Raw genomic sequence first — 57,671 nt, forward strand, 5'->3', positions numbered from 1 at the left:
AGGTTATCCGTTATATTTATAATGTGTTTATTTCAATTTATTGTATTGAAGCTCAGTTTTATATAATTATAAAGCAATCATCAAAATAAAATCTCCACTAGAGTAAATTTATTATTTTTTTGCGAAAATTATTATGCAGTTAAGAAAACTGTAATTTATTGAATTAGAAATATATTAGAATTTAGTTGAAGAAAGAGAGAGGGAATAAAATGAATATAGTGCACTTACGTCCTAAACAGCGGTCTAAGTATCGCATTATGCTAGGTAAGTGGTATTACTCTACAAAGAGGCACATTCAGTGGTTAGCAGACGGAAAAACATATGCAAAAAGGTTCCAACAAGAAAAGCTACCTTGTACAGCAATTCAGCACCAAACAATATTACTTCGTAAGCTCAAAGATGTAGATATGTGGTATCAACAGAATAAGGTTGTTAATTTGAAAATTGCTGTTAAAAAACTAAATGGTATCGTCATTAGACCGGGAGAAACATTTTCTTACTGGCGTTTAATAGGTAAGCCAACGAGGAAAAAAGGGTATGTAGAAGGTATGGTATTACACTACGGATCTTTTCAATCAGGTATTGGAGGAGGTCTTTGTCAGCTTTCAAATTTAATATATTGGATGACGCTACATACACCACTGACAGTAACCGAACGATATCGTCATAGCTTTGATGTCTTTCCTGATTCTAGGCGAACTCAACCGTTTGGGAGTGGGGCAACTTGTTCCTATAACTATTTGGATTTACAAATTAAAAATGAAACGGATCAACCGTATCAACTTCACCTTTATATGACAGATGAACATTTAGTTGGTGAATGGAGAACAGTCTATCCGCAACTTTATCAATATGAAGTGTATGAGAAAGAACACTCAATTCAACCTGCATACTGGGGCGGTTATATACGACATAATGTGATTCAACGTAAAGTATATAATCTACAGAAACAGTTAATAGAAGATCAATATGTAACAGAGAATCACGCTATAATGATGTACGAACCACTATTAGCTTGTAATAATGAGATTAGTGAGTAATATGGTAAACCATAGATTAAGTAGTATAGAAAATATTTAATTCTTATTTTTACTAAAAAAGTTCACTGTTATTTATAGGTGAGTTTGTTTTTCTATCTTATGTATTTCACCCTGCATAAAAAATATTTCTCAACATTTTATTTGTTGAAAAAGATTGAATATTCGTATTATAACGAATATTATGTTGTTATCGGCAAAAAACGATAATTTGCAGACACTGGGGAGGAAATACATTGAAAAAGAAAAAGAAATTAAAACCATTAGCGGTATTAACAACAGCAGCAGTACTAAGTAGTACGTTTGCTTTTGGAGGTCACGCAGCGTATGCTGAGACACCAACATCATCTCTACCAATAGATGAGCACTTAATACCGGAGGAGCGTTTGGCTGAAGCGCTAAAACAACGGGGGGTAATTGATCAATCTGCATCGCAAGCTGAGACGTCAAAGGCTGTCGAAAAATATGTTGAGAAAAAGAAAGGGGAAAACCCTGGGAAAGAAATCTTAACAGGAGATAGTCTTACGCAAGAAGCTTCTGATTTTATGAAAAAAGTAAAAGATGCAAAAATGAAGGAAAATGAACAGGCGCAGCAGCCTGAAGTAGGCCCGGTAGCTGGACAAGGTGCAGCATTGAACCCTGGGAAATTAAATGGAAAAGTACCTACTACATCAGCGAAGCAAGAAGAATACAATGGAGCTGTTCGAAAAGATAAAGTACTTGTTTTACTTGTAGAATTTAGCGATTTTAAGCATAACAATATTGATCAAGAGCCAGGATACATGTATTCTAAAGACTTTAATCGTGAACATTATCAAAAAATGTTATTTGGTGATGAACCATTTACTTTATTTGATGGATCGAAGATTAACACATTTAAGCAATATTATGAAGAACAATCTGGTGGTAGCTACACAGTTGATGGGACTGTAACAGAATGGCTTACTGTTCCAGGAAAAGCATCAGATTATGGTGCTGATGCAGGTACTGGGCATGATAACAAGGGGCCTTTAGGACCAAAAGATTTTGTGAAAGAAGCATTAAAAGCAGCGGTAGCAAAAGGAATCAATTTAGCAGACTATGACCAATTTGATCAATACGATCAAGATGGTGATGGAAATAAAAATGAGCCAGATGGCATTATTGATCATTTAATGGTTGTACATGCTGGCGTTGGTCAAGAAGCTGGCGGCGGTAAATTGAAAGATGATGCGATTTGGTCACATCGTTCAAAACTAGGTTCAAAACCATATGCAATTGATGGCACGAAATCTTCTGTTTCGAACTGGGGCGGAAAGATGGCTGCATATGATTATACAATCGAGCCTGAAGACGGGGCAGTTGGTGTGTTTGCACATGAGTATGGCCATGATTTAGGCTTACCAGATGAATATGATACAAAGTACTCAGGACAAGGTGAACCTGTTGAGTCATGGTCTATTATGAGTGGTGGTAGCTGGGCTGGAAAAATTGCAGGAACAGAGCCAACGAGTTTCTCACCACAAAATAAAGAGTTTTTCCAAAAGAATATGAAGGGGAACTGGGCGAATATCCTTGAAGTAGATTATGACAAACTTAGCAAAGGAATCGGTGTTGCGACATATGTAGATCAAAGTACTACAAAATCTAAACGACCTGGAATCGTTCGTGTTAACTTGCCAGACAAAGATATAAAAAATATCGAATCAGCGTTTGGTAAGAAGTTCTATTACAGTACAAAAGGAAATGACATTCATACAACACTTGAGACACCAGTATTTGACTTAACAAATGCAAAGGATGCTAAGTTCGATTATAAGGCATTTTACGAACTTGAAGCGAAGTATGATTTCCTTGACGTATATGCGATTGCAGAAGATGGAACGAAGACACGCATTGATAGAATGGGCGAAAAAGATGTAAAAGGCGGCGCGGATACAACTGATGGTAAGTGGGTTGATAAATCATACGATTTAAGCCAATTCAAAGGAAAAAAAGTAAAACTGCAATTTGAGTACTTAACAGATATTGCAGTAGCTTATAAAGGGTTTGCGTTAGATAATGCAGCATTAACTGTAGATGGAAAAGTTGTTTTCTCTGATGATGCAGAAGGTCAGCCAGCAATGACGTTAAAAGGCTTTACTGTGTCTAACGGATTTGAACAGAAAAAACATAATTACTATGTAGAGTGGAGAAATTACGCTGGTTCTGACACTGCGTTACAACATGCACGTGGCCCAGTATTTAATACAGGAATGGTTGTATGGTATGCGGATCAAAGCTTTACAGATAACTGGGTAGGCGTTCATCCAGGTGAAGGGTTCTTAGGAGTAGTAGATTCTCATCCAGAGGCAATTGTAGGGACATTAAACGGACAACCTACTGTGAAGAGCAGTACGCGTTACCAAATTGCCGATGCGGCATTCTCATTTGATCAAACACCAGCATGGAAAGTAAATTCACCAACTCGCGGTATCTTCGATTATAAAGGATTACCAGGAGTGGCAAAATTTGATGATTCTAAGCAATACATCAACAGCATTATTCCTGATGCAGGACGTAAGTTACCGAAACTAGGACTGAAGTTTGAAGTGGTAGGCCAAGCTGAAGACAAGTCTGCAGGTGCAGTGTGGCTTCATCGATAAAATAAGGTAAAACGAAGAGGAGCTGCGATAAGTCGGTGAAACTGACTTATCGCAGCTTTTTTCTTCTTGTGAAAAAACTTGCTGTTTTTTTATGTACTTATTGGAAAAATTCGAAGTTTCTTTTATAAATAAAATACTCCGCCTGTCCAATTATAGAAGCTGTTTTGGGCGTAAGTAATTTGTAAGTAATGAGTAAGAAAAAAGAGATTTTCATAGTATATAATATTTATTATAGCTACTTTTAACACCTGATACTAATAGTGTGCTATAATATGAATTAGCAACAAAAAGGAAAGGAATTAGAACAATGACCTTAGAAAATACTAAAAATTTAAAAAAACAAGTTGCTCCTTTTGAAAAATCAACGATTAAAAAAAGTGTTTGGCAACTGATCAACACAATCGTGCCATTTATTATTTTATGGTACCTTGCTTATAAAAGTTTGTCAGTTTCTTATTGGTTAACATTAGTTCCAGCACTGTTAGCCGCTGGATTTATGACAAGAATTTTCATTATTTTTCATGATTGCACCCATTATTCGTTCTTTAAAAGTCGACGTGCAAATAGAATAGTTGGAACGTGTATGGGTGTTTTAACATTATTCCCATTTGATCAGTGGGGGCATGAACATTCTATTCACCACGCTACAAGTGGTAATTTGGATAAGAGGGGTACAGGGGATATTTGGACGCTTACAGTTGATGAATATGTAGCTGCACCATTTAGACTTCGTTTAGCATATCGCTTATATCGCAATCCATTCGTTATGTTTGGATTAGGTCCGATTTATGTTTTCTTGCTTAAAAATAGATTTAACCGAAAAGGTGCAAGGCAGAAAGAACGTATGAATACTTATTTGACGAATATTATAATTGTTGCTGTAGTAGCTATACTTTGCTGGGCAATTGGGTGGCAATCGTTTCTGTTAGTACATGGTACTATATTCTTAATAGCAGGTTCAGTAGGGATTTGGCTGTTTTACGTACAGCACACATTTGAGGATTCTTATTTTGAAGAGGATAAAGATTGGGAATATGTGAAAGCGGCAGTGGAAGGAAGTTCTTTTTATAAGCTGCCTAAAATTTTGCAATTCTTAACTGGTAATATTGGATTCCATCATGTTCACCATTTAAGCCCAAGGGTACCTAACTATAAACTAGAAGAGGCACACAATAATACGCTTCCGTTAAAAAATGTACCAACGATTACGCTTGCTACAAGCTTACAATCACTACGTTTCCGTCTTTGGGATGAGAAAAGTAACAATTTTGTTAGCTTTAAAGATGTCAAAAATATAATTAAAAATAATGTTTCTGTTCGAGTGAAATCTGAACTATAATTGCATCGTATATAAAACTCCCCTTAATCATTTTCGATTTAAGGGGAGTTTGTGTTTAAAGAGTAGATGCCAGATAAGAGGGAAATTTACATAATTCAAATTGTAATTGAAGCAGATTAGGAATTGCTCGTACGTAAGTACAAATATAAGATGACAGTAAATGCATTATGTTAACAAATTCATAGTAAAAGGGGGGATCGTACAACATTATATCCAAAAATAAGAAAAGACTTGAACGAAAATTCCATTCATTTTTCTTGGTGTTCCGCATTCCATACACTTAAATAGGACGCATATTCTAATTCATCTGGATTCTCATGTAACATAGAAATGAATTCTAATTTGTTTCCATCACAATCTAGAAAGTATACACTTGCAGCAGGCATCCACCTTTGGACAATTGGCTCTTGATTTCCTTTTCCTTGACTTCCTATCACTGCTATTCCACGTTCCTCTAACCACGCTTTAGAAGTCATTAAAAACTCTAAATTTACACCAAAAGCAAAATGTCTCGGCTCAAAGTCTTCAATGTTATGTACTTCCCATAGTCCAAGCATTTGTTGTTTATTTTCTCCGACCCAAAAGAAAGCCACTCTTCTTTTGGAGAGTTTTCTTGCTAACGTTAATCCTAGCTTGTTTTGATAGAAATTTATCGCTTTTTCTAAATTTCTTACATGTAAATGAGTCTCGTATATGTTCTGTATCATTATGATCATTCCTTTCTTTCTTGGTAACTACCAGTTGAGTAATGAATGTAATTCTAATAATGTACAGCTATATCTGATATACCTATTTATTATTATATCGAAATTGAAATACGATAAATCCAACTGAGGTAGCAAGTTCAAATGAAAATTTTACTACTTTTGTAGGAGAAGAGAAAAATCCATTAAATTCAGGTGAACTCATATTTAAATAATAAAAAAAGACAACACATGAAGTGAAACGCCACGTGTTGTCTTTTTTGTATCGTACAATATTACGAAGTTTCGCTAATTTTAGTTTCACTTTGAGTGTTAGTTGCAATTCTTTTCTTAACTTTAAAGTGATAGTAAGTGTAGCAAAAGATGATAAATGGGACAGTGCAATAGATTCCAAGTCGTTGTTCTGGGATAAAAATAAGACTGATTAATATAATGCCATACAATCCAAAACCAAGAATTGGTACGAGTGGATAAAGTGGCGTTTTAAATTTTAAGTCTTCTAATTTTCCGCCGTCTGCTAAATAATGTTTGCGGAAAAAGAATTGAGAAACACAAATTGACATCCAAACAATAATGGTAATGACTCCGGAAATTGAAATGAGCCACAAGTAAACAGTTTCAGCAGCTACTACACTTGTCAAAAGAGAAAAAGCAGAAATAGCTATTGTCATGATTAAAGCGTTGAGAGGAATCCCACGTGATGATAATTTCTTTAAAAATGCTGGAGCCATTTCGTTTTTTGATAAAGACCAAAGCATTCGAGTAGCAGCGTATAGTCCTGAGTTTGCGACAGAAAGAACAGCAGTAAGAATAACAAAGTTCATAATATCAGCTGCATATGGAATACCGATATTATCAAAAACAGCAACGAATGGACTCTTTGTTAATCCAGCTTCTTCCCAAGGAATTAAAGCAACAAGAACAAAGATTGCTAAGACGAAGAAAAACATTGTGCGCCATATAATATTTCTAATAGAACGAGGTAAAGTTTTTGCTGGATCTTCACTTTCACCTGCTGCGATTCCGACAAGCTCTGTACCTTGGAAGGAATAATTGACTGTAACCATTGTTAATAGAATAGCTGCAAGTCCATTCGGAAATAAACCACCATGATTTACGAAATTTGAAAGAAGTGGAGCTGGTTCATCGCCTTTTAAATCAATAAAACCGAACATAGCGGCGCCACCAAGAATTATAAAAGCTATAATGGCAGATACTTTTATACTTGAAAACCAAAATTCTGTTTCTGCATAACTACGAGCAGATAATGCGTTAATAGTGAAGATGGTAACGCCAAATATTAAACACCAAACCCAAACAGGAATATCAGGAAACCAGCGCTGCATTGTAATACCGGCAGTTGTAAATTCAAGACCGGTCGTATTCGCCCAGCTTAACCAATACAACCATCCGATTGTAAAGCCAGTTGCAGGATTGATGAATTTAGTAGCATATTCCTGAAAAGAACCTGAAACAGGCATGGCTACAGCAAGTTCACCAAGACATAGCATAACGAAATACATTAATAATCCACCAGCAATAAAGGCAAGTACGGATCCACCAGGTCCAGCCTGACTTATAATAAAGCCAGATCCGTTAAATAACCCGGTTCCAATCACACCACCGAGTGCAATCATGAATAAGTGTCTACTTTTCATCGTACGTTTTAATTCATTGTTTGTATTGCTTACTTGCGCCATTGTTTTCCTCACTTTCGTAGTTGATAGAAGAATGTTTGATGTTTTTCCGTATTATGGAATGTATTCCGTGATGTGAAATCTTGTTATAATTTTCAGATAATTAAAAAGAAAAGTCAATATTTTTTTGTTTGCGTTTTCAATTCGTTGTTAGTGATATGTTTTTATTGTTAGAAAATTAAATAAATAGATTGATTTCATTTCGAATGTTTGCTAAATTGATAGTTAATTAAGCGTACTAACATATTACGAGTAAAGTTGAGGCGAGTTATGGTACAGTCCATTGATCGAGCGATAAGTATTATTAAATTATTGAATTCTACAAATGAAAAAGAGTATTGGGCTATTTCTGATATAGCTGATGGAACACATCTCCCGGTTAGTACAGTACATAGATTACTTAACTCTCTAATGGAGCATGGGTTAGTTACACAAATTACAGAGACAAAACAGTACAAAATTGGACCAATGTGGATGGAAATAGGGTTGCGTCAATTGGAGAAGGTAGACTACAGATCTGTTGCAAGAGAAGTGATGAAACGTTTGGCTTCTGAAGTGGAAGAAAGTGTCTATTTGAATATTCCAAACGGAACACATTCTATTATCATTGAAAGAATTGATAGTCCTTTAAAAATTCGAGTTATCGATAATCTAGGAGAACAAATTCCACTTTCAATTGGTGCTGCAAATAAAACGATGCTTGCCAATATGAAAACGAATGAAATGGAACATATTGTAGAGTATTTACTTCCTTCATTACCAGAACAAAAGCAAATTCTTCTTAATCAAATAAAGCAAATAAAAAATGAAGGATATGCTGTCAGTTATGGTGAAAAAACAGAAGGGACAGCTTCAGTAGCTGCACCTATTATCGGATTTAATCATAAAGTAGTAGGAGCATTAAGTGTTGGGTTAATTAGTCATCGTATTAATGATGATCGACTATCTTTTCTTATTAGCAAGGTAAAACAAGCGGCTCATGAAATATCAATAAAAATCGGCAGTACATCAGAACTATAATTTTGATAGCTGTCGTCATTTTTTATTCATATAATGGAATTAGTTTTCATAATGCGGAAAATAGGGGGGTTTATATGTCAAAGTGGCAATCAAAAGAACAATTGGTTCAATTATTAAGCAGTCTTGTTGAAATTCCTAGTATTACCGGTTCCGAAGCTGAAGTAATATTGCCAGACTTTGTTGTGGAACAATTATCTGACTTACAGTATTTCAAACAAAAACCGCACCATTTGCAAAAAAATCCGACAGGGGACGGACGATATTTTGTTACAGCACTAGTAAAGAAAAGCGATAGTACAAAAAATACTGTAATTCTAGTAAGTCACTTTGATGTTGTAGATGTACAAGATTACGGAATGTGGAAAGAAGATGCATTTAATCCTAAAAAGTTAACATCTATGTTTTATTCTCATAAAGATGAACTTCCAGACCATGTACGTGAAGATATAGAACATGGAGAATGGCTGTTTGGTAGAGGAACAATGGATATGAAATGCGGCCTCGCATTACAAATGGCAATGATTGAGCAAGCTTGCGAAGAAAGATTTGATGGGAATGTTCTTTTATTGGCTGTACCAGATGAAGAAGTAAATTCTGTAGGGATGAGGGCCGCTGTTCCGAGACTGTTAGATTTAGCAAGAGAGCATAACTTAGATTATAAAACGGTCTTAAACTCAGAGCCTATGTTTTCAAGACATCCTGGTGACCAAAATAAGTATATTTACACTGGCTCTATTGGTAAAGTGTTACCTGGTTTTCTTTGCTACGGAAAAGAGACACATGTAGGTGAACCTTTTGCAGGGGTAAATGGGAGTTATATGGCTTCATTAATAACAGCAGAATTAGAGTTAAACACAGACCTTTGTGATATTGTAGAAGGGGAAGCGAGTCCCCCGCCAACTAACTTACTTCAAAGGGACTTAAAAGAGGATTATTCTGTACAAATTCCGCATCGTGCAGTTACATTATTTAATTTGTTTTTATTAGAAAAATCAATGACAGATGTAGTTGCATTGTTACGTCAAAAAGTAACGAAAGTAGCAGAGAAAATAGAAGAGTCGTATGAAAAACATGCATATTGTTTTTCTAAATATAATCCATTTATACCACCTAATCTCAAAGTAAATGTATTAACTTATGAAGAGCTTATCACATATGCAATTGAGCAACATGGACGAGAAAAAATAAATCATATTCAATCTAATATTATAAAAAATAGAGGAGATAAAGATGATCGTGCGGTAACCATTGATTTAGTAGATAAATTAGCGATTTTATGTAAAGAAAAGGCACCGATGATTGTACTTTTCTTCGCTCCGCCGTACTATCCAGCTGTGAGTTCACGCAACAATCCTTTAATAAAAGAGGTAGTTGTAGAAATGGAAAAGTATGCACACTACAATCATAAAATTACATTTGAAAACCAAAATTATTTTGGGGGGATTTCAGATTTAAGTTATGTAGGCTTGCAGTATCCACTGGATTCAATGAGTTCGCTTGTAGACAATATGCCATTATGGGATAAAGGTTATTCAATTCCGCTTCAGCAATTAGAAGAGTTTGATGTTCCAGTATTAAATATGGGGCCGGTAGGAAAAGATGCACATCAATGGACAGAACGTCTAGATGTAAACTACGCATTTGAAACGCTATTAGATATGTTACCGAAATGCATTGAAAAATTATTAGTTTCTAATAAAATTACACAATCATAGTAGGGAATAGGTAAGGGATAAAACAGAACCTGTAAAGAAGATTTGAATGAAATTATTTTAATATAATTAAAACTGAAACGGCCAAACTCAAGTATATATGAGTTTGGCCGTTTATCATGTAGTGAATTTCTAATTAAATTCATATGAATTCATAGCTAACGCGATCTCTTTTACAGTTTTACTTTTTAGTTTGACCAGATAGTTCAACAGACTTTTGCGTACAACGCTGCATAGCTGAAATAATCGCTGTTCTCAGTCCTTTTTCCTCTAATGTTGCTACAGCTTCTATTGTCGTTCCGCCAGGAGAACAAACCATATCTTTCAATTCACCTGGATGTATTCCTGTTTCTAGTACCATTTTTGCAGAGCCTAACACAGCTTGAGCAGCGAATTTATATGCTTGATTTCTTGGCATACCATCTAGTACAGCAGCATCTGCCATCGCTTCTATAATCATATATACATAAGCTGGTGAAGAACCACTTACAGATGTTACAACATCCATTAATTTTTCACTTACGATCTCTGTTTGACCAAAACTATTGAAAATGTTTAGTACATCTTCTAAATCTTTTTCTGTCACCATTTCATTAGGGCATAATGCAGACATTCCCTCTCCAACAAGAGCAGGAGTATTAGGCATTACTCTTACAACCTTTACTTTTTTATTAAAGGCATTTTCAGTACTTTCAATACTTTTCCCAGCAGCGATCGTTACGATGATAGCATCGTTTTTGATTACTTCTTTTATTTCATTAATTATTGACGCGTATAGGTCTGGTTTGATTGATAAAATTAAAATATCAGCATTTTTAGCTACTTCATTGTTGTCGGTAGTTGTAGTTAGTCCATATTTTTCACTAGCATTTTTTAAATTAGCAGTGTTTAAATCTGAACAAATAATTTGATTTGAAGACACTATATTTTTGTTTATCATTCCGCCAATCATAGCCATCCCCATATTTCCGCAACCGATGAATCCAATTTGTTTATCCATAATAACTCAATTTTGCTCCTTTTATAATCAATTATATCGGTTTGATATTATTTTCTTAGAATAAGAATAACATCCCTGTGCAATATAAAGAAACATTCTAAGAGAATATATTCCTTTTTGCAACACTAAAAGATAAAAATTAATTATATTCGACATTATGTAAATATATACACTATAATGTAAGGTTTTATGTTTATGAATATGAGTTAAACTTATATCATTTTGTATTTTCATTCAGTAGGGAGATAATTTCATACAAATAACTGCGGCTCTATTTATTTTTAAAAATACCTCTTGACACCGAATCGAACTATATCGCATAATATAAAAAAATTAGATTGAAAATCGTTGAAGGGAACTAGTACATATGTCTTCTTGCGAAAGAGAGTGGAATTCACCGGCTGAAAGATTCCTCGTATAGAATATATCGAACCTATCCCTGAGTCTTAAATGAAAGTTTAGGCGTTCGCCTGCGTTATAGGCACCAAGTGGATATCTATGTATATCAATTAAGGTGGTACCGCGGAACAATGACCGTTTCGTCCTTTTTATTTTATTAAGGGCGAAGCGGTCATTTTTATTTTGCTCTTAAATACTTCATTGCAGTATTGATGAGAATAGATATAGTTACAAAGTGAATGAAGTGTAATTTATAAAAAACTTTGATTTTAGACTTGGGGGATAAAAAAGTGAAAAAACAACGAGTTGTTGTAAAGATTGGGAGTAGTTCCTTGGCAGATAGTCACGGAGGCATCTCTACAGAACAGCTTTCAGATCACGTTGCCGCATTGGCTCGGTTGAAAGAAGATGGGCACGAGGTTGTGTTAATTACATCTGGAGCCGTCGCTGCAGGTTTTTCAGCGCTAGGATATCCTAGCAGACCTGTAACGATTAAAGGGAAACAGGCTGCAGCAGCTGTCGGACAAAGTTTGTTAATGCAGGCGTACACCGAGGAATTCCGTAAATATGGCATCGTTACTGCGCAACTTTTGCTGACGAGAAGTGATTTTTCTAGAAAAGAACAATATAGTAATGCTTACGCTACGTTAGGAGAATTATTAAACCGCTCCGCTCTTCCAATTATTAATGAAAATGATTCCATCTCCTTAGAGGAGCTGACGTTCGGTGATAATGATATGCTGTCAGCTTTAGTAAGCGGGCTTGTTTCGGCGGATATGCTCATGATCTTTACGGATGTGAACGGGTTATATGACAAAAATCCTCAGAAAAATGCGGATGCAAAAAAATATTATTTTCTTCCTGAAGTTACGGAAGAAATTTCTTCTCTTGCAGGAGATGCTGGCTCAAAACTTGGGACTGGCGGTATGAAATCAAAAATCGATGCTGCAAAGACAGCGCTCTCTCTTGGTGTGAGTGTATTTATCGGAACAGGACGTGGACAGGAAAAGCTTGTAGATGTTTTGAAGGGTAAGGGTGATGGAACGTATGTTGGTAATGCTCCTCAAAAAGAAATGAAGATGAACAAGCAATGGATTGCCTTACATTCGCTTGTTAGCGGACAAATTGAAGTAGATGCTGGGGCAGCTACTGCCATCATTCAGCATGGTAAGAGTTTACTTCCAGCTGGTGTTACGAATGTATCAGGATTTTTCCAAGTGGGTGAAGTTGTAGAGGTTGTAACGCAACAAGGGCGCGTAATAGGAAAAGGACAATGCACATATAGTGCAGAGGAACTAAGAGATGTAAAAGGTATGCAAAGCCAAGATATTCAAGTAAGAGGCGAGAGACATAGTTATGAAGTCATCCATAGGGATCATTGGGTTTCACTTTAAAAAGGAGGAAATAAAAATGAATGAAGTGTTGGCAAAGGGGATAAAAGCAAAAGAGGTTGCTAGAGAGCTTGTGCTTAAATCTACAGAGCAAAAAAACGAAGCACTTTCCGCAATAGCTGATCAGTTAATATTAGAAACAGCTTATATTTTAGAAGAAAACAAGAGGGATATTGAAGAAGGTAAGGCAAAAGGATTTTCTGATTCACTCCTTGATCGTCTTCTGCTAACTGAAAATCGTATTATTGATATGACAGAGGGGATTAAGCAGCTAATTGAATTACGTGATCCTGTAGGAGAATGTGTAAGTGCATGGGAAAGGCCAAATGGACTATCTATTCAGGAGATGCGCGTACCACTTGGTGTTGTCGGAATGATTTATGAGGCAAGACCGAATGTAACTGTTGATGCTGCTACAATTTGTTTAAAAACAGGAAACGCAGTAATACTACGTGGTAGTTCTTCTGCTATTCATTCTAACAAAGCCATCGTTAGCGTTATTCACCGGGCGCTTAAGCAGACTAGCTTGCCTTCAGAAAGTGTACAGCTCATAGAAGATACAACGAGAGATAGTGCAAAACAGTTGTTTACATTGAACGAGTACTTGGATGTTCTTATACCAAGAGGCGGTAAACAATTAATTGATACAGTAGTGAGGGAAGCGTCTGTTCCAGTACTTGAAACAGGTGCGGGGAATTGTCATATTTTCATTGATGAAACAGCGGATAAACAAATGGCATTTGATATTATTATAAACGCAAAAACGCAGCGTCCATCTGTATGTAATGCAATTGAAACGATTGTACTTCATGAGAAGTGGGCAGAGCAATATGGTAGCGAGTTGTTTTCTTCCTTGAAGGAAAGAGGAGTGGAGCTACGTGGTGATAATAAAGCAGTGGAGATTGATCCTTCTATCTTACTTGCGACAGAAGAAGACTGGGAAACTGAGTTTTTATCTCTCACACTAGCAGTGAAAGTGGTTTCCACTGTTGAAGAAGCGATTCATCATATAAATACGTATGGATCTATGCATTCTGAAGCAATTATTACTGAAAACGAGGAAAACGTCAGCAAGTTTTTTACTTCTGTAGATGCCGCGGCACTTTATCATAATGCATCGACTCGTTTTACAGATGGATCCGAATTTGGATTCGGAGCGGAAATTGGTATCAGTACACAAAAGTTACACGTAAGAGGACCAATGGGGCTTCCAGCATTAACTTCTACAAAATATGTGATTCGTGGAAATGGGCAAATTCGAAAATAATAATAAAAGACACTCAATTGGCTTGGGTGTCTTTTATTATAAAAATTAATTACCATACAAATAGCCCAACGAGCATAGCACTTAATAAAGAAACAGCCATCCCGCTAACAAGAAGCTTCCAAACATTTTTACCGATGACTGATGATTTTTCTCCGCCAAATAATGAATTGTAAGTTCCGTAAATCATACCTACTGTACTAAAGTTAGCAAAAGAAGCTAGAAATGTCGTTGCAACCGCAACCGTATGCGGTTGTAGCGACTTTAAGTTTGATTTTAAATCCATCATTGCAACAAATTCATTCGTCGTTATTTTGATCCCCATTAATTCAGCTACATACATAGCATCACTGCCTGATAAACCGAGTAAAAATGCAAAAGGACTAAAGATAATGGAGAAGATTTTTTGGATTGTTAACCCCGTTACAAAAAATCCTAAAATCCCATTTAAACATGCTGTTAAAGCTACATAACCAATTACCATAGCTAAAATAACGATAACCATATTCATCCCAACTAACATACTGTTTGAAATAGTAGAAAAGAAATCCTTTTTTTCATGTTTTGAAGGTGTGTAAACAACGTCTTCTTCTTTCGAAACTTCCACAGGATTTAATACATTGGCTAAAATTAATGCGTTAATACAGTTTAATGGGATTGCGCTGAAAATATATGTTGCTGGAACCATTGATAAATAAGCACCAAGAATGGATCCGCTAACGCTACTCATACTCATAATTCCAAAAGTTAATAATCGATTTTCTTTTAAAACAGATAATTGATCCCGAACAACCGCAAGTGCTTCGGTGTTTCCTAAAAACATCATTTGAATCGAAAAGAAACTTTCTAACTTTGGTAAACGAGAAATCTTTGAAATAACTGCACCTACTTTATCAATAATCCAAGTTAAGATTCCGAAATAAGAAAGAATATCGAAAAAAGTAATAACAAAAATGATAGGAAGTAACGCACTAAAGAAGAAATCAATGTGCTGACTTTCCATAGCTGAAGGAAATGCAAATCGAATACCTTCATTCGCACATGCTAGTAGCCAACTGAAAAATGACGCAATTTTATTAATGATAATACTGCCGAGCTTTGTGCCTAACATAAACCACGTAATAAAAAGCTCCAATAGGATGAGAATTACAATTGGTCTCCATTTTATATGTTTTTTATTAGGCGAACATAAGAAAATGATTAATATGACAACGAAAATCCCTAACATATTCAATATGAAATACATGTCAACAACTCCTTGAGAGTTATTATTTGTATATAAAAAAGCATCTATTCTTCCAAATTTGGATTATGATTAGAAGTTATGAAGCATGTAAGTTATGTTAGGAATCAATGTATTTTAATTTGCTTTATTTTGAGCAATCGTAGTAATTATCGAACAATTAGCTGTTTTCAATTGTTTTGTTGGATATTAAACGTATGAGATTTTAAACATCGTTTATTCCGGATTAACGAGCAGTAAGATTTTTACCTCAAAATTCAAGGAAAGCAAAGAAGTGAGGTGGGGATGGGCTGCCCGCAAAATCCCGATTGGTAAGAGCTGATTAAAATTTCACTTTATAAATAAGAACGGTGAGTTGGCCATGAACCTTGAAGTTTCCGAAGCTGTATAATTTGTCCTGTATGATAAGCATCATGCAAAAGGATATTCATATATTGTTGCCAAACTGGTAGAGAAGGACTTAGTTGATCTAGTTCTGCTTCTTGAAGGGCGGTTAATGAAGATTGTAAGGCATCATGTACTTGAAGCGTTCGCTTTACGGTTTGCTGCCAAGCGGCATCATCATTAGGTCCACCTTGGATAAACGTCTCATCATTATTTTGTGGAGCAACAAATGTGTCGTCTTCATGTAAGCGGGAAAGTAGGCGTTCTTTAAAGATTAATAAATGGTTCACATTTTCCCAAATCGTATTACTGGCAGCACCTTCTGGTTGCCAACATGCTTGTTCAACCGTAAGATTCTTTAACGCTTCTGATATTGGTGGGTACCATTCTTCTTCGTAAAAAACTTGTTGGACTCTATTTTGCAACATTTCTTTTCTTCCCATTCGTATAGCCTCCTGTTCATTTTTCTTCATAAAACCAATTCTCTTTTCTCTTCAATAAACCTTTTCTATAGTTGCACAAGAGGGTGAAAGACAACTTATAACAGAGCCATTAAAAAACTTCTTTTTAATATGATACTTAATAATCAAGGCTTTAATTAAGTCAGAATGAAAAAGAGTATAAACCTTTCTCTATTTGCTCATTGATTAGAGTTTTTTTGAAGTCGCAAAATAATTCTAAAAATATAGAAGGTTAAATTCGATAAAAATAGAATTTAATATATAGCAAACAAGGAGGGGATAAAAATGGAGGTCTATCACATAACGAGTAGAAAGAGGGAAACTTATAACGTTCAAGTGAAATATTCGATACTTTTCGAATGTGCGCTTGGCATTGCAGCAATTACTCATAAGAGGTTAATTGATACACTTGAAAAGAGTCAAAATGAATGGGAAGAAATTAAGAAATCATTAACAGAAGAAATGAGAGAGCACTTACAATTTGTCGAAGAAAATAATACGTGGAAAGCATTGCTTCAGTTGTTGTATGAAGAAGACATACAGGGTGTATCGCAGTTTCATGCTAAAATCGATTCACTTTCAGAAGAAGATTTGAAGTATACATGCTTACCGTTTTTAGGGGAGAAATATGAGAAAAAAAGACGTTTAGCCGCAAGTAGAGATGGAACTGCAATACATGAGCTAAAGGAATTAACACATGATCATCATTTTTTCTCTACGTACATTCGCTTTATATGTGATGTAGATGTACAAGTGCTGAAATCTCATTTAATCGCTGTAATGACAGGGTGGTATGAGAGTGTAATTAAGAGTGAGGAAGAAGAAATACTTTCTATATTAAAACGAGATTATGAAGCAAAAAATGAAATGAATAAAAAGATGAAGCCGGAAGAGTTTGTCGAGTGGGCGACTGGCGGAGTGAACTATATGCCAGAGCCAAGTGTTCATCACGTACTTCTTATTCCGCAAATGACGTACAGACCGTGGAATATTGAAGCAGATATTGATGATACGAAAGTATTTCATTATCCAGTTGCGAATGAAAGTATTCATCCTGAAGATCCGTATGAACCGAATTATTTTTTAGTTCAAAAACATAAGGCTCTTGGAGATGAAGCGAGATTGCGAATTGTAAAAATGTTGTTTGAAAAAGAACGTACATTACAGGAAATAACGGAAAGATTGCAACTCGGTAAATCGACTGTACACCATCATTTGAAATTGTTACGTGCAGCGAAGTTAGTTGATATACATGACGGAAAATATGTATTAAGAAAGAAAGCAGTACAGTCTTTAGCGAAAGAATTAGATATGTTTTTGAATAGATAATTAACAACGAGAATGTACATAAAGGGAGGAATATAAAAGAAAAGTTGGTGTGTGAAATTGAAAAATATATTGAAAAATCGTTCGTTCTTTTTTATGTGGATTGGTAGTGCAATCTCTGAATTAGGAGGGGCTTTCGGAACGTTATGTAATTCAATTCTAGTATATGAGTTAACAGGATCAGAAATGGCTTTAAGTAGTATGTGGTTATTATATTTCATCCCATCACTCATACTGCAATTAATCAGCGGCCCATTTATTGATAAATGGAGCCGGAAGTGGATTATGATTTTTTCACAATGGATACGAGCGTCCGTATTTTTATTACCTTTGGTGATGCTAGTTTCGGGTAGTATAGAAGTTTGGCACATTTATGTTGTTCAAATTGTAGTGGGACTTATTACACCACTTTATACACCTGCAAGTCAAGCAATTACACCGAGCATTGTAGGGAAAGAACAACTTCAAGATGCAAATGCGTACATTGATGGAATGACTCGCCTTATGATGTTTCTTGCGCCAGTATTAGGCGGAGTAGTCATTCATTTCATTGGAACAGAACTTACATTATCTTTCGTATGCATTTGTTTATTTGTTAGTGGTGCTTTCTTACTTTATATAAAAGAAAATAGAACGTCGCAACCTATTCGGAAAACGTGGCTTGGACAGTTTCTTCACGGTTTTACATATTTTTTTACAAAACCAATCATCGTTTGGCTCGGTATATTTCTTACTTTCGTGCAATTTGGAGTTGGGGTAACGATGGTTACAAATCTTCCTTATATAAAAGACGAGCTGTCAGCGGGATATGCGGAATTTGGTTATTTTATGGCCGGATTCCCACTTGGCTATGTAGTTGGATCTATACTAGTCGGAAAAGTAACATATAAAAGCAGGCGTATACTTATGCTTGGAGGATTGTTTATCGGGGGACTCACATACATTTCGCTAGGTTTTAACCACAGTATTGTAATGGCGGTAATAATTGAAATAGTTGCAGGTGTTTGTATTGCATTTTTCAATGTTTATAACACAACGATATGCCAACAATCAGTTCCGAACAATATGATAGGACAAATATTTTCGGTGCGATTATTTTTCATACGATCCGCTATGCCGTTAGGTGTGTTAGTAGGGGGCATATTGAGTGAAATGTGGGGAGTAAGAGCACTATACTTTATTATCGGTTCAATTATATGTGTCACTTCTTTAATCGGAATCTTATTCCCATATTTCAAATTTTTAGATGAGGCGATAGAAGAGAAAACAGCATAATTCGAAAAATTTAAACTTTATAATTGAAAATAATTATCATAATCAACTATAATAGTAGTATTCGTATTACAATGAAGGAGTGGGATATATGTTTATCGAAACGAAAACATTTACAGTAAAAGAAGGTACATCAAATATAGTTGTAGAACGTTTTACTGGAGAAGGTATTATTGAAAAATTTGAAGGCTTTATTGACTTAAGTGTTCTTGTGAAAAAAGTAAGACGCGGCGACGAAGAAGTAGTCGTTATGATTCGCTGGGAATCTGAAGAAGCATGGAAAAACTGGGAAACAAGTGAAGAACACTTAGCTGGACATAGAGCGGGCCGTGGTAAACCAAAACCAGATCATATCATTAATGTGGATCACGCAGTTTATTATGTGAAATCATCAAAAGCGGCTTATCAGCAGTCGTAATATACAAGCAGAGGATACATGTTGTAGAAGCAATCATGTATCCTCTTTTTTATTACTGGGGGGATGGGAATGATAGAAAAACTTGCATTCATTACATATGAACAACATAAAAAATTAGTGCAAACAATAGTAGCGGAAGTCTTATCTATGGAAAAGGTAAATGGATTCATGCTAATTGGATCTGTTGCAAGAGGCGATGCATATCCTGAATCTGATTTAGACTTCTATATTCTTTTAGAAGACGGACAAAAGAAGAAATTTCATTCTGAAATGAGAGAAGATATTTTAGTTGAATATAAGGGTGCAGATTTTAATCAAATTCAAGTAAACTTTAAAAACAATCCGATGGAACTATACTCATTTCTAGAAGGGAAAATTTTGTTTGATAAAAGCGGTGAGTTAAAAAAGTTAAAGGAAATAGCTACATATGAATTTGAAAACTATCGTGTTTCAAGTGACAAAATGAAGGGCATTTCTCATTGGTTGCATAGTTCGCTTATTAAAATTCAATCTGCTTTAAAAGCAAATGATGAGTTAAAAGCTTCATACTTAGTTCATACGTCAACTTGGACATTGTTAGAAGGGATATGGGCTATTAATAATAAGCCAGTACCGCCAGCGGGATCTGCTTTAAGGTATATTCAAACGTTGCCGAATAAGCCAATTCATTTAGATGAGTTACTTAATAAGCTATTTTTAGGTGATACAACAGAGCGCATCCCTTCAGCAATTTTCCTGGTTGAGTGGGTTCTACACAATCTGGAAAATAAATAATGAGACTATTTTATATAGGTACATTAATATTTCACGTCGAACGGTTTATATAATTGCAGTCATAAAAAACGTTCTAGGCTATGGAGAAAAGTATTAGACTTATAAAGCATAGTCTTAGACGGAACGCTTGAATATCTTACCTTGCATATTTAAGTGTTATGAAAATGAGTCTACATACCCTCTGCTTAAAAGGAGATGAGTGAATGAAGTTAAATCATTTGAATTTATGTGTTGATGATTTATCAGAAGCGAGACATTTCTTTGAAACATTTTTTGATTTTCAATTTTTGGAGCAAAAGGGAAAGGCACTAGTAGTGATGAGTGATGAAAGTGGATTTATACTTGTGCTGAGCGATCCAAAAGCATTTAAGGGAAATAAGGAAGTTATGTATCCTGAAGCTTTTCATATTGGTTTTTTAGTGGATACTTCAAATGAAGTTGATCAAGCGTATAATCGTTTAGTAGCAGGCGGCATTGAAATAGATAAGGAACCTTATTCGATGCGAGGTAGTAGTTATGGTTTTTATTTTACAGTATTTAATGGCTTATTAATTGAAGTGTCTTGTCTTGATTATAGAGAAGGTAAGAAAGTTTCAAAGCTTAATAGTAATCATCAAGAGTAATCATTTGAAGGTGTATAGAATTTAAGTATGTATCATATTAGAAGACGGATTAAGAAAGTTTCACTGTAAAGTAAAAAAGACAGACTAATAAATAGTCTGTCTTTTCACATTAATTCTTCACATCATCATAAAGTTCAAGCGCCTCTTTCACATTCAATCCATTCTTCACAATGCCATGTATCGCTTGAATCATCGCAGCTGGGTGCTCGGATTGCCATATGTTTCGGCCCATGTCTACTCCAATTGCGCCTTCTTGCAGCGCATTGTACGTAATGTTTAATGCGTCTTCAATTGAATCTAGTTTTGGGCCACCTGCGATGACGACTGGGGCAGGGCATGTGCTCGTTATTTTTTCGAATCCTTCGCAGTAATACGTTTTAATAATATCAGCACCCATTTCAACACATACGCGGGAAGCAAGTGCTAGAAAGCGAGCTTCACGTTTTTGTAATTCTTTTGCGACTGCGGTAATGCCGAGTACGGGTAGGCCGTAATCGTGAGCTTCAGAGACTACATTTGCGAGATTCGAAACAGTTTGTGTTTCATAGTCTGATCCGACAAAAACAGAAACGCCAACGCCAATTGCGTTTTGCTTCACTGCTTCTTTTACAGGTGTAACAATTGTTTCATTCGCTAAATCTTTACCGACGACAGTAGCGCCGCCAGATACACGCATAACCATCGGTGTGCTGCAGTTTTCAGGAATACAGGAGCTAAGTACACCACGCGTTAAAAAGAGGGAGTCTGTATAAGGAAGTAAGTTTTTTACTGTTTCAAGTGGTTGTTCTAGTCCGTGAATTGGTCCTAAGAAATAACCGTGATCTATTGCTAACATAACCGCTCTACCATCAGGTAAAATTGTATTTAATCGATTTTTAAATCCCCAAGTCATTCCAAATCACTCCTTCGTTAATGTTGGATTTTCCGTTTGTACAGTATCTTTATTTGGTAAATGTGGTGACTTAATAAAAACAGCTTTAAAAGGTTTGTCAGAATGGTTAATAAGATAGTGAGATTCATGAGGACGAACTTGCAGGACATCACCTTGTTTAATTGGAACTCTTTCATTATTCACATAGAAATCTATTTCACCTTCTAATGCATAAAAGACCTCTTCGCACGTCGTATGATAATGGTTTTGAAACTCCTGGCCCGGTTGAATGACAACAAGGCCAAGATCAATATTTGGACCTTGTATTAAATATTTCGGCCCGTTATCACCGAAGCGATAGGAGAAGTCATTTTCATTCGCTTTTAACATACAGTTCACTCCTTTATGTAATGTGTTACAGTGCACCAGGCGCAATCCACATATGTGAGGTGAGCCCTTTATCAGCTAAAGCGAGCTGACTGTCATATACAGTTTTCCATGTTTCATAGAACTCTTTATATAGTTCGTGATTTTCAGTAACTGGTTCGAATGTTTGCTCCCACTGTACAAACTCTTCGGCAGTTTCTTCCATAGATGAATATATGCCAGCACCAACTCCAGCAGCAATCGCAGTTCCTAAAGCAGCTGCTTCTTTCACAACAGGTACTTTTACAGGAATACCGAGTACGTCTGATAGAATTTGTGGCCATAGTTTTCCTTTAGCGGCACCGCCAGCAAAAATAACTTCAGAAGGGAATGTGCCAGTTAGATTTTTTATTAATTTTAAGTTTCCAAGTGTAATGAAGGCTGCATTTTCTTCAATAGCACGAAACAGTTCTTTTTTTCCGCATTTGTCAGCGTCTAAACTTAAATTTAAAAAAGAAGGTGCGGCATGACGCCAAGAAATGTAGTTCATAACGTTTGAAAAAGTAGGGATAATGCCATGTGAACCGACAGGTACGTCTTTCGCTTGTTCTTCTAGTAATTCATAAGCATCTACACCGAGTTTATCAGCAAGTTTCTTTTCTTCTTGGCAAAAAGCGTCTCGAAACCAGCGCATAACGAGACCTGGGAAAAAGGCGATTGTTTCATATTGCCATAGGTTCGGAACAACGTGACAATTTACTCGAATCGCAGCATGTGGATCTGTTATTGGCTCAGTAACATTCACTTCTTGTTGCCAAAAGCTACCCCCGCATATTAACGTTTGATTCGGTTTCACGATTCCTGTTCCGAGCGATGCCATTTGAGCATCTCCACCCCCGGCGACGACAGGAATCCCTTCACGTAATCCAGTTAATGCTGCACACTCTTTTGTAACGTTGCCAATTACTGTACCAGCTTCATTTACTGTTGGTGAAAATGGCAAAGATAGACCGCACTCCTTAGCGACATCGTTATCCCACACTCTATTTTGTAAGTCAAAAATACCTGACGTGCATCCGTTTGAGGGATCAATTTGTAGTACGCTGCTTAGTTTATATAAAATCCAATCGTTTAACATTGTAAAAGAGTGAATATTATTATAGACGTCGGGTTCATGTTTTTTTATCCAGAGTAGGCGTGGTAAAGCACCTAATGAAAAAGTTTGACCAGACTTTGTATATAAATCTTTTTCAAGATGTGACCGAATTTCTTTTAATTCACTAACTTCGACGGATGCGCGCCCATCAACATTTGCACACGCCCATATTTCTTGCCCATCTTGATCATATAAAACAAATCCTTCTCGCATACTTGTAGCGCTAATAGCAAGAATAGAAGAGGCAGGAGTGTTGCTTTTTTGAAGCACCTCTTTCGTACATTCTTGTACTAGCTTCCAATTTTCTACTACATCAAAGTTCATAGAGCCTGGATAACGAAGGTCAGATTTGTGAATCCATTCTTTTTGACTTACTGCAATTTGATTACCATGTAAATCAAAAAGAACTGCTCGAATGCTCCCTGTACCAGCATCGAAAGCTAATAAATGGGACATTAACAATCACCATCCTTTCGTAATAAGGAGAGGGCAGTTTCCTCATCGGTAATTAATGAATGAATAAACTTTCCTTTTAAGGCACCATAAATTGCATCTATCTTTTCAGTACCTCCAGCAACACCGACGACATGCTTCATATTGCGCAAAATAGAGAGGGGCGTGCCAATTAGACGATTGTGATGCGAGAGCTCTAATAAATCGCCATTTGTATTATAAAACTGACCTAAAATATCGCCAGCACCGTTTTGACTACGAATATATGTCATCTCACGTAGTGTTAATTTTTCTTCTTTTACAATCGTAGCGTCTTGAGATAATCCCCCAATACCGACAACAGCCGTATGAGCAAGTGAAGCGACTTGAAGCATATCTTTTACACTCGGTTCTGATAGAATACTTTGTGCCATTTCGGTTGTAGACGCTAGAAACGGCGTAGGGATAATGTGAAGTTCGCCTTGCATGTAGTGTAAATAGTTTTGTTTTCTCGGGAGATAGTGATTTACCCCGCCTGTGAGCGTTACGATTGAAAGGTTGATAGAACTTTCAAAATGAATGTTTTCTAGCATTTTGCTAATTGTTTCTCCCCAGCCAATACCGAGTAAATCGTCTTGCTGGAGATGAGTTTCTAAATATTGTGCAGCAGCTTTTCCGAGAGAAGCGTGATAATTGTTTACTGGGGTAGGGATAATAAAAGCATCTTTTAAGTGGAATTTTTTCATTAGGTCACGCTCAATACTTAAACAGTGCAAACCAGTCCCTTTTACGTGAAATGTAACGATACCTTCACTCCGCGCTTTATCTAATAACCGGACGACTTTATTTCTTGAAATATGAAGAAGTGACGCGATCTCCTGTTGTGTTAATTGGTCTTTATAATAGTACCAAGCTACTTTAGTTAATAAATTTTCTTCAAAGTTCAGCTGAGTCATACTCTTCATCCCTTTCAACAATTGACCACAGCTTAAACATATGTACCATATATTTTGTTTATTCCAGTTGAAACGATTAATAGTACGTAGAAAAAAGTGTTCTAGATATAAAAAAAGGAATATACAATGCTACAAAACAAGTAGAACAAATAATCATTTTCTCAAAAAATGTTCTGGATAAAGGCAGGTGACATCATGTGGAGAACGTACCTTTATTACAAGTAAAGAAAATGAGTAAGGCGTTTTTAAATCGACTTGTATTAAAAGAAGTGAACTTACAAGTAGAGCGCGGAGATATATACGCTTTAGTGGGGGGAAATGGCGCCGGGAAATCAACATTAATGAAAATATTAACGGGGTTATATTCGTATGATGATGGAGAGATGTATGTAAAAGGAATGAAGCAACAGTTTTCAAATCCATCAGAAGCACACCGAAAAGGTATTTATTTAATACCGCAAGAACCACTCATTTTTCCGCATATGACTATTGAAGAAAATATATGTATCGGGTTAAAAGAAAAGAAAAAGAAAAAGAAACTAAAAGTACAGATTCAGCAATTGATTAGCAGCTTAGGATGGGATATTGACCTTAATAAACTAGGAGGAACATTATTGATTGCGCAACAACAGTTAGTAGAAATCGTTAGAGGATTAATAAGAGAAGCTGAGATTCTTATTCTAGATGAGCCAACATCGACATTAACAACACACGAAATTAAGAGTCTTTTTGTGTTGATGAAAAGTTTACAAGAAAAAGGAATTGGGATGATTTATATTACGCATCGTTTTCCAGAAATCTTTGAAATTGCCAACAAAGTAGCAATACTACGTGATGGAATGGTTGTAAGCCAAGGTGATGTATGTGACTATACATATGACATGCTGATGGAGGGACTATTGCCAAAAGGATATAAACAGAAAGAGAAAATAGAAGTAGTTCAAGAGACAGTAAAGACGAAAAAAATATTAGAAGTGGTTGATATAAATGGTCACGCATTCGAAAATATATCATTCACTGTACATGCCGGTGAGGTTGTAGGTGTTGCTGGCATTATAGGATCTGGCAGAACGGAATTAGCAGAAGCGATATTTGGATTGAAAACTATAAAATCAGGGTCTATCTTATTGGGTGGAAAATCAATTGATACGTGTTCTTTGCATAAAAGGCTAGACGAAGGACTAGTTTATGTGCCAGAGGATAGAGCGAGGAATGGAATTTTCTCAATTGCTTCTGTTAAAGAAAATATTGCAGCAGCAAGTTTATATCAAAATAATCGCTTTTTTATAAATCAAGAAAAAGAAAGCGCTTTAGTTAATTCGTTTATAGAACAGTTCCGAATTGTTGTACAGAATATGAATAAAGAACTGGCATCTTTATCAGGAGGTAATCAGCAGAAGGTCGTGCTTGCGAAGTATCTTGCATGTAATCCTAAAATTATTATTCTTGATGAGCCGACTCGCGGAATTGATGCGAAAGCAAGGCTTGAAGTGTATGAGACGATAAAAAAAATGAAAAGGGAAGGACTCGCAATTTTATTAATCTCTTCAGATGTTGAAGAAATTGTCCAATTAGTAAACCGTGTATATGTAATGAGAAATGGGCGATTTGTTTCTCATATGGAAAAAGAACAACTGAGTGTGAATGAAGTTACACGCCTTGCATACGGAGGTGTAGCGGAATGAAACATATGTTAAAAATGCATGAAACGTCTATCATACTGTTACTACTAATTTATATAGCTATTGTAGGAATGATAAACCCTAGTTTTATTCAATTTAACTCGTTATCTTTACTGATGAAATCAAGCGTTATTTTAGTCGTGCTAGCAATCGGTCAATCGTTCGTCTTATTTACGAAAAATATAGATGTATCAGTTGGTTCAAGCATGGGGTTAAGTGCAGCAGTTTGCGGAATGATGTTAACGAATGGGTATAGTGCATTCTTGTCGATATTTGTAGCTATTATACTTGGGGCCATTATTGGTTTCGTAAATGGTATTGGAGTTGCGAAGTTTCGGGTACCAGCCATTATTATGACATTAGGCATGTTAGGAATTATTAGAGGTACAATGTTAATTTTCACAGGCGGGAAGTGGATTGAAGATATTCCAAACGATTTTAAGCAGCTGCCATCTATCATCATTCTTGGTTTACCTATAACTGTATGGTTCGTTCTTATTATTTTACTACTACTATACTTCTTTTTAAGAAAAGTGCCATTGGGAAGATACTTTTATGCGGTAGGTGATAATGAAGATGGCGCGAGGCTTATTGGTATACCTGTTAATAAAGTGAAGATATATGCGTTTATGATTTCAGGCATAAGCGCTGCGATCGCTGGTTGCATATTTGTTATGAATATCGGTTTCGTGCCAAATCAAACAGGTACAGGATTAGAATTACAAGTAATCGCAGCCGCTGTACTAGGAGGAATTCATTTAAAAGGAGGAACAGGATCTTTATTTGGAGCTGCATTAGGAGCGTTATTTTTAGAAACAATAAGTAGCTCACTCGTCTTTTTAAAAATACCAGCATTTTGGAATAATGCTATTTCAGGTTTTTTATTATTACTTATCATCATATTAGATAGTGTTATGAAAAAGTGGAAGGCAGAAAGGAGGATGAATCTATGAAGTATGTATATAGATGGGAAGGGGTTCTAATTGTATTACTTCTTGTAGAATTCATCCTTTTTAGTTTAATAAATAGTGATTTCTTAAATATTAGTAATCTCCTTTTTAGTACAAATGATTTCTTATTTATCGCAATTGCGGCGATACCAATGACTTTTGTTATAGTAACAGGAGGAATTGATGTATCGATCGGCTCAATAATGGGGCTCACTTCGATCTTAATCGGTGTACTTTGGATGAACGGAATACCTATTTTGTTTGCTGTTATAATCGCCCTAATAATTAGTTGTTTAGCAGGCGCTTTAAACGGACTTATTATAAAAATGACGGATGTAGAACCACTCGTCGTTACACTCGGAACGATGTTTTTATACGGGGGAATTGCCCTCGTCATTTCAGGAGGGGCAGGTGCTTCTGGGTATGAAGGAATAAGCGGTTTACCAGACGTATTTGTACAACTGGCAAATGGTAGTTTTATAGGAATACCGAATTTATTATGGCTACTGATCGTATTAACAGTTTTATGTACTGTGTTATTTCATCGAACTATATACGGGCGCCATGTAAAATTAACAGGTGCGAACGAAAATGCAGCAAAATACACTGGGATTAAAACGAAAAAAGTAGTCATTATTGCTTACATACTTTCAGGGTTAGGAGGTGGATTAGGAGGCGCTTTCTTAACTGCCTACTTCGGTTCCGCACGTGCTGATATGGGAAGTGAAACAATTTTACCAATCATTACAGCAGTCGTCTTAGGCGGTACACTTATTACAGGCGGAAAAGGAAGCATTATTGGTACTGTACTGGCGAGTATTTTCATTGGGCTCATGCAGTATGGCTTGCAAATGACGGGTTTAACAAATGAACAATCCAATGTAGTAATAGGTATTATCCTTATTCTTTCAGTTATTATGAGACATTTCAAATTACATCAATTCTTAGCGGAGAAAAGAAAGAATTTGCATAAGGGGGAAATGTCATGAAGAGAAAACTGGGGATTGTATTGATTGTATGTATTTGTTTAATCGGTTTAATTGCGTGTTCTAGTCAAACGGCAGATAAGAAAAAGGTTGATGATGTGAAATTTGCATTTATTCCGAAATTAACAGGGGTTGGTTTCTTCACATCGGGTGGTGAAGGGGCAAAAGAGATGGGAGATAAGTTAGGCGTGCAAGTGAAGTATGATGGACCGTCTGAAGCGAGTGTTTCAGGGCAAGTTAAATATATAAACAATTTCATTAATCAAAACTATGATGCGATTATGGTTTCATCTACGTCAGTGGATGGGTTATCGCAATCACTGCAACGTGCTAAGAAAAAAGGGATGACGGTGTTAACATGGGATTCTGATGTGAATCCGAAAGATCGTTCTTTTTATATAAGCCAAGGAACACCAGACCAACTTGCTAATTTATTAATAGAAATGACTTCAAAGCAAATTGGAGATAAAGGAAAAGTAGCCTTCTTTTATTCTAGCCCGACAGTAACGGATCAAAACCAATGGGTAACGAAAGCGAAAGCAATTATTAAAAAGAAATATCCGAACTGGGAAATTGTAACGACGCAGTACGGTGAAAATAATGCGCAAAAGTCTTTGTCAGTAGGAGAGAATATTTTAAAAACGTATCCTGATATTAACGCAGTCATTTGTCCAGATGCAACGGCACTTCCGGCAATGGCACAAGCAGCTGAAAATTTAAAAATGGATAAAAAGGTTGTCGTAACTGGCTTCTCTACACCAAACGTTATGCGTGATTACGTAAAACGAGGAACAGTAGCACAATTTGGTTTATGGGATGTAAAACAACAAGGTGCTCTCGCAACGTATGTAGCAAATGAAATTGTTGTAAAAGGGAAGAAGTTAAAAGTAGGGGATAGCTTCGAAGTAAAAGGAATTGGAAAAGTGAAGGTAGAGCCAAACTCCATTCAAGGATATGATTATGAGGCAGAAGGGAATGGAATTATCGTATTACCAGAACGAGTTGTATTTACGAAAGATAATATTGATAAGTATAATTTTTAGTAGACAAAAAAACGTCCGAATATATCGGACGTTTTTTTATTTCTTCATTAATTATGAACAGTTTCTTTTTCGTTTAATCCAAGTGTACGACCAGTAGAAGTGTGAAGATCTTGGAACAATCTTGGATTTTCAGTTAGTGAAATGCCATATGAAGGAATCATTTCTTTTATTTTTTCTTCCCATTCTACCATGCGGCTTGGGAAACATTTTTCTAATACTTCAAGCATGACGTGAACAGCAGTAGAAGCACCTGGTGATGCGCCTAGTAATGCGGCGATTGAGCCGTCAGCTGCACTTACTACTTCTGTACCAAATTGAAGTGTCCCTTTACCGCCAGCATCAGTATCTTTAATTACTTGTACACGTTGCCCAGCAACTACAATATCCCAATCTTCACTTTTCGCGTTCGGAATGAATTCGCGTAATTCTTCCATACGTTTTTCATGTGATAACATAACTTGCTGAATTAAGTATTTTGTAAGTCCCATTTCTTTTACACCAGCGGCTAACATCGTTAAGACGTTATTCGGTTTTACAGAACCGATTAAGTCAAGATTTGAACCTGTTTTTAAGAATTTAGGTGAGAAGCCTGCGAATGGTCCAAACAGTAAAGCTTTTTTATTGTCTATATATCTCGTATCTAGATGAGGTACAGACATTGGCGGAGCACCAACCTTAGCTTTACCGTACACTTTCGCATGATGTTGCTCTACAACTTTTTGGTTTTTACATACCATAAATAGTCCACTTACCGGGAATCCACCGATATGTTTTGATTCAGGGATACCAGTCTTTTGAAGTAGAGGTAGGCTACCGCCACCGCCGCCAATAAAGACGAATTTAGCAGTATGATGCTCAATTTTACCACTATTCATATCGTGTACTTTTACTTCCCACAAACCATTTTTCGTGCGCTTAATATTTTCGACACTATGCTTGTAGTTTAGCTCGACATTTTTTGTTTTTAAGTAATCAAACAACATACGTGTTAATGCACCGAAGTTAACATCTGTTCCAGAGTCAATCTTCGTTGCCGCCATCGGTTCATTAGATGTGCGGCCTTCCATAATGAGTGGAAGCCATTTTTTTAATGTTTCAGGAGCATCAGAAAATTCCATTCCTTGAAACAGTGGATTTTTTGAAAGCGCTTCAAAACGGTTTTTTAGAAACTCAACATTTTTTTCCCCTTGTACTAAACTCATATGAGGTAGTGGCATAATAAAATCTTGTGGATTACGAATTAATTTGCTCTTTACAAGATATGCCCAAAATTGTCTTGAAAGCTGGAATTGCTCATTCACTTTTACAGCCTTACTAATATCTATAGATCCGTCAGCTTTTTCGGAAGTATAGTTCAGTTCGCATAGCGCAGAATGCCCTGTACCTGCATTATTCCATTCGTTAGAGCTTTCTTCCCCGGCACTTGCGAGTTTTTCAAAAACTTTAATTTCCCATTCTGGTGCTAATTCTTTTAGTAATGAGCCTAACGTTGCACTCATAATTCCTGCACCAATTAAGATAACGTCTGTTTTTTGCTGCATGTTGCTCATGATAATCTCTCCATCCCCTATATTGGCAAAAAAGTGTAGGTGTTTTCTATGTCTAAGCCGTAAAAGAGAAACACCGCCTAGGCCCCACCTAGGTGTATACCTTTTTTGTCTCAATTATATAACCATCTCATACTCTATTATAATAATTAATAGACTAAAATATCTAGTGTTATCTGATAATTTTAAACTATTTAACGTTTTATTCGCTAAAAATCTTATTTAACAAGCTCTTTTAAGGTGATAAATAGAAAAAAATTACAGTTTGAAATTATCTCGAAAAAGCTTACGTATCCTTAAGTGACTAAATCGAGTACCTTTTTATGGAATTATTCTTTCTGTAATGGTAAGATTATTCTGAAAAATAAAAAGGAGGGACTCTAATGTGTACAAAAGAGCAAATTTCAAACTTATTTCGAAACTTTTCAATAAAGGAATGTAAAGGGTCAAGTGATTTATATGAATATTTATCAATGAAAATTGCTGAAGATGAGGAAGTACTTACACTATCGTCCTATGCTCAGGTAGGTCAACCAGTCCCAAACTTACTATTAGGTGCAGTACATTATTTATTGTTAGCAGGGAAAGAACATCATTTAAAAACGTATTATAGTAGTTTAGTTGAAAATGCTGATACAAATTTAGATAAAGCTTTTAATCATTTTAAAGATTTCTGTAAAGAGTACCGAGAAGAAATCATTACTTTGTTACAAACGAAACTCGTTCAAACAAATGAAGTAAGACGGTGCGCATACTTATACCCAAGTTTCTGCTACATATTTAACAAAGTGAAGAAGCCGTTAGCGTTAATTGAAATTGGGACAAGTTCTGGGTTGCAACTGTTCTGGGACCAATATCGTTATTCGTACGGAACGGATGAAATGTACGGAAATATAAATTCAAATGTGCATGTAACTTCTGAAATAAGAGGGACGAATGTGCCGCATTTTCTAAAAGAAAGCCCATCTGTCGTAGAAAGAATTGGACTGGACTTACATGTGAATGATTTACATAATAAGGAAGATTATTTATGGTTACGTGCTTTAATTTGGCCAGAACATAAAGAAAGGCTTGAGATGTTTGATCAAGCTGCATCTTTAGTGAAAAATGAATCTGTCCAATTAATAGAAGGAGACGGTGTAGAGCTATTATCATCTATTATTGAACAAATAAGTGAAGAAGCTGTTATTTGTATTTTCCATACACATGTTGCAAATCAAATACCAGAACAAGTAAAACATAAGTTAGAAAAACAAATACAAGAAATTGGCGCAAAACGTGATGTATTCCACCTGTATAACAACATGTGGGATCGTGACCTTCATATTGATTATTATATTAACGGAAACGAATATCGTGAAACGGTTGGAGAAACAGAAGGGCACGGGAGATGGTTTAGCTGGAAGATTGGAAATGAGACGCTTATTTAGATTAATAGGGGCGCCCTCACTTGTAAAAGATGGGTCCATAGGCTCAAGCATTGACTAAATGGTTAAGGAATAAATGTATTAGTAACATACAAAAAATGCTTCGGAGAAATCCTAAGCATTTTTTGAATTACATTTAAACCCCATAATGGATCATGTACTTCTGTTCTGCTGCAGCTTGTACAATTTTTGAAGCTAACTCATTCAGCTCATCAGATTTTCTGAAGAACTTTGAGGATGTAACTGTTTCATAGAAAATTGCTAATGATTCAGGCGGGATAATTGTAATACCACAATAAGCTAAACCGTATTTCTGATTTTTGACTGTATGGAAGTAGGTTTTCATAATTGATAAATTTTGATTTAAACTACTGATAATATCATCATCAACAGATATACAATGATATTTCTCTGGTGTATAATCTTCGTAATTTTTTTGAGAAGTAAAATCGTCAATTATTCCAAAATCATGGACACATGCCATCATTATCATCCTTTCAACTTTAATAAAGTGAGTTCTATTAAAGTAAAATCGTCATTTTGTTTACGTGTAATAGAAATGATTATGTAGTTCATTAGTATAGTACTTCATAAAATATCTTCGTTTCTTCTTCGTGAAGACAGTTTACTTATCGGTAAACTCATCGGGAGCCCAAGTGGCGATTTCATTCCCAGGTGCAGCGACTACAAGCCATTGCTCACATAGGACACCAGCTTGCCAACATTCATAATAATCATGAAAACCATTTAAAAAAATAATTTGTCCACTCTCTAATGTAATAATTAAATGAGGGCTTTCTAAGCCAAGTTGTATATCGGTAACTTTTTGTCTTCTTATCTTACATATTCTTTCATATTCTTCTTTCTCAGAATAAACTTCAAATTCATCTTCATTTAATGGGTAGCTTTTTTGAGGTTTATTAAATAAACACCATTTGGATTCGATATTGATATATAATTGTCCGTCATAATCAACTGAGTCGTGAAAGTTTGTGAAATGAATCTTTATAGCGCCTGGAGAAATACCAAATTGTAATCCATCAACTTGTGATCCGATGAATAGATTTTTTAACACTTTTTCAGCGTGAATTTTATCCTCTGTATTCATTATTGAATTCCTCCTTTTCATAAAAATATACCTTATATTTTTATTGTAATAAATAAATTTTCATGTAAAATGAACCTTTTGTGAAAAACGAGCGAATATAGTGTGAAGGATTATGAGAGGGGAACGGAGCTTTGGATGAAGTACAATTAAAAGAATGGCTATATAAACGAAAGTATGTTATCTAAAAAAGACCTTGAGAAAGTGTTACTTTCGATTGTTGAATAGATATTTAGTAAAAGAAGCAACTAATAATTATATTATGTAAACTCTTTTTGTAAAACACCCATAAAAAAATGGATGTTTTATATTTTGATATATTAGGTGGAATATATAGTTTAAAAAAGCGGAATACTTTGCGGAAAGTTAAAAACATTTTTCGGATCGTATTTCGCTTTTACTTTCATTAATCGGTCAAAGCTGCAACTGAAGTATGCATCTGGCCAATTTTTAATGGAAAGGTCAGGTGTATTAACGTAGACACCCTTTGTAAAGGGGAGCATTGCCAAGCGGAAATCTTCAACCCATCGAATACTTCCACCAGCACCTTCTGATTGCCCCCAAGTAGCAAATATTGGCATGTTTGATAGTGCTTTTCGGTAAAAGTAAGCAGTTGCCTCATTTGGCACCTCAACAACAGCACCGCCTAATCTGTGGAAAAATACGGAGGTGGTGGAAAAGGGTAAGTTAAATCGTAATTTCTATTTGATTGCCTTCTGGATCGCCTATTACACTTTCATAATAGCCATCTCCAGTAAAACGTGGTCCATTTAATAAAGGATAACCAGCATCTTTTATCACCTTTGTTAGTTCATTCACACGTTCTTCACTACCGACAGAAAAAGCCATATGAGTATAGCCGGTTATGTTTAAATTAGGCTTATTTTCAATCCCTTTTTTACGCATAAGTTCAAGTCTTGCTCCAGATTCGAACGTAATAAAATAAGATTCAAATTGTTTCGTTTTATTATGATATAAAGAGTTTGCTTTACCATTAAAGTATTTCATATAAAAATCACGCATACATTCTAAGTCATTTACCCAAATTGCAATATGTTCAATTTTCATAGGTTTCACCAATCCTATCTGTATCAATTAGGCTTCCACTGTATTAAATTTGCATTTGCATTGCAACAATTTTGCTTCGCTATTAAAGCTAGTTGTTAATTTTTGATTATGTACGTACATACAATATGTAATTAAGTGAATGACCATCATAGTAATTACAGAAAAGGGTGAATGAAGCATATGAATCAATTTGAGCAAATGATGTACGTTGGTGTCATCATGTCTATTGTACTATCCGTAATGATTTTAGGGTCCTTATATTATAATCCTCGACTTTCGTTAACTGATTATCCGAAAGATATTCAAAAAGTAGTTTTTCCAAAATCGATTCATGAAAAAAAGCAAACCATTTATTTTAATATTGTATATAATACTATTCTTTTCGGTACTCCTTTCCTTTCTACATATATACTACATAAGCATGAAAAGTTAATGTATATGGATGCCTATTTACACACTTTTGGTATTTTAATGATTTGCAATTTAGTAGATTTACTTATAATTGATTGGCTAATTTTTTGCTGGATTACTCCAAGGTTTGTTGTGATTCCTAGTACGGAAGGTATGAAAGGATATAAAGATTATAAGTTTCATTTAAGAGGGGCTATTGTCGCTACTCAAATTTTAGCAATCGTAAGTTTATTTTTGGCGGGAATTGCCACAACTATTTAGTGTGAAGAAGGGCATGGAGCTTTTATAAAAGATAAGGAGATTTATAATATATAGAATTAGAAATGAGAATTTGATAGTATTGGAGTAAGGAGTTTTAATAACAGTATATTAAACAATATTAATATACTGTTGCAAATGTTTTGATATTATGTAAAATTATACAATTTTACGGAGGCATTTGATAAAATTCAAAAAAATTTAATGGAGGCTAATATGAAAAAAGTAATTGGCGCAGCAACAGCAACTGTTTTTGGATTGGGAGCGTTTACCACAACTGCTACCGCAGAAACAATCGTAACAGCAGATGTACTTAACGTACGTGAAAAACCGACTACAGAATCAAAAGTGGTCGAAAAAGTAAAGAATGGGCAAGAATTAAAAGTCATAAATACCGAAGATGGCTGGTCAAAAATTGAGTTGAATGGTAAAGAAGTGTTTGTAAGTTCGGAGTTTACAAAAGATGTATATCATGTAACGGCGAATTTGTTAAATGTACGTACTGAAGCAAACACAGATTCAGAAATTCTTGGCAGACTAAAAAAAGATGATGTAATTGAATCAACGCATCAAGTAAAAGACGGATGGTTGCAATTTGAGTATAAAGGAAAAACTGCTTATGCAAACGTTTCTTTCCTATCAAGTACAGCACCAACTGAAAAGAAAACTGAAGAGAAAACGAAGCAAGTAGCGAAAGTACAAAAATCAGTTAAAGAAAAGAAAGAAGTAAAGACGCAGAAAGTAGCAAAAGCGAAAGAAACAACGAAAGCACAAGAAATAGTAAAGCCTAAAGAAGAGGCAAAAGTAGTAAAAGTTAAAGAAGAAGAGAAAGCGCAAGAAATAGTAAAACCTAAAGAAGAGGCAAAAATTAAAGAAGAAGTAAAAGTTAAAGAAGAAGCAAAAGCTAAAGAAGAAGAAAAAGCGAAAGAAATAGCAAAAGCTAAAGAAGAAGAAAAATTAAAGAAATAGCAAAAGCTAAAGAAGAAGAGAAAGCGAAAGAAATAGCAAAAGCTAAAGAAGAAGTAGAAAGCTAAAGAAGAAGAGAAAGCGAAAGAAATAGTAAAGGCTAAAGAAGAAGTAAAAGCTAAAGAAGAAGTAAAAGCAAAAGAAATAGCAAAGAAGAAGAAAAAGCAAGAGAAATAGCAAAAGCTAAAGAAGAAGAGAAAGCAAAAGAAATAGCAAAAGCTAAAGAAGAAGAAAAAGAAAGAAAAAGAGAAAGCAAAAGCTAAAGAAGAAGAGAAAGCAAGAGAAATAGCAAAAGCTAAAGAAGAAGAGAAAGCAAGAGAAATAGCAAAAGCTAAAGAAGAAGAGAAAGCAAGAGAAATAGCAAAGGCTAAAGAAGAAGAGAGAGCGAAAGAAGCATCTAAAAACAACATACAGTCTGCTAAACGTGAATTAACGGTAGTAGCGACAGCGTATACTGCTGATCCAAGTGAAAATGGTACATATGGTGGACGCGTTTTAACTGCGATGGGGCATGATTTAACGGCAAATCCGAATATGAGAATTATTGCAGTTGACCCGAAAGTAATCCCATTAGGATCTAAAGTATGGGTAGAAGGCTATGGAGAAGCGATCGCTGGTGATACTGGAAGTGCAATTAAAGGTAATCGTATTGATGTTTTAATGGGTTCAAAAAGTAAAGCTATGAATTGGGGAAGACAAACTGTTAAAGTGAAAATTTTATAATAACAATAATTATCCAAATAGAAGTCAGTTCTCTTTATTGAGGCTGGCTTTTATTTTGTTAGTAGAAGGATAATAGGATTTTTAAAGGGCTTATTACTAAATCTGTAATTAAGTTATCAGCTTCATTACCAAAAACAACGGTAAAGCTTATAAATATGAAAAATGAAGATATACCTACAGATGAAGATAGTTACTGGGAAGCTTTTGACTTGTTCGGTTCTAAATATGTATGTAGATTATTAGGCGTACCATTATATGATGATCTTCCAAAGGATTTGGCGTGTCCAACTTGTGCGAAAGAGATGAAATATGTTGCTACAATTACTCAAGATATTGAGGAACGTGGACTTATTTCAGTAGTTGATTTCCAGTTTGGGGAAATGAATATATACTATTATTTATGTATAGATTGTTTAATTATAAAAACTGAAATACAAAATACATAACAAGCCTAACATATTATGTTAGGCTTGTTTTTCGATCGCAACATCATTAAGAATTGCATCAAATATATCTTTTTGCGTAAAGTTATCTGTAAAAATAGTTTCTGTGGCAACCTTAATAGTATCGTGCGGATTATACCATTTTTGTAGGGAATCCTCACCAAATTCATGTCGTTTGTCTCTTGTGTTATGTCGTCTAATAGTTTCCTCTAATGATAAATCAAAGTAATATGCAAATGCATTTTCATCAAAATAACGAATTAATTCTTTTAACATCTCACCATACCTATGACTGTTCAATATACCTTCTAAAATAACAAATTCACATTTTCCTTTTCCGTACTTCGTAATTTCAAATAGTAAATCATGTGATAAATTACCCATTGTGTCGTGTACTCTAAGCATATCTCTACGTACAACATCCTGTGATACTAAAAGTGTTCCTTGTCCGAAATGTTCTTGTAGTTGTTTTGCAATCGTTGTTTTACCACTTGAGGAGTTTCCTCTAAGAATGATTAAAGTGGATGTAAGTATAGGATTAGACATAATGTATTTCCCCCCAACAGCATTAATTATATAGAAAATTTTAACAAATAAAGTGAGGAAAGTGTATAATTAATATGATGGATATTTAAGGAGGGGGTAAGATGGGAGATATATTAAAAAATGCACAACCTATATGGAAACGGACTTGGTTTCGTTATCTAGGGGCATTTTTTATTGTTCAGTTACTGTTTACCCCGCATTAAAGGGCAGTAAGACCCCCACCTCAAAATTTAGCGAAAGCGAAGAAGTTAGGTGGGGGTCTTACTGCCCGTAAAAGCCCGATTGGTTCAACTAATAATCAGTGGGGGATGAACAAAACCCCCACTGATTAAAGTTTCACTTTATTTTGTGTGAAATCACTGCGTGGGCGCCAAACTTTAGGCCAGGCGGAGAGTTTTTTAATAGAATATTAAATTCTCAATTTTTCACTGAATGGTTCACACTCTATACAATCCCGCAACTTAACGTATTTACAGCATTTTTTGCGATTACATTACTACCATATGCATTAGTAGGTGCAATGAAAGATGTAACAGCAAGAAAAAATATAAAGAAATAATAGAGGTATAATATGCTTTTTCAAAAAGAAGGTTTATTGATTAGATACGTAATGGAAGATGATGCATCTATCATTTCTAAATGGTTAACGGACCCAGCAGTCCTGCGGTATTACGAAGGACGAGATAATCCGCAATCTGTAGAAAAGGTGCTTGATCATTTTATACATAGTCCAAACAGTAATGAAAAAAGATGTTTAATAGAATTTGATACCATTCCGATTGGTTACATACAAATGTACCCAGTGGATTCAGAGTGGAAAGCGTTATATGGCTATAAAGAATCACAAAATGTATGGGGTATGGACCAATTTATCGGTGAACCAGCCTATTGGGGAAAGGGAATTGGAACAAAACTCGTTCAGGCAGCAATTACATATATTATGGGTGAAATGGGAGCAGAAGCAATTGCAATGGATCCGAAAGTAAATAATGAACGAGCAATAAAGTGTTATGAAAAAAGTGGATTTAAAAAAGTAAAGATTTTAAAGGAACATGAGTTGCATGAGGGGAAATTAGAAGATTGTTGGATGATGGAATATAAACAATAATAATGGCTTATACAAATAAAGGGGGATGTGTGAAATGAAAAAAGCATTAATCGTAATTGATGTGCAAGCGGGTATGTATACAGCTGGAATGCCAGTACATAATGGGGGAAAGTTTTTACAAACATTGCAAGAGCTTATTAGGGAATGTCGTTCAAATGATATTCCAGTTATTTATATCCAACATAACGGTCCTAAAGACCATCCGTTAGAAAAAGGTACGGATGGATGGCGAATCCATGCGGCCATCGCTCCGCAAGAAGGAGATAATATAGTTGAAAAGACGACTCCAGATTCATTCCATAATACAAACTTAAGCGAAGTGTTACAAGAGAAAGGAATTGAACACGTTATTCTTTCGGGAATGCAAACAGAGTATTGTGTAGATACGACAACGCGCAGAGCATGTAGTGAAGGGTATAAAGTAACGTTAGTGAGTGATGCGCATAGTACATTTAATACAGAAGTGTTACGTGCTGAAGATATTGTGAAACATCATAACGCAGTATTGGGAGCGTTTGCGGATGTTGTTGCAGTAAAAGACTTAAAAGTGGCTGCCTCTAAATAAGAGGCAGTTTTTTATTAGAAAAAATAGCGTCAAATATTGTTAGTAATTCGGTATTTTGAAATAATCACTTATATAATTTCACGTACCATAATGAAAAAATACAAAAAAGGAGCACCACATAATTAAAAAGGGCGCTCCTGCATTAAAACGTTACTTTTTCTTATCTTTATCCAATATATTTTGTTCTTCAGCAAACTCTGTACCATATGCAAAGCGGCGATTAATACGAATGTTATCATTGTTGTGCCTTGTATGAGAGTTAGAGAAGCGATGAACGATTACTTCAGATAAAGTGAAGACGATGGCAGAAAGGATACTGCCCCATGCAATTTGCATATAGTTGTCTAATAAAATATTACCGAAAATCCATACGCTTAAATATGTTAATAAGAAATCCGACATAATGGCACCAGTATTGCCAATTCGATTTAAAATAATTTTATCAACGAACATGTAGGATACGATTGTAACAAAGAGACTGAATGAAATAATTTGAACAAACGTTGCAGGGAAAAATAAAGCAAGCCCAATGCTAAATGCGATAATGCACGATATAAACTTGATAAGCACTACTGTGAAATCATTCAAAATTTACACCTCCGATTTATACATAGTTTTTCAATAAATTCTGGAGTTCATACATTGTAACGGATTTATTTACATAAAACTTTTTCATGTTCGGAATTTAGTCTAAATATTATAAAAACAATGAAAAAATGTTATAGTAAAATGAGAGTGTATGACATTTTTAGGTAAGGGGGAATCCAAGATGTGGATTACTTCAGAAGTAGAAATTCCAGATGAGTTAATTGATCACCTTGAGCAAGGAAAGTTAGTATTATTTGTTGGAGCGGGAGTTTCTATGAAAGGGAAATCAAACTTACCGAATTTTGATGATTTAGTTGATGAAATTGCAAAAACGTTATATGTCGAAAAACGTGAAATAACAGAGCCACATGATTATTATCTTGGCAAAATTGCGAAAACAAAAGATGTACATCAAGTCGCAAGAGATCTCGTTCATATAGAGAAATCAAAACCGAATCCATTGCATTATGCAATTCCAAGGTTATTTCCTTTAGATACAGATATCCGCATTGTAACAACAAATTTTGATCAACATTTTACAACTGCAATTAAAGAAATAAATAGAGATATCAATGTTTATTACGCTCCAGCTTTACCGACTGGGAGAGCTTTTAAAGGTCTTGCTTACATACATGGTAATGTAGAACAGGAGAAAGAGGCTTTAATTTTAACAGATGGTGATTTTGGAAGGGCTTACTTAACGGAAGGGTGGGCGAGAAGGTTTTTAGTTGATCTATTCTCAAATTACACCGTTTTATTCGTTGGATATAGTCATAATGACCCAGTAATGAAATATTTAGCAACTGGTTTACCACCAAGTACAAGACGATTTGCTTTTGTCGCACAAGGAGAAAATACATACCACTGGGAACATTTAGGGATAAGACCAATTGTGTATCCGAATAAGGTGAATAATCATCAATCCCTTGTAAAAGCGGTAAAACGCTGGGCTGAATTAATGGGTGATAATTATATTACGAAAAGAATGCGTATTCGGGATATTGTAACGGTTCCCCCGTCAGTAGAACAGGAACAATTATCATACATAAAGCAATCAATTAAAAAAATTGAAACAGTACGTTACTTTGTGGAATTTGCTCATGATTATGAATGGGTCGAATGGTTAGAAGCAGAAGGTAAATTACAAAATTTGTTTATGCTTACGCCAAACTATAATGAAGTAGATGAATTACTTGCAGAATGGTTAGTGGAACAATTTCTTTTTAGTCATCAGAAAGAATTATTTCAATTAATTTATAAAAACTATTCTAAAATATCACCGTTATTATGGAGAACAATTTGTAACTACTTAAACGAAACGAAGAGTAAGATGGACCCGTTGTTGTTTGCAAGGTGGACACTCCTTTTATTAGAAACAGCTGAAAAAGATAGTAGCTCTATAGAAAAGATTTCTAAGTTACTGCAAAAATGTTCTTTTCCTGAGCATAAAGAAATTGCCTTATTGTTACTAACTTTTATTTTAGACGGAAAACTGAAGTTGAAACGTGTAAGGAAATGGGGAAATGATACGCAAGAATCAATAGAACTCGAGGAATCGAGTCGCTTACCAGTATCTACATTTTCTCATGTGGAGCAAATTTGGAACGAAAAGATGAGGCCATATATCGCTTATTATGCTGTTCCAATTATGATGATTGGATTAGAAAAATTGAGAATGTTGTCGTTAAGACAAACGGCACTGAAAAAAAGAAATAAGGAAAATGTAGAGAAAGAGTTTCATCAAAATGACCTTGCATTTTTAATACGAATTGTAAAAGAGTGTCTAACTTATTTATGCGAAAACAATGAGAAAAAAGCGGATTATTATATTACAGAAATGATAGAAGCAAATAGTGTACTTCAAAAGCGAATTGCAATTGATGCGATGAATAAAAATATTTTTGTTCGTGTAGATGACAAAATGAAATGGTTGTTACATGAAGGACTTCTTTTAGATTTCACTTATAAACACGAAGTTTTTCAACTTTTAAAAAGGCATTATGCACATTGTTTAGAAAAAACAAAAGAAGAAGTCACTCGAACTGTAATAAAGCATCTTACAGAAGAGCGGGTATTTGATGCATGTCTCGTATTAGACTTATTATTCAAGTGTGATTCGAATAGCCCATCTACGGCAAATGGGTATGAGTTAATGAAGCAAAAGCATCCTCATTTTCATTCTGAACGATACAGTGTACAAAAGAAAGAGGATACAGCAGAAAGCATTACTTGTAATGTAACTGCTGACGGATTATTGCAGCTGAAAGATGTTGAAATTATGAAGCAAGTTCAGCAATTTTCGCAAGATGGTGTTTTTGAACAACGCCATTTTTTAGAGATGTTATCAAAAGCATGTAAATTAAACACAGAGTGGAGTATTTCATTTGCATACCAATTAGTAGGAGTGCAAGAAATAAGTAATGAAGTATGGTTTGTTTGTATTAGAGAATGGCGAAATAATCGGGGATTGACGAATGAGCAAATCCAAAAAATTATTCCGCTATTGCAGAAATTTGTTAGAAATACTGCTTTTCATTGGTTAATTAGTAGTTTTCTATATGAAATTAGTAATCGACTAGAAGAGTTAGAAGAGAATAGTATACGTGTTGTAAAACGATTTGCTTTTTCAGTGTTTCCTCAAGTTATGAAGAGTGATACAGACTTTAAGCTTGGGAAACAAGATTTTTATAATGAATCAATTCAGCATCCAGTTGGAAAAATGACGGCTGTATTATTAAAGTTGTTATCATATGATCATTTATACGATCGTAATGTATATGAATATTTATTTTTATTTGAAGAACAAGTAAGAGTTAATTCGGAACGAACAAACTTTATGTTTGCTCGTTTAATAGCAGATATTACATTCCTATATCATATTGAAAAACAATGGTGCCGAAAATATTTGTTACCATACTTAGATTTAAAAAAACAAAATGAGATTACGGAATATGCATGGGCCGGCTTATGTTACACGCAAATAAATCTACCTTTATTTACAGAAATGAAGCGATTTATTAAGTATGCGATAGAACATTTGGAAGTATTACATCCGCATACGAGAGAAGCTTTCTTGAAATGGCTTAGCTTTGTATTTATTAAATGTGTACTATATTGGGAGCAAAAAACAGATTGGTTATACCCGTTACTCATACTAGAAAATGAAGAAAATAAAATTAAGTTTATGCAGTTTTTATGCTATTACGTCAAAACATTAAGTGTAAAAGAACAACAAAAATTTTGGACAGCTTGGCTCAGTGTATTTTTGCGAGAACGACCAAAAATGGGTGAGATAACTGCAAGAGAATATGTAATGCTTTTACGTATTATTTTATACATGGATGAAATATTAGAAAAAGGATTATGTATTATGTCTCGTGCATTTTCAAGTGTACATGGTAAATGTGCAGGTGAGGAAATGAAGCAGTTATTGATTGAAATGCTTCATAAAAAAGAAAGTATGAAAGCGCATAAAGAAATATTTGCAAATGTGTTTTTTATTTTATTACAAACATGTCACGAAGCCGTTTTATTTGAAAAAGAAATCATAAAAATAAAAGAATTATTAGTTCAGTATGAAGTAGAGGAATATGTTTTACATTTACTAGAAAATGAAATAATTCGCATAGGAATTGTAATGGGTGATTTACAAAAAGAATTATAGGACGAAAGTGGAATTTAAAAAAATATATAAAAAGTTGTTGACAGTGTTTTGAAAAGCGTTCTATAATACGAATCATACTTATTCAATTTCAAAAACATTTGAATAAACAAAGTGCAATGAAGAGATCACAGTAGTGGTTAGTCTTACTGTAACAGAGAGCTGGTGGTTGGTGTGAACCAGTACAGGGATAATCATGAATTACAGTCTTGGAGCATCTTTTTCGTAATAAAGATAGTTTGTCTTTATGAGGAAAAAGCGGTCAATTGATCGTTAACAGTGAAGAGAGGTAGACGGAAAGTTAGTCTACAACTAGGGTGGTACCGCGATAAATATCGTCCCTACTGATTTATTCAGTAGGGACTTTTTGTATTTTAGTGGTTCAACTTGAAAATTAAATAGTCATGCATTGAAAGGAAAAGCAGTAGTTGTTGTTTCCCTGTAACAGAGAGCTGGTGGTTGGTGCAAACCAGTACATAAACAAGAGCGAATTACAGTCCTGGAGCATCTTTTTCGTAGTAAAGATAGTATTGTCTTTATGAAGGGAAAGACGGTCAGATGATCGTTAACAATGAAGAGAGGTAGACGAAAGAAGTCTACAACTAGGGTGGTACCGCGATAAATATCGTCCCTACTGATTGGATCAGTAGGGCTTTTTTGTACAAAAAAGTGGGTTTTTAACTAGTAGTTCATGTCTTTGTAAGAATTATCAGTTTAAAATAAGAAGAGGTATCGATTCCACTATGAATTTGTATAATTAGTCAGTTCAGAAAATAGAGAATTTTTTATTCTCTTACTATACTTTTAAAACATTAGAGGAGGATTTCCAAATGGCAAATCATGAATTAGATCAATTACGTAAACAGGTAGATGAAATTAACTTACAACTATTACACCTTTTAAACAAACGTGGTGAAATTGTTCAAAAAATTGGAGAGCAAAAGCAAGTACAAGGTACGAAACGCTTTGATCCAGTACGTGAGCGTGAAGTACTTGATATGATTGCAGAGCATAACGAAGGACCATTCGAAACATCAACAGTTCAACATATTTTCAAAACGATTTTCAAAGCAAGCTTAGAGTTACAAGAAGATGATAACCGTAAAGCGTTACTAGTATCACGTAAAAAGAAACAAGAAAATACAATCGTTGATGTAAAAGGTGAATTGATTGGAAACGGAACACAAACGTTCATCATGGGACCTTGTGCAGTAGAAAGTTTAGAACAAGTTCGTCAAGTAGGGCAAGCGATGAAAGACCAAGGCTTAAAATTAATGCGCGGTGGTGCATTCAAACCGAGAACTTCTCCATATGATTTCCAAGGTTTGGGAGTAGAAGGACTTCAAATTTTACGTCAAGTAGCAGACGAGTTTGACTTAGCAATTATTAGTGAAATTTTAAATCCGAACGATGTTGAAATGGCATTAGACTACGTTGATGTAATTCAAGTTGGCGCACGTAACATGCAAAACTTCGATTTATTACGAGCGGTAGGTAAAGTTAACAAACCAGTATTATTAAAACGTGGATTAGCAGCAACAATTGATGAGTTCATTAACGCAGCGGAATACATCATTGCGCAAGGTAACGATCAAATTATTCTTTGTGAGCGCGGTATCCGCACATACGAAAGAGCAACACGTAACACATTAGACATTTCTGCAGTACCAATTTTAAAGAAAGAAACACATTTACCAGTTATCGTTGATGTAACACATTCAACTGGACGCAGAGATTTATTATTACCAACAGCGAAAGCGGCACTTGCAATTGGCGCAGATGCAGTAATGGCTGAAGTTCATCCAGATCCAGCAGTTGCATTATCAGATTCTGCACAACAAATGGACATTCCAGAATTCCATAGATTCATGGATGAGTTAAAAGGTTTCAAAAATAAATTATCTTAATTCCATATCATATATGCATTGAAGAGGAAACAGTAGTGCTTATCTCACTGTTAAAGAGAGCTGATGGTCGGTGTGAATCAGTACAAAGGTAAGCATGAATTACAGCCTTGGAGCATCTTTCCCGACAACTTTTGGAGGGTAAGACGGTCAAACGATCGTTAAAGAAGAAGAGAGGTAGACGAAAGAAGTCTACAACTAGGGTGGTACCGCGATAAACATCGTCCCTACTGAGCGCTCAGTAGGGACTTTTTTGTACAAAAAAATAGTAAAGGGGCAAGAGAAATGAGATACATTACAGCTGGAGAATCACATGGACCGCAGTTAACAGTTATTTTAGAAGGTGTACCAGCAGGTTTGACACTTACGGCGGAACATATTAATAAAGAATTATTAAGAAGACAAAAAGGTCATGGACGCGGAAGACGTATGCAAATTGAAACAGATACAGTTGAAATTGTAAGTGGTGTTCGTCACGGGATGACACTTGGATCACCGATTACGTTAATTGTAAAAAATGATGATTTCAAACATTGGACGAAAGTAATGGGTGCAGAGCCAATTTCTGAAAAAGAAAGTAAGGACATGAAACGTACAATTACAAAACCACGTCCAGGACATGCGGATTTAAATGGAGCAATTAAATATGGTCATCGTGATATAAGAAACGTATTAGAGCGCTCATCTGCAAGAGAAACGACAGTTCGTGTAGCTGCTGGTGCAGTTGCAAAACAAATTTTAAGCGAATTAGGCGTAAAAATTGCAGGACATGTTCTTGAAATTGGTGGAGTAAAAGCAAAACATATTTCAAACTTACCGATTGAAGAAATCCAAACGATAACTGAAAACTCACCAGTTCGATGTTTAGATAAAGAAGTAGAGCAAGAAATGATGGATGCGATTGACAACGCAAAAAGTAGCGGAGATTCAATCGGTGGTATTGTGGAAGTTATTGCAGAAGGTATGCCAATTGGCGTTGGTAGTTACGTTCATTACGATCGTAAATTAGATGCAAAACTTGCTGGTGCAATTATGAGTATAAATGCATTTAAAGGTGCTGAAATTGGCGTAGGTTTTGAAGCGGCAAGACAACCAGGAAGTAAAGTGCATGATGAAATTCTGTGGGATGAAGAAAAAGGATACACGAGAAGAACGAATAATGCCGGCGGTTTAGAAGGCGGTATGACAACAGGTATGCCAATTATCGTAAGAGGCGTGATGAAGCCAATTCCTACTTTATACAAACCGTTAGCAAGCGTTGATATTGATACGAAAGAAGCATTCCAAGCGAGTATTGAAAGATCTGATAGTTGCGCAGTACCAGCGGCGGGTGTAGTAGCTGAATCTGTTGTGGCATGGGAACTTGCAGATGCACTAGTCGAACAATTCGGAAAAGATCGTATGGAATTATTAAAACAAAACATTATGCAACACAATAACTACGCAAAAGAATTTTAATAAAAAGGTGGGTTTAACGTGCAAGTAAAAGATCAACTATCATCATTACAACCATATAAACCAGGTAAATCACCAGAACAAATGAAAGAAGTGTACGGAGATCATTCGTTTGTGAAATTAGCATCGAATGAAAATCCATTCGGCTGTTCGCCACGTGTTTTAGATGAGTTGCAAAAATCGTGGTTGGAACATGCTTTATATCCTGACGGAGGTGCTACAACGCTCCGTCAAACAATCGCAGATAAGTTACATGTGAAAATGGAACAAGTACTTTGTGGTAGTGGTTTAGATGAAATCATTCAAATAATAAGCCGCGCCGTATTACGAGCGGGAGATAACATTGTAACAGCAGGTGCAACATTCCCACAGTATCGTCATCATGCCATTATAGAAGGTTGCGAAGTGAAGGAAGTTGCGTTAAATAACGGTGTATACGACTTAGAAGAAATTTCTTCAGTAGTAGATAACGATACAAAAATTGTATGGATTTGTAACCCGAACAATCCAACAGGCACATATGTGAATGACCGAAAATTGACTCAATTCATTGAAGGTATTAGTGAAAATACGTTAATTGTCATTGATGAAGCGTACTATGAATACGTAACAGCAAAAGATTTCCCAGAGACATTACCGCTTTTAGAAAAACATAAAAATATTCTTGTACTTAGAACATTTTCTAAAGCGTACGGATTAGCTTCTTTCCGCGTTGGATATGCGGTTGGACAGGAAGAGTTAATCGAAAAATTAAATGTCGTTCGTTTGCCATTTAACGTATCTTCATTAGCGCAAAAAGCAGCGACGATTGCTTTTGGTGATGACGAGTTTATTGAAGAAATAGTTCGTGTGAATACAGAAGGATTACAACAATACGAGAGCTTTTGTAGGGAAAATGATATTCCATTTTATCCATCGCAAACAAATTTCATCTTCTTGCCAGTTGAGAATGCTGGAGAGATTTATGAAGCTTGTGCACATGCAGGATTTATTATTCGTCCGTTCCCGAATGGTATCCGTATTACAGTCGGAACAAGGGAGCAAAATGAAGGGGTGATTTCAGTGTTACAACAACACTTTGAAAATAAAAAAAGAAAGTCTCGAGATGAGGAAAATGCGTAAAAAGGTAGTATTAATTGGAACTGGTTTAATCGGAGGCTCTCTCGCATTAGCAATTAAGAAAGAGCACGATGTAACGATAACAGGTTATGATATATTTCAAGAACAAGTAGAGCGTGCAAAAGAATTACACGTAGTAGATGAAATAGCAGTTGATTTACAGCATGCATGTGAAGAGGCACATTTAATTGTTTTTGCTTCTCCAGTTGAAGAAACAAAGAAGCTATTACACAAACTTGCGTCATTCCGTTTACGAGAAGATGTTATAGTGACTGATGTTGGTAGTACAAAAGGCACGATTATGAATGAAGCAGAAACTTTATTTTCAAAGGAAGTATCTTTCATTGGTGGACATCCAATGGCAGGTTCTCATAAAACGGGAGTTGAAAGTGCAAAAGCGCATTTATTTGAAAATGCATTTTACATTTTAACACCGATGCATCATGTGCCAAATGAACATGTGGAAGAGTTAAAAGATTGGTTAAAAGGAACGGGATCACATTTCCTTGTTTTAAATACAGAAGAACATGATTATGTAACAGGAATCGTTAGTCATTTCCCGCACCTTATCGCAGCAGGTTTAGTGAAGCAAGTAGAGAAACATGCAGGAGATAATCCGCTCATTCATCAGCTAGCTGCTGGAGGGTTTAAAGACATTACACGTATCGCATCTAGTAGTCCGAAAATGTGGAGTGATATTGTAAAGCAAAATCGTGAGCATTTAATGGTATTATTAAAAGAGTGGATCTCTGAAATGGAAGATTTATATAAAACAGTTTCTACCGGAGATGCATGCGAGATTCAAAACTATTTTGCAGATGCGAAAGAATACCGTGATTCTTTACCAGTAAGAAAGAGAGGGGCAATTCCTGCCTATCACGACTTATACGTCGATGTATTAGATAAGGTGGGGGCATTGGCTCATATTACGAGTATTTTGGCGCGCGAGGAAATTAGTATTACGAACTTGCAAATATTAGAAGCGCGTGAAGGACTGCTTGGGGTATTACGTATTAGCTTCCAAAGGGAAGAAGATCGTATGAAAGCAAAACTAGCGCTTGGAGAAGAAGAATACCAAACTTATGAAACAATTTAAATGAGAAGGTGAAAAACGTGAAAGAAAGAACAATACAACCTGTTAATAACGGATTGAATGGCAATATTACAATCCCAGGTGATAAATCCATTTCACACCGTGCTGTTATGTTCGGTTCTATTGCAGAAGGGAAAACAACAATTAAAGGTTTCTTGCCCGGTGCAGACTGTTTAAGTACGATTTCATGTTTTAAAGAAATGGGAGTAGAAATTACGCAAAACGGTGATGAGGTTACTGTAGTTGGTAAAGGATTAGAAGGTTTACAAGAACCAAAAGCTGTATTAGATGTTGGTAATTCTGGTACAACAATCCGATTAATGTCAGGTATATTAGCTAACACACCATTTTTCTCTTGCGTACAAGGTGATGAATCTATCGCAAAAAGACCGATGAAGCGTGTAACAAACCCATTAAAACAAATGGGCGCAAACATAGACGGCCGAGAAGAAGGAACATTTACACCGTTAACAATACGTGGCGGAGATTTAAAAGCAATTGAATATATTTCTCCTGTTGCAAGTGCACAAGTAAAGTCAGCTATTTTACTTGCAGGTCTTCGTGCAGAAGGTGTAACAGCTGTTACAGAACCACATATTTCACGCGACCATACGGAAAGAATGCTCGAAGCATTTGGTGTTAAAGTAACTCGCGAAGGGAAAACAGTGAAGCTGTCAGGTGGACAAAAATTAACAGCAACAGACATTCAAGTGCCCGGTGACGTATCATCAGCAGCATTTTTCTTAGTAGCAGGTGCAATCATCCCAAATAGTAAACTAGTATTACAAAATGTAGGAATGAATCCAACCCGTACAGGTATTATTGATGTTTTAGAAAAAATGGGTGCTACGTTCACTGTAGACCTAATTAACGAAGGGGCATCAGAACCAGCTGCAAATATTACAATCGAAACATCTTCATTAAAAGGAATTGAAATTGGCGGAGATATTATCCCTAGACTAATCGATGAGATTCCTGTAATCGCATTAGCGGCAACGCAAGCAGAAGGAATTACAGTAATTAAAGATGCACACGAATTAAAAGTAAAAGAAACAAACCGTATTGATACAGTAGTTGCTGAGTTAACGAAACTAGGAGCTCGAATAGAAGCAACTGATGACGGTATGATCATTTACGGAAAATCAGCTCTAAAAGGCAATACAGTAAATAGTTATGGTGATCACCGTATCGGAATGATGCTTGCAATTGCTGGCTGCCTAGCAGAAGGAAAAACAATTATTGAAGATGCAGAAGCAGTAGGTGTATCATATCCTACATTCTTTGACGAACTTCAAAAGTTAGCTAAATAAAAAGGGTGGAAAGCAGATACGTGATGTATCTGCTTTTTTGTTAAAACGTCCTTGTAATTTCACTTACCGAACTATAATAGTTAGAATTATGATACAATTCAAAAAGGGAATGGAGGAGAATTATATGAATGTCATACAATTAAAAGAAGATAAATTCAGAGAAGCATTACGTTTATCAGAATACGCTTTTCAATATAAAGTAGATGAGGAACGATTACAGCAGCAACTTACAAAAATGAAGGAAAGTCATGAAATATACGGCATTATGGAAGGGAAAGACTTAGCTGCAAAACTACACCTCATCCCGTTTCATATTTACATAGGTAAAGAAAAATTAAAAATGGGTGGCGTTGCAGGAGTAGCGACGTATCCAGAGTACAGAAGAAGTGGGTATGTAAAAGAGCTACTTCAACATTCACTTCAAAGAATGAAAAAAGATGGCTATACAGTCTCTATGTTACACCCATTTGCTGTTTCATTTTACCGTAAATACGGCTGGGAACTTTGTGCGAATCTACTCAAATGTCATATAAGTAAGAGCGATTTAGTGATGAAAAAACAAGTAAATGGTACTGTGAAACGTTTTAATAAAGAAAATCATCCAAAAGAAGTCGAGAAGCTCTATGAAGCATTTGCAGAACGTTTTTCATGTATGTTAGTTCGAGAGAAGAACTGGTGGTTACAAGCGGTTTATGATGATTTAACATTAGCGATTTACTATGATGAAAATAAAAAGGCAGCAGGTTACATGTTATACAAAATAGAAAACTATAAAATGACAGTAGAAGAATTTGTACCACTGCATAATGAAGCACGAAATGGTCTATGGAATTTTATTTGCCAGCATGATTCTATGATTAAAGAGTTTGAAATGAAAGTAAGTGAAAACGAACAGTTGTTATATACATTGCAAGAACCACGTGTGAAAACAGAAATAAAACCATATTTTATGGGAAGAATTGTAGATGTAGAGCAGTTCTTAAAACAGTATGAGTTAAACTGGAACAATGTACAACAAGAAGTCATTTTACATATTACAGATTCATTTGCACTGTGGAATAATGTATCGGTGAGACTTGCAAATTATGAAATAGCAATTATAGAAGAACCAATGGATAAAGGGATCAAGCTAGATATAAATGCACTATCTACAATACTGCTTGGATACAAACGCCCATTAGAACTAAATGAATTAGAATTAATTAGCGGAAGCGAAGAGGAAATACGGGCATTTGAGAATGTAGTACCAGTGCGCAAGCCGTTTATTTATGATTTCTTTTAATTTGCATATAAGATGGAGTTGTTTCGAACAAAATTTTGGGATAGCTCCATCTCATCGTATTAATTTTTGTCGGTAAGTTGATATATCCTGAAAATCGCTGATATAATTTTATTCACATACAAGAGAATAGAATCGCAACTATACGTTGTCACGCACTTGACTTTTATTCCCTGTAATTTATAATTAAAAACGGAATGAATTTTCATTCCTGAAAATAGAGGTGGAAAAAATGGCTAAAAACAAACAAGAGGATATTTTTGATGCTGCGATGCAACTTTTTGCAGAGCGTGGTTACGATGGTACGACAATTCCAATGATCGCTGAAAAGGCAAAAGTCGGTGCGGGTACTATTTATCGCTATTTTGAAAATAAAGAGGCACTTGTTAACTCATTATTTTCAAAAAGTATGTTAGAGCTTTCTGAAATAATAAAAACGGATTTTCCTGTTGAAGCAAATATTCGTGAACAGTTTAGTCATACGTACAACCGTTTATTTGAATTTGCGAGAAACAATGTAGATGCTTTTTTATTTACAAATTCTCACTGTGATAGTTATTTTCTTGATGAACAGAGTAAGAAAATATTTGATGATTTTATAGGCTTCTTTATGAATATTATTGAAGATGGAATCGCAAAAGGTTTTCTTCGTCCATTGCCTCCAGTTGCTTTAATTATTATTGTATATCAACCGCTAGAAAAATTAACGAAAGTAATTGCAACAGGGCAATTAGAATACTCGAAAGAGTTAGTAAAAGAATTAGAAGAAAGCTCTTGGAACGCTATTAGAATCATTTGATTCTATAGCTTTATAAGGACAGGAATGAATATTCATTCCTAAATAGATTTAAAAAAATGAGAGTAGGAAAGGATATTTGTGTAACTAAGGGAATGAACATTCATTCCGGAAAGGCTAGTTTAATAGAATTTACAAAATAACGTAATAGAATAATAGGAATGAACGTTCATTCCGTTACTAACGTGAAACTTTCAAAACGGGAGATGATTCAAATGAGCAAGTTAAAAAGTTGGAGAAGTTTATCTTTTCTATTATGGATAGTTATTACTATTACAATGGTCGTAACGATGCCTAATATGGATAAATTAGTGAAGGAAAAAGGGAAAATTACAATCCCTAATACAAAGCAAAGCAGTATTGCTGACAAGATGATGAAAGAGATGGATAAAGAAGGGGTTGAAAAGTATGAAATTATAGCCGTTTTTAATAGTGGCAATAAGGCAGCTTTAACAGATGAACAAAAGAAGGAAATAACAAAAACAATCAACGCCCTGCAAAATGAAAAAGAGCAATTAGGAATTAAGGAAGTTGTTTCACATTTAGACAATAAAGACTTGGAGAAACAATTAGTTTCTAAAGATAATACGACTATTTTAACGCAAATATCGATAGATAAAAAACACGGTGAAATATCAAAGGTTTCAAATAATCTTCATGAAAAAGTGCAAACGAAAGAGGTAAAAACGTATTTAACAGGAAGTGACTTAATAGCGGGTGATTTTCTTAAATCCTCTCAAGAGGGAGTGAAAAAGACAGAAGTTATTTCAATCATTTTCATTCTTGTAGTATTAATCCTCGTATTCCGTTCACCAGTTGTTCCAATTGTTTCTCTTCTTACAGTTGGTATATCGTATTTAGTTTCAATGGGGATTATTGCTCAGCTTGTAGATCAATTTAATTTTCCATTTTCAAACTTTACACAAGTGTTCGTAGTCGTCGTCCTGTTTGGGGTAGGAACAGATTATAATATTTTATTATATACGAGGTTTAAAGAAGAATTAAGTAAACAAGAAAATGCATTTTTAGCTACAAAAGAAACATTTAAATCAGCAGGTAAAACTGTATTATATAGCGGAATTGCGGTGCTAATTGGTTTTGCATCACTTGCGTTAGCAAGTTTTAAATTATATCAATCTACTTCAGCGGTAGCAATTGGTGTCGCAGTTTTATTACTAGTATTAACTACGTTAAATCCGTTTTTTATGGTGCTTTTAGGAAAAGGGATGTTTTATCCCGTTAAAACATTTAAAGGTCATGAAGACAGTCGTCTATGGGGATTCTTTGCGAAAAACTCAGTAGTGAGGCCATTTGTAGCTTTAATTATTGTATTCGTGATATCAATTCCTTTCATATTAAAGTATTCTAATACACTTAATTACAACGATTTATTTGAAGTAGACAATAAATATGAGTCGAAAATGGGGATTAACGTAATAGAAGAACATTTTCCACCTGGTTTTTCTTCACCAAGTACGTTAGTCATTCAATCGAATAACAAGTTAGATGAGGCGAGTTCGCTTCAAACTTTAGATGAACTAACTGATAAGATTTTGAAAGTAAAAGGTGTGTCAGAAGTATATGCACCAACACGTCCAACTGGTGAGAAGATAAAAGAATTATATTTAAATAAGCAAGCGGGAGAATTGAATACAGGATTAGGAGATGCCGATGGTGGCATAAAGGAAATTAATGATGGATTAACAGATGCGAAAAATAAAATGGGAAGTAATGATTCAAATAGTCTTGCGAATGTTCAAAAATTAATTGATGGAACGAACGAGGCGAAAAACGGGGTATCAGCATTAGGAACAGCTTTACATCAATTATCAAATGGCATAAACGACGGTGCACAAGGAGCACAGCAAATTGAGAGTGGTTTAGCTTCAGTAAACGAAAATATAAATGTCCTATCTAATGCAACGTCGCAGCTGCATGCTGGTTATGCACAGTTAGAAAAAGGTTTAAACTCTTACGATCAATACTTCGGAAGTATTTCTCAAGCGATTGATGGTGCGAAAAAGGGATATGAACAAATTGAAATGTTAATGACCAATTTCGTTCAAACGAAACCAGAATTAGCGAATAATCCAAACATACAACAAACGATAGGAATTGCTAAAGAGGCTCAAAAGAAATTAAGCGTACTTTCAAATGAATTAAATCAATTAGCAACACAGCACAAAACGGCGATGAGTTCATTTAAAGAAGCGAATCAATCGTTACTGAAAGTGGATAACGGCTTAAAAGAAATGAGCAATGGAGTTAATAAGTTACAAAAGGGAGCAGCCGATCTTAAAAATGGATTAAATGAAGGTTCTTCAGGTTCAAAACAAATTGCAAATAAATCAGTTGAGTTACAATCTGGATTAACGAAAATAAACGATGGGCAAGGACAACTTTTAACGGGCCTTAAAGACCTGCAAGAAAAGATGGGGCAATTACAATCCGGTTTATCTAAAAGTACAGAAGGGCTTGGAAAAGTAAGTAATGGCCTGCATGACGCACAAAAATATTTAGGGGAGCTCAATGAATCGAAGAGCTCTGAGAAGTTTTATATTCCAAAAGAAGTGCTAGAGGGAGAGGATTTCCAAAAAGCATTGAACACGTACATGTCACAGGATAGAAAAATTGCTAAAATGACTATCATTTTAGATGTAAATCCGTATTCAAAAGAAGCGATGCCAATTATTCAAGAAATCAATAAAACAATCGATGGCACTGTAAAGGGAACGGAATTACATGATGCGAAAACAGCAATTGGCGGAACAACAGCTAGAAACGTTGATTTAAAAGAAGTAACAGGGCAAGATTTCTTACGTACAGCTACAATTATGTTAATTGGAATTGCGATTGTATTAATCGTAATTACACGCTCATTACTAAACACAATATTTATTATTGGCTCATTACTATTAGCGTACTTCGCATCACTCGGTATAAGCGAACAAATTAGTGCACATGTATTACATGTAGATTCATTAAGCTGGAATGTTCCATTCTTTAGCTTCATTATGATTGTCGCTTTAGGAGTGGATTATAGTATTTTCGTAATGATGCGCTATAACGAGATAGAAGGGGATTCGGTAACGAAAATTGTAACTGCATCTCGTCATATAGGAGGAGTTGTATTATCAGCGGCGCTAATTTTAGGCGGGACATTTGCAGCATTAATTCCATCAGGTGTATTAACACTTATACAAGTTGCATCAGTAGTTGGCGTTGCACTTCTTCTATTAGCTTTAATTGTGATGCCGATATTATTACCGGCGTTAATAGGGTTAACGAGTAAAATGAAGAGTTACAAAGAGAAAATAATAAATACGAAATAAGAAGAGACTGTAGGGAATGATTTCTCTACAGTTTTTTCGGTATATAATATTTCAGATGAAAATGAATCCGATATATTATAGAATGAGCAGTGAAAGGTTATATGAGAAAGAGGTCGATGATATACATACAATAGCTAGGGGAATGGACAAAAACTATCCGATTTCATTGTAGAAAGGTAATCAACCGTTGCTATTCATCCAGCTTCTACTATATAATAGCTATAGTCTACAATAATTGAGTCGTAATATGCGATTTTTTAAGACAATCGGTGAGAAAACGCTGAAATAAGCGGTATTAGTAGGAGGACACAAATGATTACAGTAAGTAACGTTAGTTTGCGTTTCGCGGATCGCAAATTATTTGAAGATGTTAACATAAAATTCACGCCAGGTAACTGCTACGGTTTAATCGGAGCAAACGGTGCTGGTAAATCTACATTCCTAAAGATTTTATCTGGAGAAATTGAACCATCAACAGGTGACATACATATTACGCCAGGTGAGCGTCTAGCAGTATTAAAACAGAACCACTTCGAATATGAAGAGTTCCCAGTATTAGAAACAGTAATTATGGGTCACACGCAACTTTACAAAGTAATGCAAGAGAAAAATGCTATTTACATGAAAGAAGACTTTAGTGATGAAGATGGAATGCGCGCTGCTGAACTTGAAGGTGAGTTCGCTGAGCTTAACGGTTGGGAAGCTGAGTCAGAAGCTGCAATTCTTCTTAAAGGTTTAGGTATTGGTGAAGACCTTCATGATAAGAAATTGTCAGAATTAACTGGGGCAGAGAAAGTAAAAGTATTACTTGCTCAAGCTTTATTCGGTCAACCTGACATTCTATTATTAGATGAGCCTACCAACCACTTGGACTTAAAAGCGATTCAATGGTTAGAAAACTTCTTAATGAACTTTGAAAACACAGTTATCGTAGTATCCCATGACCGTCACTTCTTAAATAAAGTATGTACGCACATGGCTGACCTTGATTTCGGTAAAATTCAACTTTATGTTGGTAACTATGACTTCTGGTATGAGTCAAGCCAATTAGCTTTAAAATTAACACAAGATGCTAATAAGAAAAAAGAAGAGAAAGTAAAAGAGTTACAAAACTTCATTGCACGCTTTAGTTCAAACGCTTCTAAAGCGAAACAAGCAACTTCTCGTAAAAAATTATTAGACAAAATTACATTAGATGATATTAGACCGTCATCACGTCGTTACCCATTCGTTGGCTTCACACCTGAGCGTGAAGTAGGAAATGACTTATTAACTGTTGAAGGTCTGTCTAAAACAATTGATGGTGAAAAAGTGTTAGATAATGTGTACTTCACTTTAAATAAAGGTGATAAAGTTGCATTTATCGGCCGTAACGATATTGCGATGACAACATTATTTAAAATTCTTATGGGTGAAATGGAGCCGGATAGCGGTTCATTCAAATGGGGTGTTACAACCTCTCAATCTTACTTCCCAAGAGATAACTCTAAGTACTTTGAGAACAGTGATTACAACTTAGTTGAATGGTTACGTCAATTCTCTCCACAAGATGAGTCTGAAAGCTTCTTACGTGGTTTCTTAGGCCGTATGTTATTCTCAGGTGAAGAAGTTAAGAAGAACGTTTCTGTATTATCTGGAGGCGAAAAAGTTCGTTGTATGTTATCTAAAATGATGTTAAGTGGTGCGAACGTAATCACACTTGACGATCCAACGAACCACTTAGACCTTGAGTCAATCACAGCATTAAACAACGGTTTAATTGCATTCAAAGGTACAATCTTATTCACATCTCATGACCATCAGTTCGTGCAAACAATTGCAAACCGCATTATCGAAG

At 35.3% G+C, this 57,671-nt stretch carries 46 protein-coding genes, 4 pseudogenes and 4 other annotated features (1 of these 54 running past the window's edge); of the genes and pseudogenes, 34 read left to right on the plus strand and 16 right to left on the minus strand.

Translation table 11 applies throughout. The features are described from left to right. The first annotated feature begins 209 nt into the window (after nt 1-209). The 3 genes from DN404_RS27385 (at nt 210) to desA (ending at nt 5,000) form a co-directional block, all read left to right on the plus strand. Nucleotides 210-1,040, plus strand: coding sequence for a VanW family protein (locus tag DN404_RS27385; protein WP_001028236.1), 831 nt, complete (start codon nt 210-212; stop codon nt 1,038-1,040). Nucleotides 1,041-1,273: 233 nt separating this feature from the next. Further along, complete coding sequence (locus DN404_RS27390) at nt 1,274-3,661, plus strand: immune inhibitor A domain-containing protein (protein ID WP_000727446.1); 2,388 nt, start codon at nt 1,274-1,276, stop codon at nt 3,659-3,661. Nucleotides 3,662-3,968: 307 nt separating this feature from the next. After that, complete coding sequence (desA, locus tag DN404_RS27395) at nt 3,969-5,000, plus strand: Delta(5) desaturase DesA (RefSeq protein WP_000171504.1); 1,032 nt, start codon at nt 3,969-3,971, stop codon at nt 4,998-5,000. Nucleotides 5,001-5,248: 248 nt separating this feature from the next. Here desA and DN404_RS27400 read toward each other — a convergent pair whose 3' ends face one another. Together DN404_RS27400 and DN404_RS27410 are read right to left on the minus strand one after the other, a co-directional pair. Next, nucleotides 5,249-5,707 (minus strand): VOC family protein, encoded by a 459-nt coding sequence (locus tag DN404_RS27400; protein WP_025687456.1) that lies wholly within the window; start codon nt 5,705-5,707, stop codon nt 5,249-5,251. A gap of 272 nt (nt 5,708-5,979) precedes the next feature. Continuing rightward, entirely contained in the window at nt 5,980-7,404 is a 1,425-nt protein-coding gene (locus DN404_RS27410; protein WP_149215707.1) for an amino acid permease, read from the minus strand. A 267-nt stretch (nt 7,405-7,671) separates the two neighbouring features. Here DN404_RS27410 and DN404_RS27420 point away from each other — a divergent pair, with 267 nt between their 5' ends. Further along, entirely contained in the window at nt 7,672-8,421 is a 750-nt protein-coding gene (locus DN404_RS27420) for an IclR family transcriptional regulator (protein WP_000250758.1), read from the plus strand. Nucleotides 8,422-8,495: 74 nt separating this feature from the next. Further along, the gene (locus DN404_RS27425; protein WP_149215708.1) at nt 8,496-10,136 is read left to right on the plus strand and encodes a M20/M25/M40 family metallo-hydrolase; all 1,641 of its coding nucleotides are present in this window, start codon (nt 8,496-8,498) and stop codon (nt 10,134-10,136) included. Between the two features lie 178 nt (nt 10,137-10,314). Here DN404_RS27425 and proC read toward each other — a convergent pair whose 3' ends face one another. Beyond that, nucleotides 10,315-11,133: a pyrroline-5-carboxylate reductase gene (proC, locus tag DN404_RS27430; protein WP_000360725.1), complete on the minus strand. Its 819-nt coding sequence runs from the start codon at nt 11,131-11,133 to the stop codon at nt 10,315-10,317. A 339-nt stretch (nt 11,134-11,472) separates the two neighbouring features. Next, nucleotides 11,473-11,683, plus strand: a binding site (T-box leader). Nucleotides 11,684-11,822: 139 nt separating this feature from the next. Between proC and proB the strand changes: the two genes are divergently transcribed. Further along, a complete protein-coding gene (proB, locus tag DN404_RS27435) occupies nt 11,823-12,926 on the plus strand; it encodes a glutamate 5-kinase (protein WP_048534748.1) in 1,104 nt (367 codons plus the stop codon). Nucleotides 12,927-12,942: 16 nt separating this feature from the next. Beyond that, nucleotides 12,943-14,190, plus strand: coding sequence for a glutamate-5-semialdehyde dehydrogenase (locus tag DN404_RS27440; protein ID WP_149215709.1), 1,248 nt, complete (start codon nt 12,943-12,945; stop codon nt 14,188-14,190). Nucleotides 14,191-14,239: 49 nt separating this feature from the next. Here the strand turns inward: DN404_RS27440 and DN404_RS27445 are convergent, their stop codons facing one another. Continuing rightward, nucleotides 14,240-15,433 (minus strand): NupC/NupG family nucleoside CNT transporter, encoded by a 1,194-nt coding sequence (locus tag DN404_RS27445; RefSeq protein WP_000273596.1) that lies wholly within the window; start codon nt 15,431-15,433, stop codon nt 14,240-14,242. A 332-nt stretch (nt 15,434-15,765) separates the two neighbouring features. Continuing rightward, a complete protein-coding gene (locus DN404_RS27450) occupies nt 15,766-16,257 on the minus strand; it encodes a DinB family protein (protein WP_149215710.1) in 492 nt (163 codons plus the stop codon). A 303-nt stretch (nt 16,258-16,560) separates the two neighbouring features. On the opposite strand from DN404_RS27450, the gene DN404_RS27455 reads away from it, so the two are divergent. From DN404_RS27455 to DN404_RS27475, 5 genes are all read left to right on the plus strand, one after another. Beyond that, nucleotides 16,561-17,604, plus strand: coding sequence for an ArsR/SmtB family transcription factor (locus DN404_RS27455; protein WP_016077529.1), 1,044 nt, complete (start codon nt 16,561-16,563; stop codon nt 17,602-17,604). A gap of 51 nt (nt 17,605-17,655) precedes the next feature. Continuing rightward, nucleotides 17,656-18,876 carry an MFS transporter gene (locus tag DN404_RS27460; RefSeq protein ID WP_149215711.1) on the plus strand — a complete coding sequence of 407 codons (1,221 nt, stop codon included), beginning with the start codon at nt 17,656-17,658 and terminating at the stop codon, nt 18,874-18,876. Nucleotides 18,877-18,964: 88 nt separating this feature from the next. Then, nucleotides 18,965-19,291 (plus strand): heme-degrading monooxygenase HmoA, encoded by a 327-nt coding sequence (hmoA, locus tag DN404_RS27465; protein ID WP_000469496.1) that lies wholly within the window; start codon nt 18,965-18,967, stop codon nt 19,289-19,291. Nucleotides 19,292-19,360: 69 nt separating this feature from the next. Next, nucleotides 19,361-20,065, plus strand: a complete 705-nt coding sequence (locus DN404_RS27470; protein ID WP_000570640.1) for a nucleotidyltransferase family protein — start codon at nt 19,361-19,363, stop codon at nt 20,063-20,065. A gap of 203 nt (nt 20,066-20,268) precedes the next feature. Next, the gene (locus DN404_RS27475) at nt 20,269-20,688 is read left to right on the plus strand and encodes a VOC family protein (protein WP_000773081.1); all 420 of its coding nucleotides are present in this window, start codon (nt 20,269-20,271) and stop codon (nt 20,686-20,688) included. Nucleotides 20,689-20,797: 109 nt separating this feature from the next. Here the strand turns inward: DN404_RS27475 and lsrF are convergent, their stop codons facing one another. From lsrF to DN404_RS27495, 4 genes are read right to left on the minus strand one after another with little or no spacing between them, the layout of a single operon-like run. Continuing rightward, nucleotides 20,798-21,580 carry a 3-hydroxy-5-phosphonooxypentane-2,4-dione thiolase gene (gene lsrF / locus DN404_RS27480; protein ID WP_000219772.1) on the minus strand — a complete coding sequence of 261 codons (783 nt, stop codon included), beginning with the start codon at nt 21,578-21,580 and terminating at the stop codon, nt 20,798-20,800. A 6-nt stretch (nt 21,581-21,586) separates the two neighbouring features. Further along, nucleotides 21,587-21,949, minus strand: coding sequence for a cupin domain-containing protein (locus DN404_RS27485; protein ID WP_000909986.1), 363 nt, complete (start codon nt 21,947-21,949; stop codon nt 21,587-21,589). Between the two features lie 25 nt (nt 21,950-21,974). Then, the gene (gene lsrK / locus DN404_RS27490; RefSeq protein ID WP_000018812.1) at nt 21,975-23,537 is read right to left on the minus strand and encodes an autoinducer-2 kinase; all 1,563 of its coding nucleotides are present in this window, start codon (nt 23,535-23,537) and stop codon (nt 21,975-21,977) included. Beyond that, a complete protein-coding gene (locus DN404_RS27495; RefSeq protein ID WP_149215712.1) occupies nt 23,537-24,469 on the minus strand; it encodes a sugar-binding transcriptional regulator in 933 nt (310 codons plus the stop codon). The genes lsrK and DN404_RS27495 overlap by 1 nt, the downstream gene beginning before the upstream one ends. A gap of 197 nt (nt 24,470-24,666) precedes the next feature. On the opposite strand from DN404_RS27495, the gene DN404_RS27500 reads away from it, so the two are divergent. From DN404_RS27500 to lsrB, 4 genes are read left to right on the plus strand one after another with little or no spacing between them, the layout of a single operon-like run. After that, entirely contained in the window at nt 24,667-26,154 is a 1,488-nt protein-coding gene (locus DN404_RS27500; RefSeq protein WP_149215713.1) for a sugar ABC transporter ATP-binding protein, read from the plus strand. Further along, a complete protein-coding gene (locus DN404_RS27505; RefSeq protein WP_025710051.1) occupies nt 26,151-27,104 on the plus strand; it encodes an ABC transporter permease subunit in 954 nt (317 codons plus the stop codon). Before DN404_RS27500 ends, DN404_RS27505 begins: the two co-directional genes overlap by 4 nt. Further along, complete coding sequence (locus DN404_RS27510) at nt 27,101-28,090, plus strand: ABC transporter permease (protein WP_000878526.1); 990 nt, start codon at nt 27,101-27,103, stop codon at nt 28,088-28,090. The genes DN404_RS27505 and DN404_RS27510 overlap by 4 nt, the downstream gene beginning before the upstream one ends. Continuing rightward, nucleotides 28,087-29,130, plus strand: coding sequence for an autoinducer 2 ABC transporter substrate-binding protein LsrB (gene lsrB, locus DN404_RS27515; RefSeq protein WP_149215714.1), 1,044 nt, complete (start codon nt 28,087-28,089; stop codon nt 29,128-29,130). Before DN404_RS27510 ends, lsrB begins: the two co-directional genes overlap by 4 nt. Before the next feature lie 47 nt (nt 29,131-29,177). Here the strand turns inward: lsrB and DN404_RS27520 are convergent, their stop codons facing one another. Further along, nucleotides 29,178-30,680, minus strand: coding sequence for a malate:quinone oxidoreductase (locus DN404_RS27520; protein ID WP_000069138.1), 1,503 nt, complete (start codon nt 30,678-30,680; stop codon nt 29,178-29,180). Nucleotides 30,681-31,060: 380 nt separating this feature from the next. Between DN404_RS27520 and DN404_RS27525 the strand changes: the two genes are divergently transcribed. Next, the gene (locus DN404_RS27525; RefSeq protein WP_149215715.1) at nt 31,061-32,107 is read left to right on the plus strand and encodes a DUF2332 domain-containing protein; all 1,047 of its coding nucleotides are present in this window, start codon (nt 31,061-31,063) and stop codon (nt 32,105-32,107) included. Nucleotides 32,108-32,240: 133 nt separating this feature from the next. Here DN404_RS27525 and DN404_RS27530 read toward each other — a convergent pair whose 3' ends face one another. The 4 genes from DN404_RS27530 to DN404_RS27545 all read right to left on the minus strand — a co-directional run bounded on the left by DN404_RS27530 (nt 32,241) and on the right by DN404_RS27545 (nt 34,277). After that, nucleotides 32,241-32,591, minus strand: coding sequence for a hypothetical protein (locus tag DN404_RS27530; protein ID WP_001999997.1), 351 nt, complete (start codon nt 32,589-32,591; stop codon nt 32,241-32,243). Nucleotides 32,592-32,729: 138 nt separating this feature from the next. After that, nucleotides 32,730-33,212 carry a hypothetical protein gene (locus DN404_RS27535; RefSeq protein WP_001090913.1) on the minus strand — a complete coding sequence of 161 codons (483 nt, stop codon included), beginning with the start codon at nt 33,210-33,212 and terminating at the stop codon, nt 32,730-32,732. A gap of 335 nt (nt 33,213-33,547) precedes the next feature. Further along, nucleotides 33,548-33,838: a BBE domain-containing protein gene (locus DN404_RS27540; protein WP_033695889.1), complete on the minus strand. Its 291-nt coding sequence runs from the start codon at nt 33,836-33,838 to the stop codon at nt 33,548-33,550. A 58-nt stretch (nt 33,839-33,896) separates the two neighbouring features. Further along, on the minus strand, nt 33,897-34,277 hold the full coding sequence (locus DN404_RS27545; RefSeq protein WP_000687535.1) for a VOC family protein: 381 nt from the start codon (nt 34,275-34,277) through the stop codon (nt 33,897-33,899). Between the two features lie 180 nt (nt 34,278-34,457). Between DN404_RS27545 and DN404_RS27550 the strand changes: the two genes are divergently transcribed. The 3 genes and pseudogenes from DN404_RS27550 to DN404_RS27560 all read left to right on the plus strand — a co-directional run. Continuing rightward, a complete protein-coding gene (locus DN404_RS27550) occupies nt 34,458-34,949 on the plus strand; it encodes a hypothetical protein (protein ID WP_001071242.1) in 492 nt (163 codons plus the stop codon). Between the two features lie 213 nt (nt 34,950-35,162). Next, nucleotides 35,163-36,635 (plus strand): annotated as a pseudogene (gene entB / locus DN404_RS31370) (cell wall-binding protein EntB). 110 nt (nt 36,636-36,745) lie between these two features. Beyond that, a pseudogene (locus DN404_RS27560) lies at nt 36,746-37,081 on the plus strand (hypothetical protein); the annotation flags it as partial. Nucleotides 37,082-37,099: 18 nt separating this feature from the next. Here the strand turns inward: DN404_RS27560 and DN404_RS27565 are convergent. After that, on the minus strand, nt 37,100-37,624 hold the full coding sequence (locus DN404_RS27565) for a kinase (protein WP_000070150.1): 525 nt from the start codon (nt 37,622-37,624) through the stop codon (nt 37,100-37,102). 101 nt (nt 37,625-37,725) lie between these two features. Between DN404_RS27565 and DN404_RS30760 the strand changes: the two are divergent. The 4 genes and pseudogenes from DN404_RS30760 to DN404_RS27580 all read left to right on the plus strand — a co-directional run. Then, nucleotides 37,726-37,809: pseudogene (locus DN404_RS30760) on the plus strand (YfzA family protein); the annotation flags it as partial. A gap of 155 nt (nt 37,810-37,964) precedes the next feature. Beyond that, nucleotides 37,965-38,183, plus strand: a pseudogene (locus tag DN404_RS27570) (YfzA family protein); the annotation flags it as partial. A 12-nt stretch (nt 38,184-38,195) separates the two neighbouring features. Beyond that, nucleotides 38,196-38,732: a GNAT family N-acetyltransferase gene (locus DN404_RS27575; protein ID WP_000898772.1), complete on the plus strand. Its 537-nt coding sequence runs from the start codon at nt 38,196-38,198 to the stop codon at nt 38,730-38,732. A 34-nt stretch (nt 38,733-38,766) separates the two neighbouring features. Then, a complete protein-coding gene (locus DN404_RS27580; RefSeq protein ID WP_000709539.1) occupies nt 38,767-39,297 on the plus strand; it encodes a cysteine hydrolase family protein in 531 nt (176 codons plus the stop codon). A 150-nt stretch (nt 39,298-39,447) separates the two neighbouring features. On the opposite strand, the gene DN404_RS27590 is transcribed toward DN404_RS27580, so the two are convergent. Beyond that, entirely contained in the window at nt 39,448-39,885 is a 438-nt protein-coding gene (locus tag DN404_RS27590; protein WP_000997702.1) for a YndM family protein, read from the minus strand. A 181-nt stretch (nt 39,886-40,066) separates the two neighbouring features. Here DN404_RS27590 and DN404_RS27595 point away from each other — a divergent pair, with 181 nt between their 5' ends. The 10 genes from DN404_RS27595 to DN404_RS27640 form a co-directional block, all read left to right on the plus strand. After that, nucleotides 40,067-43,549, plus strand: coding sequence for a DUF4020 domain-containing protein (locus tag DN404_RS27595; RefSeq protein WP_016122709.1), 3,483 nt, complete (start codon nt 40,067-40,069; stop codon nt 43,547-43,549). A 107-nt stretch (nt 43,550-43,656) separates the two neighbouring features. Further along, nucleotides 43,657-43,892: a binding site (T-box leader), on the plus strand. A 54-nt stretch (nt 43,893-43,946) separates the two neighbouring features. Next, nucleotides 43,947-44,182: a binding site (T-box leader), on the plus strand. A gap of 194 nt (nt 44,183-44,376) precedes the next feature. Beyond that, nucleotides 44,377-45,453 (plus strand): bifunctional 3-deoxy-7-phosphoheptulonate synthase/chorismate mutase, encoded by a 1,077-nt coding sequence (locus DN404_RS27600; protein ID WP_001273575.1) that lies wholly within the window; start codon nt 44,377-44,379, stop codon nt 45,451-45,453. 9 nt (nt 45,454-45,462) lie between these two features. Continuing rightward, nucleotides 45,463-45,682 (plus strand) — a binding site (T-box leader). Nucleotides 45,683-45,735: 53 nt separating this feature from the next. After that, entirely contained in the window at nt 45,736-46,908 is a 1,173-nt protein-coding gene (aroC, locus tag DN404_RS27605) for a chorismate synthase (protein ID WP_149215716.1), read from the plus strand. A gap of 18 nt (nt 46,909-46,926) precedes the next feature. Further along, nucleotides 46,927-48,027 (plus strand): histidinol-phosphate transaminase, encoded by a 1,101-nt coding sequence (gene hisC, locus DN404_RS27610; RefSeq protein ID WP_016122708.1) that lies wholly within the window; start codon nt 46,927-46,929, stop codon nt 48,025-48,027. Continuing rightward, nucleotides 48,020-49,120, plus strand: a complete 1,101-nt coding sequence (gene tyrA / locus DN404_RS27615; protein ID WP_001228137.1) for a prephenate dehydrogenase — start codon at nt 48,020-48,022, stop codon at nt 49,118-49,120. The genes hisC and tyrA overlap by 8 nt, the downstream gene beginning before the upstream one ends. Nucleotides 49,121-49,137: 17 nt before the next feature. Further along, entirely contained in the window at nt 49,138-50,427 is a 1,290-nt protein-coding gene (gene aroA / locus DN404_RS27620; protein WP_000664630.1) for a 3-phosphoshikimate 1-carboxyvinyltransferase, read from the plus strand. 124 nt (nt 50,428-50,551) lie between these two features. Next, complete coding sequence (locus DN404_RS27625; protein WP_149215717.1) at nt 50,552-51,709, plus strand: GNAT family N-acetyltransferase; 1,158 nt, start codon at nt 50,552-50,554, stop codon at nt 51,707-51,709. 229 nt (nt 51,710-51,938) lie between these two features. Then, nucleotides 51,939-52,505 carry a TetR/AcrR family transcriptional regulator gene (locus tag DN404_RS27630; protein ID WP_001107299.1) on the plus strand — a complete coding sequence of 189 codons (567 nt, stop codon included), beginning with the start codon at nt 51,939-51,941 and terminating at the stop codon, nt 52,503-52,505. Nucleotides 52,506-52,717: 212 nt separating this feature from the next. Further along, a complete protein-coding gene (locus tag DN404_RS27635; RefSeq protein WP_149215718.1) occupies nt 52,718-55,834 on the plus strand; it encodes an MMPL family transporter in 3,117 nt (1,038 codons plus the stop codon). 312 nt (nt 55,835-56,146) lie between these two features. Then, nucleotides 56,147-57,671: the 5' portion of an ABC-F family ATP-binding cassette domain-containing protein gene (locus DN404_RS27640; RefSeq protein WP_000633864.1), read on the plus strand. The gene runs 101 nt beyond the window's last position; only the first 1,525 of its 1,626 coding nucleotides appear in the window; its start codon is at nt 56,147-56,149; its stop codon lies beyond the right edge, outside the window.

It is taken from the genome of Bacillus sp. TE8-1 (genome assembly GCF_008368855.1).
GTDB classification, from domain to species: Bacteria; Bacillota; Bacilli; order Bacillales; family Bacillaceae_G; genus Bacillus_A; species Bacillus_A cereus.

Excerpts from the sequence above, each read along its gene's own strand:
- DN404_RS27385 (WP_001028236.1), top strand. The coding sequence starts at position 210 with ATGAATATAGTGCACTTACGTCCTAAACAGCGGTCTAAGTATCGCATT.
- desA (WP_000171504.1), top strand. The coding sequence starts at position 3,969 with ATGACCTTAGAAAATACTAAAAATTTAAAAAAACAAGTTGCTCCTTTT.
- DN404_RS27400 (WP_025687456.1), bottom strand. The coding sequence starts at position 5,707 with ATGATACAGAACATATACGAGACTCATTTACATGTAAGAAATTTAGAA.
- DN404_RS27410 (WP_149215707.1), bottom strand. The coding sequence starts at position 7,404 with ATGGCGCAAGTAAGCAATACAAACAATGAATTAAAACGTACGATGAAA.
- DN404_RS27420 (WP_000250758.1), top strand. The coding sequence starts at position 7,672 with ATGGTACAGTCCATTGATCGAGCGATAAGTATTATTAAATTATTGAAT.
- DN404_RS27425 (WP_149215708.1), top strand. The coding sequence starts at position 8,496 with ATGTCAAAGTGGCAATCAAAAGAACAATTGGTTCAATTATTAAGCAGT.
- proC (WP_000360725.1), bottom strand. The coding sequence starts at position 11,133 with ATGGATAAACAAATTGGATTCATCGGTTGCGGAAATATGGGGATGGCT.
- DN404_RS27440 (WP_149215709.1), top strand. The coding sequence starts at position 12,943 with ATGAATGAAGTGTTGGCAAAGGGGATAAAAGCAAAAGAGGTTGCTAGA.
- DN404_RS27445 (WP_000273596.1), bottom strand. The coding sequence starts at position 15,433 with ATGTATTTCATATTGAATATGTTAGGGATTTTCGTTGTCATATTAATC.
- DN404_RS27450 (WP_149215710.1), bottom strand. The coding sequence starts at position 16,257 with ATGGGAAGAAAAGAAATGTTGCAAAATAGAGTCCAACAAGTTTTTTAC.
- DN404_RS27455 (WP_016077529.1), top strand. The coding sequence starts at position 16,561 with ATGGAGGTCTATCACATAACGAGTAGAAAGAGGGAAACTTATAACGTT.
- hmoA (WP_000469496.1), top strand. The coding sequence starts at position 18,965 with ATGTTTATCGAAACGAAAACATTTACAGTAAAAGAAGGTACATCAAAT.
- DN404_RS27470 (WP_000570640.1), top strand. The coding sequence starts at position 19,361 with ATGATAGAAAAACTTGCATTCATTACATATGAACAACATAAAAAATTA.
- DN404_RS27475 (WP_000773081.1), top strand. The coding sequence starts at position 20,269 with ATGAAGTTAAATCATTTGAATTTATGTGTTGATGATTTATCAGAAGCG.
- lsrF (WP_000219772.1), bottom strand. The coding sequence starts at position 21,580 with ATGACTTGGGGATTTAAAAATCGATTAAATACAATTTTACCTGATGGT.
- DN404_RS27485 (WP_000909986.1), bottom strand. The coding sequence starts at position 21,949 with ATGTTAAAAGCGAATGAAAATGACTTCTCCTATCGCTTCGGTGATAAC.
- lsrK (WP_000018812.1), bottom strand. The coding sequence starts at position 23,537 with ATGTCCCATTTATTAGCTTTCGATGCTGGTACAGGGAGCATTCGAGCA.
- DN404_RS27495 (WP_149215712.1), bottom strand. The coding sequence starts at position 24,469 with ATGACTCAGCTGAACTTTGAAGAAAATTTATTAACTAAAGTAGCTTGG.
- DN404_RS27505 (WP_025710051.1), top strand. The coding sequence starts at position 26,151 with ATGAAACATATGTTAAAAATGCATGAAACGTCTATCATACTGTTACTA.
- DN404_RS27510 (WP_000878526.1), top strand. The coding sequence starts at position 27,101 with ATGAAGTATGTATATAGATGGGAAGGGGTTCTAATTGTATTACTTCTT.
- lsrB (WP_149215714.1), top strand. The coding sequence starts at position 28,087 with ATGAAGAGAAAACTGGGGATTGTATTGATTGTATGTATTTGTTTAATC.
- DN404_RS27520 (WP_000069138.1), bottom strand. The coding sequence starts at position 30,680 with ATGAGCAACATGCAGCAAAAAACAGACGTTATCTTAATTGGTGCAGGA.
- DN404_RS27525 (WP_149215715.1), top strand. The coding sequence starts at position 31,061 with ATGTGTACAAAAGAGCAAATTTCAAACTTATTTCGAAACTTTTCAATA.
- DN404_RS27530 (WP_001999997.1), bottom strand. The coding sequence starts at position 32,591 with ATGATGGCATGTGTCCATGATTTTGGAATAATTGACGATTTTACTTCT.
- DN404_RS27535 (WP_001090913.1), bottom strand. The coding sequence starts at position 33,212 with ATGAATACAGAGGATAAAATTCACGCTGAAAAAGTGTTAAAAAATCTA.
- DN404_RS27545 (WP_000687535.1), bottom strand. The coding sequence starts at position 34,277 with ATGAAAATTGAACATATTGCAATTTGGGTAAATGACTTAGAATGTATG.
- DN404_RS27550 (WP_001071242.1), top strand. The coding sequence starts at position 34,458 with ATGAATCAATTTGAGCAAATGATGTACGTTGGTGTCATCATGTCTATT.
- DN404_RS27565 (WP_000070150.1), bottom strand. The coding sequence starts at position 37,624 with ATGTCTAATCCTATACTTACATCCACTTTAATCATTCTTAGAGGAAAC.
- DN404_RS27575 (WP_000898772.1), top strand. The coding sequence starts at position 38,196 with ATGCTTTTTCAAAAAGAAGGTTTATTGATTAGATACGTAATGGAAGAT.
- DN404_RS27580 (WP_000709539.1), top strand. The coding sequence starts at position 38,767 with ATGAAAAAAGCATTAATCGTAATTGATGTGCAAGCGGGTATGTATACA.
- DN404_RS27595 (WP_016122709.1), top strand. The coding sequence starts at position 40,067 with ATGTGGATTACTTCAGAAGTAGAAATTCCAGATGAGTTAATTGATCAC.
- DN404_RS27600 (WP_001273575.1), top strand. The coding sequence starts at position 44,377 with ATGGCAAATCATGAATTAGATCAATTACGTAAACAGGTAGATGAAATT.
- aroC (WP_149215716.1), top strand. The coding sequence starts at position 45,736 with ATGAGATACATTACAGCTGGAGAATCACATGGACCGCAGTTAACAGTT.
- tyrA (WP_001228137.1), top strand. The coding sequence starts at position 48,020 with ATGCGTAAAAAGGTAGTATTAATTGGAACTGGTTTAATCGGAGGCTCT.
- DN404_RS27625 (WP_149215717.1), top strand. The coding sequence starts at position 50,552 with ATGAATGTCATACAATTAAAAGAAGATAAATTCAGAGAAGCATTACGT.
- DN404_RS27630 (WP_001107299.1), top strand. The coding sequence starts at position 51,939 with ATGGCTAAAAACAAACAAGAGGATATTTTTGATGCTGCGATGCAACTT.
- DN404_RS27635 (WP_149215718.1), top strand. The coding sequence starts at position 52,718 with ATGAGCAAGTTAAAAAGTTGGAGAAGTTTATCTTTTCTATTATGGATA.